Source organism: Chitinophaga sp. RCC_12 (assembly GCF_041360695.1).
GTDB lineage: Bacteria > Bacteroidota > Bacteroidia > Chitinophagales > Chitinophagaceae > Chitinophaga.
Window position 1 is genome coordinate 1 of the sequence record NZ_JBFUPS010000012.1, and the last position, 57,671, is coordinate 57,671.

Sequence of the window (57,671 nt, forward strand, 5' to 3'; positions counted from 1 at the left end):
TCTCCCCAAATCATTTAAAATCCAAAGTGTTCAAATCCCTAAATCAGTATAATCAGCGTAATCAGCGGGAAAGACAACCTACGCGTTTATAAACCGCGGTCTGATAAGGTTATCAAAAGTGAAAATTTCGTCCCACTTCTCCTGGGTCACCCACTTCTTTTCTTTTACGGCGAGGTCGTGCACCGACTTGCCTGTTTCCAAAGCTTCCCTTGCGATCGCCGAGCATTTTTCGTATCCGATGATGGGATTGAGTTGGGTGACAATCCCAATGCTTTGCATGACCATATCCCTGGTGCGGTCGGCATTGGCAGTGATGCCTACTACGCATTTGTCTTTCAGCGCCCTGCAGGCGTTGTTCATATAGGTGATGGCCGTGAACAGCGCGAAAGCGATGGTAGGTTCCATTACGTTCAGCTGTAGCTGTCCTGCTTCTGCGGCCATTGTTACCATGAGATCGGCGCCAATTACATAGAAAGCAGTTTGGTTCACCACTTCCGGTATTACCGGGTTTACTTTTCCCGGCATGATAGACGATCCTGGCTGCATGGGTGGCAGGTTAATTTCGTTCAGCCCTGTCCGTGGGCCGGAGGAAAGCAGCCGGAGGTCGTTACATATTTTGGAGATCTTTACCGCTGTACGTTTCAGCACACCGGATAACTGTACGTAGGCGCCGGTATCTACGGTGGCTTCAATGAGATCGGCGGCCAGCACCAGGTCCAGGCCGGTGATAGCGGCCAGGTGTTTGGTTACCAGCTCCGAATATCCCTTGGGAGCATTTACACCGGTACCAATGGCAGTGGCGCCCATATTTATTTCAGAGATGAGCCGCTTGCTGTCTTCCACCCTCGACAACTCCTCGTTGATATTCGTGGCAAAAGCTTTGAACTCATCGCCCATACTCATTGGCACTGCATCCTGCAACTGGGTACGCCCCATTTTCAGCACGTTTTTAAACTCCTCTCCTTTCGCCTGGAAAGCATCGCCCAGTTCACCCAGGGTTAATTTATAGCCGGTAAGTTTATTGATCAGCGCAATACGGAATGCAGTAGGGTATGCGTCGTTGGTGGACTGCGAGCAGTTCACATGATTATTGGGATGACAGAATTCATACTGTCCTTTTTCTTTGCCCATCATTTCAAGCGCTACATTAGCAATTACCTCGTTGGCATTCATGTTTACCGAAGTACCTGCGCCGCCTTGTATCAGATCGCTGAGGAACTGGTCGTTAAATTCACCGGCAATAACACGGTCGGATGCTTTGATGATGTATTCTGCAATGTTTTTATCAAGTACGCCGAGGTCGCGGTTGGCCATGGCAGCGCCTTTCTTCACATAACCCAGCGCCTGTACAAACATGGGTTCCACTTTAAGGGGAATACCGGTAATATGAAAGTTTTCTATTGCACGGAGGGTTTGAATACCATAGTACACATCCTGCGGTATTTCTTTTTCTCCCAGGAAATCGTGCTCAATTCTCTTTGCCATATTTAAAGTAATTTAGGCTGGAAAGTTAAACGGATTTAGAACAATGAAAGCATTTCAATTGTTTTATTTTATCTTAAAGTGCAGCACTTTTGTTACTGTTCGTCTGTCATTGGTCATTTATAATTTGTTATTTTCTATGGGGTTTCGTATTTCGCTGTTCTCTTTTCTAATTTTATTTTCCGTAAGAAGTAATTGTTTTGCCCAGCGCCTGTTACCCAATTTCAATGCCGCTGAATACGGCGAGTTGCTGAAGCTGGCGGAACGCACCAGGGATACCCCGTGGACAAAAATAAAAAGTACCCCGCCTGTTGATTGTGAGCTGGTATACCGTGCTGCCGAATCCGGATTGGTAAACCGCTGGGATCTGTGGAAAAGAAAAGACAACGTTGGCATCATCGTGATCCGTGGCACCAATGGCACCGCGCCTTCGTGGCTGGAAAATTTCTATGCCGGCATGATACCGGCACAGGGCACCGTGAAACTAAACGACAGCACCGCCGTACCCTATAAAGTGGCGGAAGATCCCAAAGCATATGTACATGCCGGCTGGATGCTGGCAGTAGCCGCTATGGGACCGGAAATAAAACAGAAGATCAACGAATACTACCAGCAAGGCATACACGAATTTATCATCTTCGGACATAGCCAGGGAGGCGCCATTTCTTTTTTAATGCGTTCTTATTTTCAATATACTACCGGCCTGCCGAAGGATATTGTTTTTAAAACATACGCCAGTGCTGCGCCCAAACCGGGCAACCTGTATTATGCATACGACTTCGATTTTATTTGCCGCGATGGGTGGGGATTGCGGGTAGTGAATGCCCGCGACTGGGTGCCGGAAACGCCCTTCTCTTTGCAAACAACCCACGACTTCAATACCGTGAATCCATTTACCGATATTAAAGGCGCATTAAAGAAGCAGAAATGGCCGGTGCGGGGTGCATTGAATTATATGTACGGCCGGCTGAACCGGCCTTCTAAAAGGGCTTCCAGGCGCATGCAGCGGGTATTGGGAAACCTGGCGTACAAGCGGGTAAAAAAAATACTGCCGGAGTATCAGCAACCGGATTTTGTGGCCAGTCACAACTATACCCCGGCAGGTACACCGGTGATCTTATATCCCGTAAAAGGTTACGATGAGAAGTTCCCGTTTGATGGAAAAAATATCTTTATCAATCATCTCCCCGAGGCTTACCGCTGGGAACTGGAGCAGATCTATCATATAGACGCCCATTAATCGTTACCGCTTTTTTCACCGGTGAACCAGTGTTCCTTATCCCTGAACAAAACATTAAAAGTAGTAAGCGACCCATAGATACGGGTAATATATTGCTGCATGTTCACCTTCTCTTCGTCGGTGAGTACTTTGTGGCTGTTAATGTTTTGCTCCAGTACACGGAGACGGTCGCGCAGCATCACAATTTTATGGAAGAAGGTATCGATGGGCAGCTCCTTTGCTTTCAAGGTAGTATCACCAGGTTGAAGAATGAGGTTGCCGCCCTTCCAGCGGTCGCCCAGTGGCACCACCTCCGCAATACCGCCCCAGAGACGCAGGATCTTCAGCAGCGATGTTTCCACATCTGAAGTGGTTTCCACTTCCGGGGTCGCATTTTCCGCCACCAGCACTTCAAACAACGGGTCCGTTTTATCAATCATCTTAATACCATGATCCATAAACGTAACACGGTACTGGGCATATTTAACGGCAACAATAACACCGGGACCAAAATGTGCGTGCTGTACCCGGGAGCCAACACCGAGAGTAAGTTCTTCCATTCCTTTTTTACATAAACATAAATAATTCCGCGGAAATTGTCTTTCTCAGGATTACACTGATTATACGGATTACTTTGATTTTACCTTTTGGATTTTAAATGATTAGGAGAGATATAAGCAAAAATATCCGCTTACATCTCCCCTAATCAGTTAAAATCCAAAGTGGTCAAATCCCAAAAATCAGCATAATCAGCGTAATCAGCGGGAAAGACAAAATTCGCGTTATTCTTTTACCTTGTTAAGGAAGTACGATAACTTGAACAACAGCTCGTCCTGCAAACCTGCGCGCAGTTTGGCTTCTTCGTCGGTGATGCCTAAACGGCGAAGGCGCTGGTAATATACATAAGAGCCGCCGATCAGTTCCAGGCATTCCTGTATTTTGCGTTTTACTTCTGCTTCCTTGGTTCTTTTTTCAAATTCTTTTTTAGTAAGAATTTTATCCACGAAATAGAAGTGATCTTTATCTTCTACCCATTTATTGCCTTCCCTGTGCTGGGGTTTATATACTTCCAGGTAGCAGTTATCCAGTTTCAGCACATCGCCGAATTCGGCACGTATATCTATTACCGTTGGTTTCTCGGCAGCAGGATTGGCCAGGCGTTTTTTAATATGATTGCTGATTTCAACACCCAGTTCATCACTGCTCATAAGGATCTGGTTCAGCTCTGAAAATTCCAGGCTGATAGTGATGCGGGCATATCCCCTCCCACTCTTTATTTTACCAAACAGGCTTGGCGTAGTTTGTTCATCAAAGATGATATCTTCCACCTGTACTTTGGTAATGGTTTTATAGTTGGGCGTATAACCATCTTCCAACGGCGTAGCACGTTTATTCACCAGCCTGGACGGTTCCTGGCGGCGGGTAAACTGAATGAACTCATCAATAAAGCGCAGTTCATGTTTCTTCAGTTTCGTGTACAGTTCGTGGGTAGTATGATTATGTATTTTACTCAGCAGCATCAGGTCGTTCCAGCTATCAAAATGCTGCATCTTTTTCAATTCATCGAGGATATCACCGGCAGCCATATTGCGGCGGTAAAAAAGCTCTCCGATGAGGAATAAGGCGTATTCATGTGCCGGGTAGCCCAGTTCGGGCAACACGTCATATGCACTGCGTTTTTGTTCGCGGGCGCTTTCCAGTAAATCAATGTCCGACATAACAGGCGCCAACAGATACTTACGTGCGGCCGTACGTAGTTTTTTACTCACATAATCCAGTAACTGGTCACTCACATGACCATGATGCACGAAATCATGCAGTATCTGCACAAAACGCCGGGATGTAGGCAATCCAAATTGTGAAAGAATATCGTTTTCCATGTCCAGCACGTCCTCAAAACCAGGCTCCTCCTTTCCAGGCTTCACCCGTTGGTCCATTTGCTGGTAACGCTGATAGTACTCCTGTAACTTCAGTTTAAGCTGATCCATATGTATATACAGTTAAATATTAAATACTTGTTTTGTTTTTAGTCAGTAGTAAAAGGGATTTTGTTAAATATTTCCTGTCTTGGTTAACTTATCCGGACTAAGGGCACTAAATCGCCTGAAATCAGGGATTTCTTTGATGCCGTAAAATAACATCCTACTGATTATTAATCACTTATAAAAACGGGAATGGAATGGGAAAGTGCGCAAAGATACACCTTTTCTGTAAGTTCCAATAGTGCCGCTTGTTAATGTTACGACCGCCCCTTTTTAACAAATGAAAACGATTGTAATATTGGGTTTCATCTGCAGAATATGATCAATATATAATCCCTTGAAAATTTTTTTTCTGAAGTATTTGGAATTTAAAAATAGTTTCACTTATCTTTGCACTCCCAACAACGAAATAATACGAAACTAAAGATAAAACGGTGGTTGTAGCTCAGTTGGTTAGAGCATCAGATTGTGGTTCTGAGGGTCGAGGGTTCGAAACCCTTCAATCACCCAAAAAACGAAAAAGGCTTCTGTAAAAAGAAGCCTTTTTTTATTTGTATATACTTCGGATTCTTCGTCTTTAATTTTTTTATTTTAAATTCGTTGACGTGAAATTAATCATATGATAAGGCCATTGACAGAAATAGAGAAAAGAGCACAGACTGCAGTTAAAAAACTACGGGACGAATCCTTATTACAAGGCAACCCGTTCATGATCTATCATAAAAGCCTGCCAAAAGGTAAATACTATATGGAATACCCGGATGGCAAAATGAAAATCGTTTCAGTCTCCCGTAAACTGAACGACTTTATTATTGAGAGCGAATTGTCGCAACAACAGGCAGATCAGATCAGGAAAAGGCTTAATTCCAAACATAACTAGTGCCAACATTGTATATTATTGCAGGCTCCAATGGCGCCGGCAAATCTTCGGCCGGGCCTGATTTGTTACCCACAGAATTAATAAAAAAGCATTCCCCTTTTGATGGCGACAAGCTAAAGTCCCTAAAACAATTAGAATTTCGGAAACAACTGGGCTGTTCATACAAAGAAGCTGGCAGGCTAGCAGATGAATATGTCGATCAAACCTTCGAGTGGCAGTATAACTCCGACTTGAGCACAATGAAGATTTTGTATATGAAGGGCATTTTACGGAGGAAGATAGCTGGTCATTGATACGTACCTTTAAAAAAGAGAAATACCGGATTAACATGCTCTTCATGGGATTAGCAACACTTGAAATATCACTGGATAGAGTATTTAAACGCGCTATGAATGGCGGTCACAATGTCCCTGTTTATGAAATTGAAAAGAATTATTATGGTAATCTCTATAAATTAAACCAACACTTTAACCTAATGGACGACCTTATCGTTCTCGACTCTTCTGAAGAATTAGCCCTGCACCTGGCTACCAAAAAGGACGATCTCATAACTTTTCACATCCCCCCTGACGAAATGCCGTTATGGTTCCGCAATGGTCTCCCCAACCTATTCCAACAAGGCTCTTTTATCTAAACCAAAAAAATCATTTACTTATTGACTCCCAATTTTTTACATTTGTAATAGCTGAAAATCAATTCATTCAATGATCTTTTTCCTTCCCCTCATCGCTGCTGTCATCGGTTGGTTACTCAATAGCCTGGCGCTTACCCTCCTCTTCCGTCCGTATAAACCCGTTAAAATCGGCTTTATTACCCTGCAGGGATTGTTCCCAAAACGACAAACACACCTCGCCAACAGCATCGGAACACTGGTAGCGCAACAGTTTTCCTTTGAGGATATCAAAACAAAAATGACAGATCCGGAAAAGATCAAAAAAATTATTCCGCTGGTAGAAGCGCACCTGGACAGCTTCCTGCGGGAACGGCTACCCAAAGCAATGCCCGTACTGTCCATGTTCATTGGCGATAGTATTGTTAACCAGATAAAAACCCACCTGGTAGCAGAACTGGATACCCTCTTTCCCGTGCTGATCCGCCAATACCTCGATAACGTGGAACAGGACCTGAACCTGGAAAAAATGATATCACAGAAAATTGAAGGTATCTCCGCAGCACAACTGGAAACCATTACACATAACCTCCTCAGCAGGGAACTGAAAAGTTTCAAACTCCTCGGCGCCATCAGCGGACTGATTACCGGGTTAATTTGCATGGCCATCTCCCTTTGGTAATCCGCTGAAACACAGCTCTGTTAACTACTGTTAAGACCTCTTAGCGCTTATATTTGCGATTTCCTGCGCGTAATAATTCCACTCATCACAATCTTAAACCATTCATACCTGTACCCCGATACATTTGTCCTTATCTGAGAAGAAAGTCCGGATAAAAAACGATAAGGATGAAAAAATGCTACGCAGTTCTTGCTGGTATACTTTTGTTGCAGGCGCACACCTTTGCACAGGCGCCTGGAGCCACAGCCCCGCGGCAGGGACAAGGACAGGGACAACAGGGAAGACCTAACATGCCCCAGATTGGCCATCTATATGGCAAACTGGTGGATGCAAAAACAGGGAAACCAATAGAATATGCTTCTGTTACTTTATTAAGGCAGAAAGATTCCTCACTGGTGACCGGTATGCTCACCAAACCCAATGGCGACTTCAGCCTCGAAAGCCTGCCATTCGGCCCCATGATACTGCGCGTCAACTTCATGGGCTACACCAGCATGCAGAAAAAAGTAATCATCACCACACAGGCTACAGAACAGGATCTCGGCAATATTAAAATGCAGCAGAATGTAAAAACACTGCAAAGCGTGGAAGTTACCGGGCAAAAAAGTGCCTTCGCCATGGGTATCGATAAAAAAATATTTAATGTAGACAGGAACCTCACCAGCCTTGGCGGAACAGCACAGGATGTACTCAAAAGCGTACCTTCCGTGAATGTAGACCTTGATGGAAATGTTACCGTGCGTAATGCTTCCCCCAACATCTTTGTAGATGGTAAACCTTCTACACTTACCCTTGATCAGATACCCGCAGATGCCATAGAAAGTATTGAACTTGTTACTAACCCCTCTGCAAAATATGATGCGGAAGGTATGTCCGGCATACTGAATATTGTACTGAAGAAAAACCGCAAAGCCGGCTTCAATGGCGCTGTGAACGCAGGTATCGGCACCGGTAACAAATACAACGGTGGTGGCAATATTAATATCCGGCAAGGCAAATTCAATGTGTTCGCCAACTATAATATCAATGCCAATCAGAACTGGGCAGATGGTACCACCAGCCGCAGCAACTACAGCAACGGTCAAAAGGCAGACACTAACTTCCTCTTCCAGAACAGCAACAGCACCAGCAAACCAACGTTTCAATTCGGACGGTTCGGACTGGACTATATGCTCGATAACAGGAACACCATCTCTATCTCACAAAATATTGTAGCCGGCGATTTTAAAAACAATGAAGACCTGCGAAGCACCTTCTCCGACAAGAATCACGTGGTAACCGGGATCAGCGACCGCCTGAACAATAATAACTTCAGCTTCCGCAACTACACCACTGCACTGAGTTTCAAACATACCTTTGCACAGCCGAATAAAGAATGGACGGCTGACATCAATTATAACAACAGCAAAAACAACCGCAACGGCGACTATCTCACACAGGCGCAAAACGCCGATGGATCACCGCTCGGACAATCATTGCTGCAAAATAACACGACCAACGGTAAAACCACTTTTGTTACTTTTCAAACAGATTACACCAATCCCATTGGAAAGAACGGTAAGCTGGAAGTAGGCGCCAAAGCTACGTTGCGCGATTATACCAGTCTGTACAATGTATACGACAGAGATACCACTACCGGCGAGTTTATCAACAATCCGCAGCTCTCCAACAATTATAAATACAACGAAGAGATCTATGCCGGTTACGCCAACTTCGCCAACACCATCGGCAACTTCGGCTACCAGGCAGGCTTACGTGTGGAACAATATGTGTATGCAGGCGAAAATGAAGGCACTAAGTACAAACCCACCAAAGCGGTACCAGGATTGTTTCCCAGCCTCTTCCTCTCCGAAAAATTAAAGAACGATCAGGAACTGCAGCTGAATTATTCCCGCCGTGTAAACAGGCCCAATTTCTTCCAGCTGATTCCTTACCGCGATTACAGCGATCCGCAGAATCAGCGGGAAGGTAATCCCAACCTGAAACCGGAATATACCAACAGCTTTGAATTTTCATATGTAAAAAACTGGGCTAACAGCAACTTCCTCGGCAGCGTGTATTTCAGGAATACCAACGACATGATTTCCACCATCAGCACACCCATCGGTGCAGATACGCTGCTCACACAATACATCAATGCCAACAGGAGCAATTCCTATGGTGCTGAGCTGACTATGAAGAATCAAATCCTGAAAGGATGGGATCTCACCAGTAACGTGAACTTCTACCAAACAGATATGAAGGTAAACGCCAATGGCCAGAACTATGATAATAACGGCTTCAGCTGGTTTGCCAAAATAAATTCAGAAACAAAATTACCGGCCAACTTCACCGTGCAGGTAAATGCCACTTACCAGGCGCCCACCATTGCACTGCCCTCATCCGGCGGTGGTGGCGGTGGCGGCCGTGGTGGCGGTGGCGGCGGATTTAACCAGATCCCCAGCTCCGCACAAGGCACCATCAAAGGCTTCAGCACAGTGGACCTCGCAGTGAAAAAAGATTTCCTGAAAAATAAAGCAGCTTCTTTAACACTCAGCTTATCCGATATTTTCAATACCCGTCAGTATGAGCTGAACCAGGCATCATCAGAGTTTGCACAGGATTATATCCGCAAACGTGAATCCCGGATACTGAAACTCAACTTCAGCTACCGCTTCGGCAAATTTGATGCATCGCTGTTTAAAAAGAAAAGAAAAGACTCCGGAAACGACACGCAGATGGGCGATCCCATGCAGAGTTTCTAAAAAACATATAAAAGAAGGTGAATGCAAACCACAGGCCGGTTAGTAGTGTTACAGCACTCTGCCGGCCATGTTTTTTTAGCTACCACTCATCATATTTCGTGAATGTTTACACATACGCCTATTACTTTTACGCTGTTGTTGTATCATTATTAAAGTTGCTAAGTCCACGCATGCGAAATATTTTTTCACTCATGGTCGTGCTGTTTGTTGTATCGTATAACGCTAACGCACAAACGCCCATTTCTGCCAGCCTGAAGGTAACAGGAAAGGTAGTAGATATTGTTACCGGGAAACCCATTGAATACGCTTCCGTGGTATTGCTAAATCAAGCCGATTCTTCCATGGTTACCGGTGCTTATACCACGCCCACCGGCACATTCTCACTCAATAATGTCACACCCGGCATCTATGTTGTCCGCATCACCTTTATGGGATACGAAAAACTGGAAAAGGCAGTGCGGGTAACAGCAGGAAAAAATACACTGGCCGGCACACTTCGCCTGCAATCCGCCGGTAAAGTGCTGAATGCGGTGGAAATCAAAGCAGAAAAACCAGCCTTCTCCATGCAAATAGACCGGCAGGTATTTGATGCCGGTAACATGATTAACGCAGAAGGAGGAACGGGAACGGATATACTAAAAAATATTCCCAGCGTGGATGTGGATATCGATGATAACATTACGCTCCGTGGTAAAAGTGTCACTATTTATGTAGATGGTAAACCCTCTCCTTTCGGGGATGCTAAAACAGCCCTGCAAATGATTCCCGCGGAAAGCATCGACCACGTGGAAGTCATCAACAATCCCTCTGCGAAATTTGAAGCCAACGGCAGCGGCGGTATTATCAACATCGTACTGAAAAAAGATAAAGCAATCGGCTATAACGTAATGTTCAACGTAGGCGGCGCCACCCGCGGGGAAGGCTTCGGAAGCGCCAATGCAAGCCTGCGCATGAAACGGTTTAATTTCTTCGGCAACTACAACGGTCGCTATGAACAGGTAAACGGCAGCGGGAAAAGCTTCCGCCAAAACCTGGTAGCAGACAGCAGCGATACCTGGTTCTTCTCCCAGAACAGTAAAAATGAAAACAGGAACACCAACAATGGCGCCCGCTTCGGATTCGATTACTTCATGGATGATCACAATACCTTCACGCTGTCGCAGGGACTCAACTTTGGCCACAGCCAAAATGAAGATAATATCCTCCTGAACTACATGGACCAGAAAATGGAATCCCTGCGTAACGGAGAACGCGCCAATAACAGCTACAACCGCAGCAATAATAAAAATACCAATCTCAGTTATAAACACACCTTTGAAAAGCCTAACCAGGAACTCACGGCTTATATCAGCTACAGCGGTAATAACAGCAGCAGCGGAAGTAACTACAATACCCAATATCACATTGCATCAGTAGATACCCTTCCAAACGCCGACAAACAAAGCAATAAAGGGAAAAACGGCAACCGCTTCTGGAACCTGCAATCAGACTACACTTCCCCACTTGGAAAGAAAGGTAAACTGGAAGCAGGCGTGAAAGCTACTATGCGGCATATCGACAATAATTACGTGGCTACGCTGTTCGACTGGGACGATAAGGATTATGTGATCAGCCCTACCCTGTCAAATAAATATGATTATGAAGAAGACATTTATGCAGGCTATCTCAACTTCGCCAATGCCATCGGCAACCTTGGTTACCAGATAGGCGTGCGCGCAGAACAATCGCAGCTCAAAGGATACTCGTTTACAAAAGATACTACGGTGAATAACCGCTTCTTTAACCTGTTTCCAAGTGTATTCCTGAAATATAATATGCCGAAGAACCAGAACCAAAGCCTGGTATTCAACTATTCCACCCGGATAGACCGGCCCAACTTTGATCAGTTGCTGCCCTATATCAATAACTCCGACCCGCAGAATATCCGTACCGGTAACCCGGAACTGCAGCCGGCGCTGTCGCATAAGTTTGAGGTCAGCTACTCGGTATACTACCCTTCGTCCAATAATTACCTGAGCACCAGTACGTATTTCGCGCAAACAAACGATAACATCGACCGTATTAGCACACTGGACACTATTTCCGGCGTTACTACTACCAAACCCATGAACCTGGCCACCCAGCAGAATATGGGCGGTAATGTTTCTTACAGCCTGAATCTTACCAAATGGTGGAAAGTATGGGCCAACCTGAATGTGGAATACAGCAAGCTTACCAGCATCGCCGTCAACAACGAAAACTTCAGCTACGGGCTAAATGGAAATACACAATTTCGTTTACCCGGTAAGTTTAGTGTGGAGCTGGGCGGTCATTTCCGCTCTCCCCGCATTCAGCCACAGGGAACCTTCAAGGCGATGAATGGCATTGATCTGGGAATCCGCAAGGAATTGCTGAACAAATCGCTGGTAGTGGCCCTTAACATCTCGGATCTGTTGAATACACAGCAGTTCAGCTCACATTACGAAACAAATACCTTCATACAGGATTACGACCGTAAAAGGGCTACCCGCTTCATCCGGCTGAATGTGCGTTACCGCTTTGGCAAAATGGATCCTAACCTCTTCAAGAAAAAGAAACCACAGGAAGAAGAAGAAAAACAGGAAGAAGAAAAGCCCAGGGAGGGCGCCGGACGGCTTTAATAAAATCAGACAGGATCATATCAGTGCAGGGGCTTCATCACCCCTGCATTATTTTTTTCCGGCCAGCATGGGAACAAAAGAGAAGTTATCGAACAACTCCTGTTCCGTCTCCGTTTCGCTGATCCTGGTGATCCGCAGCATACGCTGTACATCCTGTCCACCTACGGGAATCACCATTTTGCCACCGATCTTCATCTGTTGCAGTAATTTTTCAGGGATATGCGGAGCGGCCGCCGTTACCAGCACCTTATCAAAGGGCGCATAGGTCGACAATCCCTCATAGCCATCCCCGTAAAAGAAACGAAGATTGCGATATTGGGCTTTGAAAGGAAAACTTTTCACCTGGTCAAACAGCTTCCGTTGCCGTTCTATCGTAAATACATTAGCTTTCAGCTCGGCCAGTACGCAGGCCTGGTAGGCGCTGCCAGTCCCTATCTCCAGTACTTTCTCATAAGGTTTTACCTCCAGTAGCTGCGTTTGATAGGCTACCGTATACGGCTGCGAAATGGTTTGCCCCTCCCCGATAGGGAAGGCCCGGTCGTCGTAAGCTATACTCTCAAAAGCCGTATCCAGGAAAAAATGCCTGGGAATATTACCAATAGCTGCCAGTACGTTTTCATCTGTAATACCTTTCTGACGGATACTATCGACTAACTGTTTACGTAATCCTTTTTGTTTATAAGTATCTTCATACCGCCTCATGGCCGCAAAATTAACCAATACAAGGGATTTTCAATGTATTTTGAAATCCGTAATTTCCAACATTCATTTTTTTATTTTTACTTTACAATCCATTTTAGCATTTACGGCTCACAAAAAAAAGACCATGGATATAAATATTCAAAACAAAGTAGCGCAATGGCTCAACGGTAATTACGACGCTGAAACCGTTGCCACACTGAAGAAAATGCAGGAAGGAAACCCTGATGACCTCAACGACGCCTTTTACCGTAACCTCGAATTTGGTACCGGTGGCCTCAGGGGCATTATGGGCGTTGGCACCAACCGCATGAATAAATATACTCTTGGAATGGCCACCCAGGGCTTCGCCAATTACCTCAAAAAAACCTTTACCGGCGAAATTAAGGTAGCCATTGCTCACGACAGCCGCAACAATGCCCGCTTTTTCGCAGAAACCGTTGCCAACGTTTTTGCCGCCAACGACATTAAGGTATTTCTTTTTGAAAGCCTGCGTCCCACACCGGAACTGTCTTTTACCATCCGTCACCTGCGTTGCCAGGGTGGCGTAGTGCTCACCGCCTCCCACAACCCGAAGGAATACAATGGCTACAAAGCCTACTGGAACGACGGCGCACAGCTGGTGCCGCCGCACGATAACAACGTGATCCGTGAAGTAGAGAACATCGCCTCCCCGGATGAGGTAAAATGGACCGGTGGTGAAGCCAATATCACCCTCATCGGCCAGGAAATAGACGAGGCTTACCGCAAGGAACTGCTCAGCCTGTCCATCAATCCCGATATTAACAAACAACAGCACGACCTTAAAATAGTATATACGCCTATTCACGGTACCGGCATCACCCAGGTGCCCCAGCTGCTGGAACAATACGGCTTTACCAATGTAACTATTGTACAGGAACAGGCCACGCCGGATGGAAATTTCCCCACCGTAGTGTACCCTAACCCGGAAGAATCCGAAGCCATGAGCCTCGGCCTCAAAAAAGCCAAAGAACTCGATGCCGATATTCTCCTGGGTACCGACCCCGATGCCGATCGTGTAGGCATTGCCGTGAAAGACCTCAAAGGAGAATGGATCCTGCTCAACGGCAACCAAACCGGCGTACTGCTGTTTAACTACATCGTGGAAAGCCGCAAAAGCAAAGGTCTCGCCAAAGCAAACGACTATATTGCCAAAACAGTAGTAACATCCGACCTGATTGACGTATTCGCTGCCAAAAACAATATTACCTGCTATAACGTACTCACCGGCTTCAAATGGATCGCTGACCTGATCCGCCGTAAAGAGCCGGAGGAAAACTTCATCTGCGGAGGTGAAGAGTCCTATGGCTATATGATTGGTCAGAATGTACGCGATAAAGACGCCATCGCCTCTGTAGCCATGATCTGTGAAATGGCCGCTTACGCCCGCAGTCAGGGCAAATCCCTGTTTGAACAGCTGATCGATATCTATGTACGCTATGGCTATTACATGGAAAGTTTGATTTCAATTACCAAGAAGGGAATGAGAGGCGCGGAAGAAATCGCCGAAATGATGCGCGGATACCGCGAAAACCCACCGGTTACCATCAACGGATCACCGGTAGCAACGCTGTACGACTACCAGCTGCAACAGATCAGGGATATTAAAACCGGTGACACCAAAGCACTGGATCTCCCGAAATCCAACGTACTGCAGTTTGTATTGGAAGATGGCAGCAAAATATCTGCCCGTCCCTCCGGTACGGAACCAAAAATCAAGTTCTACTTCAGCGTAAACGCACCACTGGCCAGTGCAGGAGACTACGACAAAGTGACCGCTGAACTGAATCAGAAAATAAATGGCATTATTCAGGATCTGAAACTGAAATAAAGCCCATCATCTGAAAAGATGATAAAAGCCGGGAATGTTGAAAGAAAGGACTCCTCCGGAATTTCCCCCTTTCAGCATTCCCGGTATTGTTTAGCTACCCGCATGAAAAAGCCACTGCTTATCCTGATCCTGTTACTGCCGTTTTTCAGCAGCATGGCACAAAAAAAGGTGCCTTTCTCCACTATTCCTGATACCACCATCCCATCACGCGTATGGATCCTTAGCGGCGCCACCGCAGCCCTTTACGGCGCAGGGCTGGCAGCACTCAATACCGCCTGGTACAAAGGCTACCCCAGGTTGGGATTTCATTTTTTTAATGATATGGGAGAATGGAACCAGGTGGATAAAGCCGGGCATATTTTCAGCGCTTACTTCATCGGTAAATATAGCCGCGAAATGTGGCGCTGGTCGGGACTTCCACGAAAAAAACAAATCTGGATCGGCGGCCTGAGCGGATTTGCTTACCAGTCCGTTGTGGAAGTACTGGATGGTTACTCTGCTGAATGGGGATTTTCCTGGGGTGATATGGGCGCCAATGCCATCGGCTCCGCCCTGCTCATCAGCCAGGAACTGGCCTGGAATGAACAACGCATCCAGCTGAAGTTCTCAGCGCATCCGCAACATTACGATGACCCGGTACTACAGCACAAGGCAGATCAACTCTTTGGCACCACCTTCTGGGAAAGAACCCTGAAAGATTATAACGGTCAAACCTACTGGCTGTCGGTAAACCTCTACTCCTTCCGGAAAGAAAGCCGGCTCCCCAAATGGCTGAATATCGCCGTGGGATACGGATCACAGGGTATGATAGGTGGCCGCGATAACACCTGGACAGACGAACGCGGCATCGGCCACGATTACAGTCAGCTGCAGCGCGTACGGCAGTTTTATCTTTCCCCCGATGTGGATTTCACGAAAATACCCACACGGAAAAAGGGTGTTAAAGTAATATTCCAGGTATTGAATATGCTGAAGTTTCCCGCCCCCACTTTTGAAATCAACTCAAAGGGGAATATGAGATTACACGCAGTTTATTTTTAATGCCTTATTCGAAATAAGCGGAGATGATCTCTTCGCCGTTCATTTCCACCAGCACCATGTCCTGCAGGGTGGTAGCCAGTGAATATCCTACGAAGTCAACGGATAAAGGAAAGGATTTATGCTTACGGTCTACCAGCACGGCCGTCTGGATCTTTTTGGGGAGATATTTCAGCAATGGTTTCAGGGCGTAAAGCATGGTGCGGCCGGAGTTGGCCACATCGTCCACCACTACTATCACTTTGTTATTGAAGTCTATTTCTTCAGATACCACTACTTCACCGGGATGCTGCTTATCCAGGCGTAATTCAATAATATGGATGTTCAGGGGGGATATCTGTCCGAGGATAGCAGCCAGCTTATGGGCTATGATCACGCCACGGTCCCAGATACCGGCTAATATGATATCCGTGCCATCGCTGTTATGCTCATAGATTTCATATGCGATACGCTCAATTTTCTTTTGAATGATATCCTGCGTTAGAATGATGTTCCTGCTTTCCATGGTTGCAAAAATAAGCAATTAGCCATTAGCACTTAGCAAAAAAATCAAATACACTAAACCTTAACCCCTAACGGCTGATAGCTAAAAAAGACATAAATTAGGGAGTCAAATCTGAGCTAATGCGAATTGTACAAGAATTATTATTTGTGATCCTGTTCGGAACAGCGGTGTATCTTTTTGCCCAAAAAGCAATCCGGATAAGGAAAAACATACTACTGGGACGTGATAAAGACCTGAGCGACCATCCGGATCAACGCTGGAAAAACCTGCTGTTGCTGGCTTTTGGTCAGAAAAAAATGTTCCGTAACCCGCTGGTAGCTGTACTCCACTTCTTCGTATATGCCGGATTCCTGATCATCAACATTGAAATCCTGGAAATCATCCTGGATGGTATCCTGGGTACACATCGTTTATTCGTTCCCGTATTAGGCATGGTTTACCCGGTGCTGATCGGCTTATTTGAAATACTGGCAGTGCTGGTGATTGCCGGCTGCGCCATCTTCCTCATACGCAGGAATATATTAAAGCTGAAACGCTTTATGGCCCGCGAACTCAAAGGGTGGCCGCGCTCAGATGCCAACTATATCCTGATCACGGAAATTGTGCTGATGCTGCTGTTCCTCACCATGAACGCGGCAGATCAGGCTTTACAGGCCAAAGGCGCCACACACTACGTAGCTACCGGCAACTTCTGGATTTCAGGGATGTTTGTGCCCCTGCTCAGCGGCATGTCTGAAGGTTCGCTGGAAGTACTGGAACGCAGCTGCTGGTGGCTGCACATCGCCGGCGTACTCGCTTTCCTGAACTATCTCCCCTACTCCAAGCACCTGCATATTATCCTGGCATTCCCCAACGCATATTACGCCAGCCTGGAGCCAAAAGGTGAAATGGAAAACATGCCCTCCGTACAGCATGAAGTACAGCTGATGCTGCAACCGGAGCTGGCTGCCAACGCGCCCGCCTCCGATACTATGCCTAAGTTCGGCGCCAAAGATGTAATGGACCTTACCTGGAAAAACTTGCTGGATGCCTACAGCTGCACAGAATGCGGCCGCTGCACGGCTGCCTGTCCGGCCAATATCACCGGTAAACTGCTGTCGCCCCGCAAAATCATGATGGATACCCGCGACCGCCTGGAAGAAGTAGGCGAAAACATCAAAGCCAACGGCGGCGCCTTTAAAGATGATAACAAAGCCCTCTTACGCAATTATATTTTAGAAGAAGAACTGCGCGCCTGCACCACCTGCAACGCCTGCGTACAGGAATGCCCTGTGAGCATCAACCCCCTGGATATTATCCTCCAGCTGCGCCGTCACCTGGTAATGGAAGAATCCAGCGCACCGGCAGAATGGACTGGCATGTTCAGCAATATCGAAAATAATATGGCCCCCTGGAAATTCAGTATGGACGACCGGGATAAATGGACCGGGGAATAATTTACATAAAAAAAGGAAGGTTTTAAACCTTCCTTTTTTTATGCAGATTAATTCGCTCTCACAATCACATCTTTCGGCGCTCCCGGAATACCATCCACCCGCTTCGTGGTTTCACCATTATGCCCCGTGCCTACATTCAGGTAAAAAATACTGCCTCTTACTCCCACCAGCAGCTGGTTGCCATTTTCCAGCAGCTTCAGCATAGTAATCGTTTGACCGCTGAATGAACTAGCCATTTCCTTTACATCTTTATTCAACGGGTTATACCGGTACACTTTATCTGCCTGTGTAAAATAAAATACACCCACCGGCGACTCTACCCAGAGTGTGGCCGCACTGATCTTATCCGCAATCACCGGCTTCCTTTTTTCCAGCGCGTGAAAAACAGGATCGCTGCCTGTTCTGAACTCCACGCCAAAACGCAGTTCCCTGATCTGGCCCGCACTGTCGCAGAACGCATAACATACGTTATCTGAAAAACGACCCAGGTGCAACATATCCATCTTCAGGTTCTTCGGTGTAAAAGCAGAATCTTTTACAATGTAGTTGGTATCAAGATAATTGCCCCAATCCATCCGCACCATCTTCCGCTTCGTTTCTTCAAAACCCACAAAATACCCGCGGTTATCAGGATCACTGGCAATAATAGACGGCGACAGACTATAGGTGCCGGAAAGCGGGATACCCATAAAGCCGTAATAGGTGGCAAAAGGAGCTGTTTCTGTAGCGCCGCGGTATAATTGTTTATTGATAATGCCTACGGGTACACCAAGACTCGAAGGGATAAAAGTAGATACCTCCAGCGGACCCGGATCGGAATAAAAATTCTTCGCGAGTGTTCTTATCTTTCCCAGATTATTGGGATCAATATAAACGCCACCTGTTTTAAAAGTAGCCCAGTAACCGGTAATGAGATTGCCGTAATTAACATTCTTCATCATGGTGAGCTGCAATGCGCCGCCAGGAAGGGTATCGTGATTGATATTGGTATATACGTCGGCTTGTACCGTGCCATCTTCTTTAATAAAAGATATTTTGGAAGACGTTACATCATCACTCAACACCACCGTACCACGTGTAAAGGCAGCAGTACCATTGATCACAAATTTATAATAGTACTTCATCTCTGTAATACTATCGTACACAATGTACACCGCGGGATAACGCGATGCTCCCAAACCAAATACAATGCGCAGCTCCTGGCCGGTATAATCCTGCGTGCCCATCTGGCCGGGAACGGAAATTTTCCACAAGCCCTGGTACTTTGTATTGCCGGAGGCCAGCACCACTTTCGGCGATATGATAAAGCTATCCCCTACAACCGCCATATAAGCGGTATCCAGCTTAGTGATCACCGGCTCCGGGATCGGGTGATAATCGTAATTGCCTTTATCTTTATAGCAGGCGGTAAATAATACCAGGATGCCAATGATATATAGAAATACATGTTTCATGTGTATAGAATTTTGGTTATTGTGGTACAATCCTGTTCCCGTTTTCATCATGGAAATAATACCTGCCGTCTGCAGTACTGTGTTCCAGCGGGTATTTTTTATTAAGATTACCGGTATTGTAGAAATAATAAGTACCGTTTGGTTCCTGCCCGATAGCATATCCCTTATCCTTATAGTCGGCCGCACGGGCAATAGGATCCATCATAAACGCGCGGAACTGCCGCAGGTAAAACAATGTTTTGGGAGTAGACTGCCAGTCGGAGTTATCCAGTTGTAATTCAGTGGTACCGGATGTACGGATAAACAGTTCATGCTTCACACGGGAATAAACGCCAAGATCGTCTTCCCATACAACCCACCACAGCGGCTGTTCCAGCCGGTTTGAAAACGTCACCTTAGCAGTGTCGTAGGAAGGGAAGTCATTACCAAATACACTGGAAGCCATGATCTTTAGTTTAATGACCACAGAAGTGTCGAGCAGCAGCGGATCGCTGCCGGAAATGATCAGCGGCAAAAAAGTCCTGCCTGAATCTGCCGGGATCTTATAGGCCGAGTCCAGCATTTTGTAATGTAGTCCCACCAGGGCAGTAGTACCCTCAGCTATTACCTGTGCTTTGAACCACCTGTCGTACGATGCCCGTTCCCCCGAAATCCTTACCGGAAGTAAAAGCGTATCTATCGATTTTTCAGGAAAAAGCGCAAAGGAATAAAAGAAGCTGTCTACCCTGGTATTCTTTATATAATCTGTAAAATCAAAATAAACATTATTGTTCTCACGGAACACCAGATCATCCTGCTTTTTGCATGATATCAGCAGTATCCAGCTGAACATGCCTGTCGCTATTATCTTTTTCATGTGTGATATTTTATCGGTTACCGTATGCGATTTCATCATCAGGAAGCGGTAGTACAAACACGCCATCGGAGGGTGGCACCGGCTTACCGCCTAATCCCACTATCGACCTGTTCAAGCGTTTATACATGTAGAATAGCTGTCCTTCCCCATACAATTCCTTGCGCGCTTCTTTCAGCAGTTCGGCATAAAAACTGTTGGTATCTGCCGGGCCGCTATATGGCCCGATACCGCGGTGCAACCGTACTTCATTGAAATATGCCCATGCCTTATCCGGATCAGTAGCAAAAGTGCATTCCGCGGCGATGTAATAAATTTCACTGAGCCGTAACGCAGGCCCCATCAGGTAATGAAGATTATCATCTGTGCGCTTGTATTTTTCCAGCTGCAGATAAGTACTGCTGTTAACGGATTGTTCGCTGAACCACTGTTTAAAGCGGAAATCCTCCCCGCCTACGCCTGCTACTTCATAAATGTTTTTACCTTCTGTGCTGGAAATAAATAATCCCTGCCCATTCCCTTTCCGGAACTGGTCATTCATCGCATCTTTCCGGTTAGGCATATAAAAACCAAAGATCAGTTCCTTATACAGGATCCTGTCTTTCTTTGCATCATTGCCATTCATGAAATCTTCCTGGCGTGTCCACGGAAATTTATTGGCATTAATAATTTCGAGGGCATTCTGTAAGGCGTTTACCTGGTCTTTTTTATAGAGATATACCCTGGCCAGCTCACCGCATACCGCATAATAATTTAAACGGTGCCGGCGTTGCTGCACAAACATTTCACCATCGCCTTCGGTACTGGAATCCCTGATCATATATCCTACTTTATAACCCGGATTTAAGATGGGGTCTACTCCGCGCAGTATTTCTTTTGCGGCAGTAAGGTCTTTGATCACAGAATCCAGCAAGGCCGTTACGGTTTGCATGGCAGCGGCGTTTTTGGTGAACTCTGTTGCATAAGGCACCCCTTTGGCCGCCGGCATGCTGGCAAAGGAAGGAGCAAAAAGGCGCAGCGCATCAAAATGGCACCAGGCCCGCATCGCCAGCGATTCTCCCTTTATCAGGCCGTAGTTAACGCCCGACAGGATACTTTTTTGCTGATCTACTTTAGCAAGAATTAAATTGCTGTTGGCAATCACTTCATACAGTCTTTGCCAGATCTTATTCTTCCGGTCGATCTGGTTCTTATCTTTATAGTTGTACATGGCAGCCTGCCGGTACCCGCTGCCATCCAGAACAGGGATCGCATAGTTCTGCGCCAGCACATCCGGCAAACCACCCATCAGCTCCTTGCCATAAATATCTTCATTCAAACACAGGCTGTAAAGGCCATTCACAGCATCTTTAAAGCCATCTTCGCTTTTGAACAGCTCATCACCGGATACTTCCGAAATCGGTTTAATATCCAGCCATTTGCTGCAGGAAGTGGAGAATAATAAAATGAGGACTAAATACTTCTTCATATATAATGATTTTAGAACCTTGTTTGAAGTGAGAAAGTGAAGCTCCTGGCAAAGGGATAGTCAATACCTCTTTCCGCCGCTACGGTAGACCAGTAGCCGATATCATTCATATTCAGGGAAAGCCGGAGGCTTCTCATCTTCAAACGGTTGTAGAAGGCTGCGGGCGCTTCATAAGAGAGGTACAGCGATTTGAATTCCAGCCTGTTTTCCTTTTGTACAAAACGGGAAGAAGCCCTGGTCAGCGACTGATCCGCAATGTCTTTGTAGAAAGTAACATCTCCCGGTTGCTTCCATCTGTCGGTTAATACGCGGGAGTCCACATTAAATCTGGGGTCTGCATTTTCCACACGGTCCAGCAAGGTCTGGTTGTAGTAGTCGCCGCCAAACTTGGTATAGAAACTCACTTCCAGCATCCAGCTCTTATACACTACGTTACCGCCGAAGAAGCCTTCCAGCTTGGGTGTTTGATCACCTACCGGCACCGTATTTTTCACATCATAGATATAAGTTTTGGAGCCATCCTGGTTCAGGAAAATTTCCTTACCGTTTTCAGGATCAATGCCCAGCGACCGTACCGCATAAATGGTATTCATGGATTGGCCTTCTTTATAGCGCAGCAGCGATAAAGATTTCAATTCATCTTTTTCATTCTGTTGCTTGTCGATATCATCGTTATAAGCTTTTAGTGCATTGGATATTTTGGTGATAACGTTGGTATTATGTACCATGTTGGCCCAGAGGTTTACAGACATATCGCGGTTGCGGTATACGTTTCCACGGATGTTAAACTCATATCCTTTATTCACCATTTCTCCCAGGTTCTCTTTATACTGATAAAAACCAGTGGAAGGCGCTACATTGATATCTGCCAGCAGGTCCTTTGTGCGTTTATAATAATAGCGGGGCGCCACGTACAACCGGTCGTGGAACAGGCCGAGTTCTGCACCCAGGTCGTAGTTTTGTGTGCGCTGCCATTTCAGGTTGGAGTTGCCATATGCTTTGAAATGCGCTCCTACGCCGGTAGAGTACCAGTCGCCGGTATAATACTCATAAGTAGTATTGGATAAATAGGCCGGGAAAGATACTTCACCTGTTAAACCGGTAGTGGCTCTCAGTTTCAGCTGCGACACAATCGTGTTGCGTAAAAACTTTTCGTTGTGCAGGTTCCATCCGAGGCCATACGACCAGAACGGCGCCATGCGTGCATCTACCCCGAATTTGGAAGACCCGTCAACCCGCAGCGTGGCATCCATCAGCAGGCGGTTTTGATAAGAGTAGTTGATGCTTCCAAAGGCGCCGGCCAGTCTCTCTTCATAAGTTTCGCCGGTAGGCGCTTTATCTTTTTCGTAGGTTCTGGCAAAGGTGATATCGGTAAACCGGTCGTTGGTAAACCCTTGCGCCTTAAAGGTTTTCAGGGAACTTTTAGCGTCCTGCATGTTCAATCCGAGCGAAGTGTTGAAGAAGTGATCGCCTATTCCTTTGTTGTAGTTCAATACCAGGTTACCATTGTACTGTATCTCATCACGAACGCCGAAAGTATAGCTGCCACGGTCTTTCAGGTCGTCGCCGGTTTTATCAAAGAAGTCGTTGCTATAGGGAGAAATGAACTGATCGGCGGTAGAGCGGCGTTTGGTTAAGCTGAAGTCTCCGCGGAGTCTCAAAGTATTGGTGATGTTATATTCAGCAGAAAAGGCGTCGGTAAACTCCAGGTATTCTGATTTGTTGAAGCTGGCAAGGGTAGCTTCATACATGGGGTTCAGCACGGTGTTGAGCTTCATGCCATTGGTCGCGTAATCCGGCACATTCCATTTATCCAGTTCCCGCAGCAGTTTGCCGGTAGAATCGGTTTTAGGGAAATAAGGATTCATGCGCGCATAGGTGGAAAACTCCCCGTAAGGCGATTCACGGCCGTTTACCTGCGAGATGGTAAACTGGTTGCGGAACAGTACCTTATTATCTTTCAGATTGTATTGCAGGTTGGTAGCAAGACTGTAACGGTCGCGTCCCGAGCCTTTCATCGCTCCTGCATTGGTTTGGTAACGGCCGTCGATAATATATTTGAGCGACTGTGATCCACCTTCCAGCGTCACGGAATGTTTATGACCAAAATCGGTGGCAAGTGGCTGCGACAGCCAGTAGGTATTTACACCCGCCAGTACATTCCTCCGTTTGGCGTAGTACTGCATCTGCAGTTCGTCCTGCCCTTGTCCTAATGCATTTTCGTATACCCCCGACAGTCGCTCATATTCCAGTTTCTGTTCGCCGTTGAGCAGGTTGTATGCCGTGAGGTCTGGTGTGGTAACATTCAGTTCGTAGCCATAGGTAAGCGACAGCTTGCCTTCTTTCGGAGGGCGCGTAGTGATCACCAGTACGCCGTTGGCGGCACGGGAGCCGTAAACCGCGGTGGCTGCTGCATCTTTCAGCAGGGTTACTGCCGCGATCCTGTTGGGATCAAGGTCGTATACCGACTGCACCGGAACCGGGTAACCATCAATTACAAACAACGGCAGGTTGGGTGTGCTGTTGATCTGGTTGCGGGTAAGTTCCGTGGTTTTGCCGGTAGGTAATGCGGTGGTGCCTCTTACGTTGATGTTGGGCAGCGCATTGGGATTGGAACCGGAGAAATTATTCTCTACAAGTTTAAAAGAAGGGTCGAAAGATTGGATACTGGCCAGGATATTCTGGGGGTTGAATCGTTTTAGCTCTTCTCCCGTAATAGTAATAGCCGATCCGGTGAAGTTATCTTTCTTGATATTCTGATAACCGTTTACCACCACATCTTTCAGCGACTGCATATCGGTGAGCAAGGTAACGGAAATGGACGTACGTTTTCCTGCTTTTATTTCCTGTGTTTTAAAGCCGATGTAGCTGAAAACCAGTACAGCGTTATCGGGAACATCCCTCAGTTCAAAGCGGCCGTCTGCATTGGTTTGCACGCCATTGCGGGTACCTTTCACCACAATCGTAACGCCCGGGATGGGCACACCGTCTTCCTGCGTTACCTGTCCTTTCACCGGCGGATGCACGGGTACCTCCTGCACCGGTGTAGGGGCGGTGGTTGCTACAGCTGCTGCCGGGGCTGCAGCCGGCGCCTGTTGCTTCGGTGCGGAAGCAGGTGGAGCAGGCGCATCTTTCCGGAAGATGATATAATTATCCGCGCCGGCTTCTTCTACCTCCAGGTTTAGTGGCTGCATCAGGCGTTGCAGGTAAGCCTGCATTTTAACCGATGCTGTTTTTGGCGATGGAACCGTTGCTTTCAGGTCTTTGATGGTGTTGCCCGTATAGTTGATACGTATCTTATACCGGTCTTCCAGTATCGCAATAACCTCCTTCAGGGGAAGTGGTTGCTGCTGTGTAACCGGGCGGGCAGTGGCATACAATACATCATGTTGACGGTGCAAAGGCGCCGCTGTAGCCGGCGACACACAAAGCTGTATCAGCAGGGCCATAGCCATGCTTCCGCCAACACGCCTGGCGTAAAATTCTATCATAGCAATAGATTAGGTTGGTTGAATAATTGTTACCTCGTTATTATGGCTGATTATAATTTCATCGGTGCATAAGTTTCCCCTTCCCGGATACGGCGGGCAGGGCATTGTTTATTATGTCAGTTCAAATACTATTGTTGGTTGATCCTGTATGTTTGGGCGCCCGTTTTTGTAACGGTTACCTGTAACGATCTGGATAATGTTCTGAAAAATACTTCTACATTATCTGTAGGTACTGTTCCTGTAAATGTTTGCCTGCCGAGGCTTTCTTCCTGGAGCTCAATAGTGATGCCCAGGTTATCCTGCAGGGATTTAATGACTTCTGTAATGGGCGTATCTGTAAATAATAGCTTTTTACTTTGCCAGGAAGAATATACTTCCGGGTCTACTTTTTTATTGGTCAGCTCATTGGTGGTGGCTGAGTAAGTGATCATGTCGCCGGGCTTCATGATGATAGATGCCGCAGTGTCGCTTCCGCGGGGGCGCAGCGCCAGTTTCACCACGCCGTTGTTCAGTACTACCTGTGTTTGCACCCGCCGGGTGTTAACATTAAAAGCGGTGCCTGTTACCTGTACGTCCATGTCGCGCGTATGCACTATGAACCGCTGATTATTGCGTTTATGCGTTACCGTAAAAAATGCTTCTCCCTCGATCCATACTTCGCGGGCATCCTTTGCATTCCATTTCTCCGCATATCTCACGGAAGAATTCACGTTCAGCCGGATCTCGGAGCTGTCGGGCAGCAGGATGGTTTTCAGTTCTCCCATTTCGGTTACCTGATGTACTTCCCCGCCGGAGAACAGGAAAAAAGCAGCGGCATATAAAACTGCAACACCGGCCAGTACAGCCGCATAAGGCAGCCATCTCCTGTTTTTAATGGTATTCATTACCGGCTGCAGGGCAAAAATGCCCGGTTTGCCTGATTTTTCTGTTTTGTCGATGGTTTGTTCAATACGGTTCCAGGTATCCGCTGCTGCGGCAGCATCAGGTACCCAGGAAGGAGAACCTATTACCTGCAGCCATTGCCTGGCCTGCATGACGGTTTCACGTTTATCCGGATTACTGCTCATCCATTCCTCCCAGAAAGCGGTGGCGGTGGCATCGTTATCCAGCACCCAACTCCGGAAAGAAGGTTCCTGCAAAAAATCTGAACTAGTGAATTCCCTGAATCTCATCTTCAATACTTATAGTGTAAAGTAAACCGGTGTTAAAATCTTAGCGTTCCGGCGCCACTTTTTTTTATTTTTTTTTGCCGCCTTTCAATTGTCTGTTAAACACGCATTAAAATGGCCATAACAAAAAGAGCGTCACCAGTTTGTCGCTGTGCTTTTTTAGAAAGCGTAATGCCTGCGACAGTAACACATACGTGGCATTCACGCTGAGCGACATCAGCGCGGCGGCTTCCTTTGTATCCAGGCCCTGGAAATAACGCAGGTGCAATACCTCCTGCTGCCGGCGTGGCAACTGGTTGATCACTTTAACCAGTTTCTGCTGCTGCTCCCTCTCCGACTCCCGTCCCATGATGATCTGTTCGGGGTTGGTGCTGAAATCAGCTTTATCCATCGAATGATCAAACATACTGGGAACATACAGGGGCTTCAGACTGCGGATGATATTCCTTTTAAGACTGGCCAGCAGGTAAAAACGAATGGTATCAGTAATGGATAAACGCTCCCGGCTGAACCAGAGTGTCACAAAAAGATCGTGTATACAATCCTTCACGATGGTTTCATCGGGATGAATCTTCATTCCATAGTTGAACAGTGCGGGGAAATGCTGTGTATAAATAAAAGACAATGCATCCTTATCGCCTTCCACTACCTTGATCCATAGCTCCTTATCATTCAGGCTGGCGTACAATTCAGTTAGATTTTAAATTTGTGCGGTTCTGTTTTTTATCTTTATATTCAATTCGTCTTAAAGATATAAACAGTAATAATAGTAAGCAAGTGTCGGAATTTAAAGGATACACCCAAATTTTAGACAGTTGCATGACTTTTCGGCTTTTCATTTGATTGCATGCAATCATTTTCGGTATTAATTTAAAATAACAAGAATGCATATTAAGACAATGGCAGAATATGCCGCAAACGGAGAAACCCCGGAAGTGCTGTTCTGGGTGGGATGTGCAGGGAGTTTTGATCAGCGTGCCCAGAAAATAACCCGGGCATTTGCTACCATCCTTGAAAAAGTGGGCGTCCGTTTTGCCATTTTAGGAAAAGAAGAAAGCTGCACCGGGGATCCGGCCAGAAGAGCAGGTAACGAGTTTATTTTCCAGATGATGGCGCAGAATAATATCCAGTTGCTGAATATGTATGAAGTAAAGAAGATCGTTACCGCCTGCCCGCATTGTTTTAATACGCTGAAAAATGAGTATCCCGCACTGGGAGGTAACTACGAAGTAATACATCATACCACCTTCCTCCAGTCGCTGATCGACGAAGGAAAAATAAAGATGCAGGAAGGCGGCACCTTCAAAGGCAAAAAAATAACTTATCATGATTCCTGCTACCTGGGCCGCGCCAATAATATATATGAAGCGCCCCGCAAAGTATTGGAAACCCTGGACGCCGAACTGGTGGAAATGAAACGCTGCAAAAGCAATGGCCTTTGCTGCGGCGCCGGCGGCGCACAGATGTTCAAGGAAGAGGAAAAAGGCGCCACCCGCATTAACTTTGAACGCGGACGTGAGGCCGTAGCTACCGGGGCGGCCGTGATCGCCTCCAATTGTCCTTTTTGTATGACCATGCTTACCGATGGGGTAAAAGACGCCGGTAAGGAAGAATCCGTAAAGGTGCTGGATATAGCAGAACTGATCGCAGAGAGCATGAAATGAATCCATTTACCTAAATTTGTGTTATGAATACCAGCAACATCTTCCCTTCAGGCTTTTCTCCCGCCTCCAGGGTTTGGATATACCAGAGCAACAGACCATTCAATGAACAGGAGATACTGGAAATTAACGAGCAACTGCACCAGTTCACCGCCCAATGGAACGCCCACGGCGCTCCCGTAAAAGGCTGGGGACAGGTAGTGCTGAACCAGGTGATCGTATTGATGGCAGATGAATCGCAGACCGCCGTAAGTGGCTGCAGCACAGATAGCTCCGTTCGCATTATCAAAAGTATAGAGCAACAGTACAGCGTTAATATGTTCGACCGCCTCCTGCTCGGCTTCATCGTAAAAGATAAAGTGGAGCTGCTGCCTATGGCCCAGGTTGGCTATGCACTGGAGAAAGGTTATATCGATGAAAATACCATCTACCTGAACAATACCGTACTTACCAGGCAGGAACTGGATACCCGCTGGCTGCAGCCGCTGAAAAACAGCTGGATAGCCACAAAGCTGAAGTTAAAAACCGCGTAACTTCAAGCCGGCAGGGCGTTAGCGCTTCAAGTCCACCTTTCCTCCGGGCATACTCGGTGGATACACTGGGTATACAGCGTATAAACCATCTTATCTGTTTCCGGATCATTAATGTCCTTTTATATACCAGGTGTAGCTGAAAACACATCTGCAAAAGCACATTAATCATCCGGAAATACTATTTTCTGCCATTCTGTCATTTTGTTATTTTTATTACCTATTTTTGCCTTCCAAAATTTTTGTCAGGATGCTTGATCTGGATACCAAAGTGCATGATGAAAGTCGCCAGGGAGAAGCTTTTGCTCCTGCAACGACTGGCACCCAAACATATACTAAAAAATTTTACATTGAAAGTTATGGTTGTGCAATGAATTTCAACGACAGTGAAATTGTTGCCTCCATCCTGGGCGAGGAAGGCTATGGCCCTACCCGCAACGCGGAAGAAGCCAGCCTCATACTCCTCAATACCTGCTCTATCCGCGAAAAAGCGGAACAAACCGTACGTAAACGTCTTACTGAATTCAAAAAAATAAAACAGCAAACCCCCGGCATGCTGGTGGGTGTTTTAGGCTGCATGGCCGAACGCATCAAAGGTAAACTGCTGGAAGAAGAGAAACTGGTAGACCTGGTAGTAGGCCCCGACGCTTACCGCAGTCTCCCGGCGCTGATCGCAGAAGCAGGAACCGGTCAGAAGTCGGTGAATGTGTTGCTGAGCCGCGAGGAAACCTACGGGGATATCAGCCCGGTACGACTGGATAACAACGGAGTTACCTCTTTTGTGTCCATTATGCGGGGCTGTAATAATATGTGTTCCTTCTGCGTGGTGCCGTTTACCCGTGGCCGTGAACGCAGCCGCGACGCCTATTCCATTGTGAAGGAAGCAGAAGAGCTTTTCGCCAATGGCTACCGCGAAGTAACGCTCCTGGGCCAGAATGTTGACTCCTACTACTGGACCAGCAACGACGGCAGTGAAACCATTACCTTCGCCATGCTGCTGGAAAGAGTAGCGCTCATCAATCCTTTGCTGCGCGTACGTTTCAGCACCTCCCATCCGAAAGACATTACAGATGAAGTACTGTTCACCATGCTGAAGTACGATAACATCTGCAATTATATTCACCTGCCCGTACAAAGCGGCAGTTCACGCATCTTGCAGCTCATGAACCGTACGTATACCCGCGAATGGTATATCAAAAAGGTAGACCGCATCCGTGAACTGATCCCCGACTGCGGCCTGTCTACCGACGTGATCACCGGCTTCTGCACTGAAACTGAAGAAGATCACCAGGATACGCTCAGTCTGATGCGCTATGCCCGCTACGACCTGTCCTATATGTACTTCTACTCCGAACGTCCGGGTACACTGGCAGAACGCCGGTATACAGATGATATTCCGGAAGAAGTAAAGAAAAGGAGACTGGCCGAAGTGGTGGCGCTGCACCGCGATATTTCGCAGGAAAACATGCTGAAAGAAGTAGGCAAAACGTTCAAAGTATTGGTGGAAGGTACTTCCAAACGCTCCGATGAGCAGCTGTTTGGCCGCAATGATCAAAACAAGGTAATCGTGTTTCCAAAGGAAAACTTTAAAAAAGGAGATTACGTGATGGTTAAAGTGGAGAGCTGCACATCAGGTACTTTGATCGGGAAAGCTGTACAATAACAGACAAGCATATTGTCTGTATTTTAAACCATCAAACATACGAATAACCGCTTATGGACATACAGGCTATAAAAAACAGGTTTGGCATTATTGGTAGTAGTCCTGCGCTCAATTATGCATTGCAGGTGGCTGTTCAGGTAGCCAATACCGATCTCACGGTACTCATTAACGGTGAAAGTGGTGTTGGTAAAGAGGTTTTTTCACAGATCATTCATGCCCTGAGCGCACGTAAACATAATCCGTTTATTGCCGTTAACTGCGGCGCTATCCCTGAAGGTACCATCGACTCCGAGCTTTTCGGCCACGAGAAAGGATCGTTTACCGGCGCGGTTGACAGCCGCAAGGGTTACTTTGAAACCGTTAACGGCGGTACTATTTTCCTCGATGAAATTGGCGAAATGCCAATGGGAACACAGGCGAGGCTGCTCCGTGTACTGGAAACCGGTGAATATATCCGCGTAGGTTCCTCCAAAGTACAGAAAACAGATGTACGGGTAGTAGCCGCTACCAACCGCGATTTGCTGGAACGTACCCAACAGGGCAAGTTCCGCGAGGATCTTTACTACAGGCTCAACACAGTACCCATCCGGGTGCCTGCGCTCCGCGACCGTAAAGAAGATATTCCTTTGCTGTTCAGAAAATTCTCGGTCGACTTCTCCGAAAAATATAAAACACCTTCAATACAACTGGATGAAGAAGCCCGTAATATCCTGGTGAACTACCCGTGGAGAGGTAATATCCGCGAGTTGAAAAATATTGCAGAACAAATTTCCGTTCTATCTTCAGATAAGCTGGTAACTGCCAATGATCTGAAAAGGTTCCTCCCCGATCAGCCGGAAGTGAACCGCCTGCCCATGCTGGCGGCACCACAGCAGAACAGCGATTTTAACAGTGAGAGGGATATCCTGTACAAACTTTTCTTCGATATGAAGAAAGATGTAACAGAGGTAAAGAAAATGTTCTTCGACATCCTGCAAAATCCGAATATGCCGCATGCAGCCGAGTATCATCCTGATAATCACGTGCTGCACACTTATCCCGGCGCTGCAGAAATGAATACGCCTCCCGGCGCCGGCCTGGGACCAGCGCAACAGCCCATTATCCTGTCGGATAATAAAATTGATCATCACGAAGAAGTAGAAGAAACACTATCTATTGCCGACAAGGAGAAGGAACTCATTGTGAAAGCGCTGAAAAAACACAAAGGCAAACGTAAGGATGCCGCGCTGGACCTCGGTATTTCCGAAAGAACGCTTTACCGCAAACTCAAAGAATATAATATCGCCGAATAAACGAATCTTAATCTTAGCACCACAATGATCAGCAATATCAAAGTATTTATAGCCATCGGCGTAATGGCAATATTGGCAGGTTGCAGCGTGAAGTACTCTACCACCGGCGCCAGTATCGAACAGGGAGCCACCACCGTGAATGTACGCTTTATCGAAAACAGGGCGCCCATCAATAACCCGACCCTGAGCCAGAAGCTGACGATGAAACTGCGTGATAAGATTACTTCACAAACCCGTCTCACACAGGTGAACGAAACAGAACCCCGCGCCGATTACGAGTTCAAAGCCACTATTACCGGCTACTCCTTTTCCAATGCGGCGGTAACCAACGTGGACCAGGCAGCTACTTCCAGGCTCAATGTTACTGTAAACGTTACGTTCATTAAAAGGATAGGCGATAAAAAAGGCTTCACCCAATCCTTTTCCCGCTCAGCAGAGTTCCCGGCCACGCAATTGCCCAGCTCCGTGGAAAACAATCTGCTGGAAAGCAATATTATTCCCGGTATCACAGATGATATCTTTAACAGGGCTTTTGCAAACTGGTAGTGTGTAATCATTAATTTATTACATTAGCAACCTATGACGGCAAACAGGATTATAGCACATGTGTTTCTACAACCCTCCCTGGAGTTGGTAAATGAAGCGGCAATGGAGCAACTGGTAGCGGATCACCCGTATTTTTCCGCAGCCCGCCTCCTGCTGGCAAAAAAAGTATACCAGGAAACCGGCAACCTTCATCACCCCGCTGTAAAAAAAGCGCTCCTGTATTCAGATCAGCATCACTATGCTTATCAGCTGATTACAGCAGAAGAGGTGTTACAGGTGGTAGAAAACCGCGTAGCTGCCATTATTCCGGAAGATGCACTCCCGGAGGTAATGGAAGAACCGGAGGCGCCCATCGCCGTCGCGGATTTTGAACCAGGTGGCGCCAGTCATACCGCCACCGCGGAAATACTCCCACCACCGGTAATAATGCCGGCGGCCACCAACGGGCAGGATCATGTAGAGGCCGCGGATGAAGAAGAATCAACTTCCTCCGGCCCTATTAAGATATTCCCGATGGCAGCGGCCGAAGAAGAAACGGAACTGATCTTTCAACCTTTATACACAGATGATTATTTTGCTTACAAGAGACTTAAAAATCCCGATGAAGCAGATGATTTAAACGAACAAGGAGCGGCAGAAATGAAGAGTTTTACTTCCTGGTTACGGCAAATGAAAGACAATTTTGCCGGGAAAACCAGCAAAGACTGGTATCACCAGCAGTTACACCGGATGTATGAAGAAGACGAAGAACCGGAAGTTTCTGAAACCGTGGAAAAAATGGCGATGGACTCCATTGTATTCAACAATGATATCGTTTCAGAAACCCTCGCCGAAATCTGGGTACGCCAGCAGCAGTATGGCAACGCGATTAAGATATATCAAAAATTAAGTTTGCTTAATCCCGACAAAAACGCTTATTTTGCGCAAAAGATATTAGACTTAAAGTCAAAAACAGATAAAAATAAACAGTAATTTCTATGTTAATAATTTTTGGTATCCTGATCATATTAGCCTGTGTGTTGTTGGGCTTCTTCGTGCTGATCCAGAACCCAAAAGGTGGCGGACTCTCCGGCAGCCTCGGTGGTGTTGGTAATCAGGTGATTGGGGTGCGTCAGACAACTGACGTATTGGAAAAAGGTACCTGGATACTGGCGGCACTGATTGCCATCTTGTGCCTCACTGCTCCTTTCTTTATTGGTAAAGGCAGCAAAGTGCAGCAGGTTGCACCAAGTGCAGTAGAAAAAGCATCCGCTGGCCAGCCAATTGCGCCTCCGGCACCATCAACTCCGTTACCAGGCACCCCGGCGGCTCCTGCTCCCAACAAGTAATTAACACTATCAGTATAATAATATTTGAAACCTCGCCGTTAAAAGCGAGGTTTTTTTTAATGGCAACCGGCGGCGTATATTGAAAAACCTGGCTATCACGCCTTTGCCCACTTGTAACTTCCAACACGATCTATGGCGAAGAAAAGCAAACAATCCAGCGCAAAATCAGTCTGGATAAGACGGATACTGGTCATTGCCGGCTGTTTGGCCGCCGGTGCACTGGTATATACCTCCTACCGCGTATTTGGCCCCAATACCAAACCATTTGGCGACAGCAAATACTTTTATGTGCGCACCAACAGCACCTACGCAGCGGTACTCGACGGACTGGAAGAACAGGGTATTATCCGCAACCGCACCAGCTTTAACTGGGTGGCGGAAAAACTCGACTATCCCGACCGCGTAAAAGCAGGACGCTATAAAATTACCCACGGCATGAGCAACTTCGACATTGCCCGCATGCTCCGCTCCGGAAAACAAACACCGGTGGTACTCGTGATCAATAAACTGCGCACCAAAAACGATTTTGTCAGGAAGATCTCCAACAACCTGGAAGCAGATTCCAATGTAATGCGCTCCCTGATAAATGACCCGGTATACCTCCGCCAGTTTGGCCTGGATACCAACACCGTCATGTGCGCCATCATCCCCAATACATTCGAATTTTACTGGAATACCGGCGCAGAAGCCGTGTTTAAGAAACTGGAAAAAGAAAGGGAAGAATTCTGGACGCCGGAAAGAAAAGAAAAAGCCGCTAAACTGGGCCTCACCGCCAATGAAGTAACCATTCTTGGCTCCATCGTGGAAGAAGAAACCAATAAAAACGATGAAAAGCCAATGGTGGCCAGCGTATATCTTAACCGCTACCGCAAAGGCATGCGCCTCCAGGCAGATCCTACCGTGAAGTTCGCACTGCAGGACTTCGGGCTGAAAAGAATCCGGGAAAATCATACCCTCTTCGATTCGCCGTATAACACTTACCGTTATGCAGGCCTGCCCCCGGGACCTATTTGTACACCCTCGGAAAAAACTTTAAATGCCGTATTGAATACTCCCGAAACAGATTACCTTTATTTTTGTGCCAGAGCCGACTTCTCCGGCTATCATGCTTTCGCAGCCACCTATGCCGAGCACCTGATAAACGCAAGAAAATACCAGGCAGAACTGAATAAAAGAGGATTCTAAATAAAATAACAAATTTGGCCTTCAGACCCGAAAACATCATCTTCCGTTCAAAACCCTACCGCCGGCTGGTGGAAAGGACTAAAACACTGATCCTTCCCGGGTTTGAAGGCATCCCACTATACGACGTACTGAAACACTTCGGACAGGAAACCAAAAGCCGGGGACTGGGAGACCGCGCCAGGGCCATTTCCTTTAACTTCCTCCTGGCCATTCCACCGTTTTTCATCTTCCTGTTCACACTGGTACCGTACATCCCGGTGCAAAACATAGAGCCCACCCTCTACGACCTGGCAGAAGACCTGACGCCCAACTACAACACCTACATGATTGTGCGGGGAATGATCCACGACTTCCTCTACACACACCGCAACGGATTGCTCTCTATCGCCTTCCTGATGGGATTCTTCTATTCCTCCAACGGCGTAATGGGCATCCTTCGTTCCTTCAGCAAAATACAGGGCGCCGGCTTCCGGAAAAGAAAATGGTGGCAAAACAGGCTGATAGCACTGCAACTCACCGCCATCCTGGTTTTCCTGCTGCTTATTACTGTTGCCCTCATCATTGCCCAAGGCGCTACGCTCCGCTGGCTGTTTAACATCATCGGCATCCACAGCACCTTATTACGGAACGTGATCGATATTGCCCGGTGGGTACTGATCATTATGCTTTTTTACTCGGTGAATGCGGTGCTGTACCGCATTGGCGCCGCTACCACCACCCGCTGGAAATTCATTACCGCCGGCGCCGCCGTAGCCACTATATGCATGATCCTGGTCACCGTAGGGTTCTCCTGGTTTGTGAATAATTTTGGCAACTATAATAAGATTTACGGATCTATCGGCACCATCCTCGTACTCATGCTGTGGGTGTTCTTCAACTCCTTTATCCTCCTCGTAGGGTTTGAACTGAATGCCAGCATCAGAACCATCAGCGACGCAAGAAAAGAAGCAAAAAAAACTTCCCTGCCTGCATAACAAACCTTATCACTTCTTCTTTTATTACCTGACAAATATTTTTATCTTATTCTTTTTTACTATATCTTAAACGATTATTTCTCCTTTGAAAAAAGACAGGAATATCCTGTAGCATTTTACTATATTTAATCAGGACCTGAAAACCATACGCTATGATAAAGGCCACCTTTTATTTATCCTGCTGTACTATTTTACTTTCTTCCTTTCAACCAAACCGGGAAGTTCCCCTGGAGCCGGGATCCCCTTTACCAAAGTCAGAAATTGCCTGTACCGATATTTCCGGAAAAGAGATTTCATTGGGCGCAGCAAAAGGCGCCAACGGATTACTGGTCATCTTTGGAAGTAATCAATGCCCGTATATGCTGCGCAACCAGGAGCGGCTGCGTAACATCTGCGTGTATGCTTCAAAAAACAGGATCGGCATCATTATGGTGAACTCTAACGAAGCTGCGCGTACCGGCAATGAATCCTTCGCCGCCATGAAGCAGTATGCCACCTCGCAGCATTTCACCTGGTATTATGTGATAGATAAAAATGCGGTACTGGCCAATGCCTTCGACGCGAATCATACACCCGAATGCTTCCTGTTTGATAAAAACAGCCTCCTCGCTTATAAGGGCGGAATTGACGACAGTCCGGGTAATGCAGACGCTGTAAAAACACGCCTCTTACAGAATGCCATCAATGAAATGCTGGCTGGCAAACCTGTTAGCGTGAACACTTCCCATACCCTGGGATGTAATATAAAAAGGAACCTGTAAAACTATTGTCCTACCAGGAAAACTGCATTACTAAACAACAGCTTGCCATTTTCCCAGAAGCTTCTGAACAGGGGATTATCTGCAAGAATAATCACCGATCCGTTACCTATTTCTTTCACCCCAAACAGCAGCCCGTCTTTCAACTGCTGCCGGGTAGATGCGCCCACAAAGCCGGTGAGGTAGCTGTCTTTCTTTAACACGCCCACATTCCAGCCGCTGCTTTCAATAAACTCATACAAATGCGCATCCTGCTTCAATGTATAATACAAAGCCGGGTAACCAAAAGCCAGCGGGTGCGTAGTATCCAGCTGTACTTTATAAATGGCGCCGGGTATAAACTGTTTAATGCTTTCCCGCTCCCTGTTGGCATAAGGTTTCACGGCGTCATACGGATGCGCTGCCGCGGCTTTCTCTTTGGCGTCTTTATCTTTCTCTTCTTCCTTTTTCAGTTTAATGCCCCAGTCGGCGCCCGCTACCTGTACCGCCGCACTTTCCAGTGCAATCAGTTTTCCCCCGTTATTCACCCATTCCTTCAGTTTGTCGGTAGCCGCTTTATCTTCAAACATCTTATAATCCCCATCTGCTAAAATCAGCACATCGGTCCGGTCCCAGTTAATATCATCCACATTTCGTTCATCCACTACCGTTACGGGGAAATCCAGCTGCTGCTCGAAGAAATGCCATATCTCTCCCATGCCCAGTGAAGAGATGCCTCTTCCTGCCAGCAGGGTTACTTCCGGCTTGCGGATAAACCGGATCTTGTCGGAGCCAAAGTCCATTCCTTTATCTACAAAACCAGTGGCCACTGCTTCCAGTGAAATCTTAAAGTGATTGGCCTGCATGGTAATGAACCGGTCGAACTGATCTCCTTTAGCGGTATTTCCCGAACGGGTAATAATAAGCGTACCTGCGGGAAAATCCTTACCGCCGGCAGTAAACGGTGTTTCGGTAAACCGTACTTTAATATCGTTTTGCATAAAGCCGACAGGAATTTCACATCGCGCACGCTGTTCCATTTAGCCAGGTAAGCATAGGGTTGCTGTATCGACAATGGCGTGTTGTTTCGCGCCGCCGGTGCATCTGCCGCCGGTGTTAACGGCAGCTTCACCGCATAGGAAGTTAACCCGTAAGCATAAGGCAGCGCCCATGCAGTAATATCGTAGGTAATGGAATCTGTTAAATGAGAGACCGGTTCAAACAATACCCGCAGCATATTGGAATGTGGCTGATAGGCGTTGATCACCAGGTCTTCTTTATCGATGGTAAACGTTTCTGTTTTGCCGGTAAAGTAATTGAAGCCGCTGGCGCTGCCGGTGTTGGCGCCAAAGCCGAATGCGATATTATTTTTACGCAGCAGTTCTGCCAGCGTGTTAAGCTTTTCGGTGTTGCCGCCGGCCTTCACCACATATGATTTATACCCGCCCTGTGGCGCTTTCTGCGCCGCTTCAAAGTATTGGGTATACTCCCGGATAATCTTGTCTGCCTGTTGGGACGCCACTTCTATGGTAGACATGCTGGTAGTGAAATGATGCGCAATACGGTCGGTCAGCGTAAGCGTATCGCCATCTTTTTTCAGCACGGCCACGCCTGCCCTGCCGCTGCCGCCCTGTTCATACGTCATACCAATGGCGCCGTTGTACATGGGGTAGGTATCGCCATAGCTGGGATAGAACAGATCGAAACGTTCCTTTGTAAAATATAACCAGCCCTGCTGATCAAAGTACTTCGCATTGTTTTTACCAATGAGCACCTGCAACTGGCGCTGCCAGGGCGTTATAGCGTCATGAAAAGGTTCTGCCGCAGGCGCAAAATAATAAGGCGCTTCTATTTCCTGCTCATGAAAATCCACATGCAGCTGTGGCATCCATTGGTTGTATTTAGCTACCCGCTGCTGCGATTCCTTTTGTGTTTGCCAGGCCCAGTCGCGGTTCAGATCAAAGTAATAGTGATTGGCCCTTCCGCCTGGCCAGGGTTCATTGTGCTCCCTCGACCAGCGGTTTACATTGGGTGTAGCGCCGCGGGTATTGTTATAGAAGTTCACATATCTTTCACGTCCGTCGGGGTTCAGGCAGGGGTCAATGATCACTACGGTATTCTTCAGCCACTGCTGCGTTTGTGCATTCCCGTTATTCACCAGTTCGTACAGGGCCTTCATCGATGCTTCCGTGGAAACCGCCTCATTACCGTGCACGTTGTAGCTTAACCAGACAATCACCGGTTGATTGCCGGCACTGTTGCCTTTCGCGTTAGACATGTCCAGGCTGTGCTGCCGGATCTCATCAAGCCGGCCTGCATTTTCGGGAGAAGCAACGATTGCCAGCACCAGCGGCCTGCCTTCATAGGTGGTGCCATACTGTTCCAGCTTTACATTCTTCGCTGTAGCGGCTACCTGTTTGAAATAGTCTACCACTTTATAATGTGGCGTAAACTGTGTACCCAGGGGATAACCGAGAAACTGATCAGGCGTTGGCACCTGGGCATTTGCAAAAAGAACGCCCAGCATAACAACGGTCATTAGTATAAATCTGCGCATAGAAAGCCTGCTATTATTGGATACTGTAAGTTAGGAATTGTTTTCGGGTGATAATTATTAACACTGCTTAAATTATTAAATTTCCTATAATTCCCCGCATATCCTTAATTTCGATCCAAACAGATACCCATGCGTTTCTTAATCATGCTGGGGATGACGGTATGCACTTTACATACCGCCTGTGCCCAGCAAACAACAGATGAACTACATCCTTACGATTATAGTGTAGAGAAAGATATCAAAGTGCTGCACGGAGCAGTAGTATCTGCGCATCCGCTGGCCAGCCGTGTAGGCGCCATCGTACTGCAACAGGGCGGCAATGCGGTGGATGCGGCCATAGCCACGCAGCTGGCGCTGGCAGTGGTATACCCGGGCGCCGGTAATCTTGGTGGAGGAGGGTTCCTGGTAGGTCACCTCAAAAGCGGCCGGAATATCGCCATTGACTACAGGGAAACAGCCCCGGCAAAAGCGCACCGGGATATGTACCTCGATTCTCTTGGTAACCCGGTTACCCAGCTGAGTCTTGATGGCCAGCTGGCCGCAGGCGTGCCTGGCACCGTTGCCGGGTTATTTGCCGCGATGAAGTACGCCAGGCTGCCTTTTGCAAAACTCATAGATCCGGCCATCCGCCTGGCAGAGAAAGGATTTGTGATCACTGAAGCAGAAGCCAGTGGGCTGAACAACGCCAGGGCTGATTTCGAAAGACTGAATACCAGCAAAACCGCCTTTGTAAAAGAACAACCCTGGAAGGCCGGCGACACACTGATACAGAAAGAGCTGGCACATACCCTCACGCTTATACGAAATAAAGGAGCCGCAGGATTTTACCAGGGAGAAACCGCCGCCAATATCGTGGCAGAAATGAAACGCGGCAATGGCATCATGACGCTGCAGGATCTCAAAAGCTATAAAGCAAAGGAAAGGACAGCAGTAGCTTTTAACTATAAAGGCTATACAATTGTAACCATGCCCCTGCCCTCCAGCGGCGGCATTTGCCTGCAACAGCTGATGGGCATGGTGGAAAACTATCCCATCTCGCAATGGGGATTCCAGTCGCCGCAGGCGGTTCAGCTGATGGTGGAAGCGGAAAGGCGCGCGTATGCCGACCGCGCCCAATTTCTCGGCGACCCCGATTTTGTGAAAGTACCTATCTCACAACTTACTGATAAAAAATACCTGGCTACCCGCATGCAGGACTTTACACCCGGTAAAGCAGGTTCCAGTGAACAAACCAAAGCGGGCGTGCTGCCGGAAAGCGAGGAAACCACGCATCTCAGCATCATCGATGCCGATGGCAATGCAGTGGCGGTAACCACCACGCTCAACGGCCACTTCGGCAGCAGAACAGTAGTAGGCAAAGCAGGCTTTCTACTCAACAATGAAATGGACGACTTCAGCGTAAAACCCGGCGTGCCCAATATGTACGGACTGGTAGGCACCGAAGCCAATGCCATTACACCGGCCAAACGCATGCTCAGCTCCATGACGCCTACCCTCGTTTTACAAAAGAACGAAGTGTTGTATTCACTGGGTACACCCGGCGGCGCTACCATCATCACCTCCGTTTTTCAAACGCTGATGAATACACTGGAATTCGGACTTACGCCATCGGAAGCTATCAACAAACCTAAATTCCATCACCAATGGCTGCCGGATGAAATTGCCGTGGAGAATGATTTTCCCGACACCACCATCCAGGCGCTGGAAGGAATGGGCTATAAAGTAGTAAAACGCGGCGGTATTGGCCGTACAGAAATTATTAAACGGGCGCCTGAAAGCCGCTACCTGGAAGCTTCCGGGGATAAGCGCGGCGACGACAGCGCAGCAGGATATTAACTTAAAAACATTGACATGTCTATTCAGTCTATCTATTTACAAAGTGTACTAAAACGGCTTGAAATACACCGGGACCTGGGCCTTAAAACCATGCTGCGGCTCAACAAAGCGCAGCTGAACTGGCAACCGGACGGAGAGCCGAACAGCATTGCCATGATTATAAAACACCTGCACGGCAATATGTTATCGCGCTGGACCGACTTCCTCACCACCGACGGAGAGAAGCCCGGCCGTAACCGCGACGGGGAATTTGAAGAAAGTGATCTTTCCCCGGAACAAATCCTGCAGCTTTGGGACGAAGGCTGGAATTGTATGCTCCTGGCCATCCGCAGCCTGCAGGAAACGGACCTGGACAGGACCGTGTTTATCCGTAACGAACCTCACATTGTGATAGATGCCATTAACCGGCAACTGGCGCATGTGCCCTACCATGTAGGGCAAATCGTATACATCGGGAAAATGATCCTGAAAAGTAATTGGGAAAGCCTGTCCATCCCCAAAGGCGGATCGGCAGCCTTCAATAAAGAAAAAACAGGGAACTGACCATTCATGAAAATACGTCATCTACTTACCGTTATCGCAGCGCTATCTGTAATCACCGCCTGCCAGGGTAAAAAGAACAATGAACTGCTGATGAATAAAAAGTGGCGGGTATACGATGTGAAAATTCCACCGGAATCGCCCATCAGCAACACACAATACATACAGGCGCAGGATCTTAAAAAAGGTTACTACCGGGATGCTTATTACCAGTTCCTGGATAACAATGTATTTGTGGCCACTATTGCAGGCAGGTCGGATACCGGTAAATACTTTATCCTCAGCAATGGCGCCATGATCTCTGTTACCGCGAAGAACGGCGACCGTAAAGTGGAGAACCTGGTTACCGTTACCCGGCTTACAGAAGATTATTTCGACATGCAGGTAACTTCTACCGATTTCCAGTTTATCTTATGTACTAAGAAAGATTAACGGCTATGTTGTATACGGATCATACACCCGGCAGAACAGTGACACAGGACGGCCGCAGCTGCCTGTTCTTTTCGGGGTTTGCCTACCTGGGGCTGCATCAGCTACCTGCCTTCAAACACCTGCTCATACAGGGGATTGAAAGGTATGGCGCCCTGTTTCCTTCCTCCAGGTCGGCAAACTTACGTTTATCCATATACGAAGAAATAGAGCATGCACTGGGTGTTCATTTGCAGCAGCAGTCGGCCGTTGTTTTTTCCTCCGGGTACCAGGCATCGCAAGCCGCTGCACAATATGCTATCAGTAATAAGCAGCCCCTGTATGCACCGGATGCGCATCCTTCGCTGTGGCAGCAGCAACCGGAGTTGCCGGCCATGAGCCGCGAAGAATGGATTATCCAAACCATTGAAAAGGTAAACACTCAACCGGATCATCACTTTGTGATCATCACGGATACGGTGAACCCGCTTACCGGCACTATTCATTCTTTTCACTGGTTGCAGGAATTGCAGCGCAAAGTATTAGTGCTGGCAGATGATTCCCACGGCATCGGTATATTAGGCCCTGCCGGGCAGGGCGCCATCCATTTCCTGCCGCAAACGCCTTTTGTAAGATACCTCCTCACCGCCTCGCTGGCAAAGGCCTACAGTGTTGCCGGCGGCGTTGTTGCCGGTCATGCGGCAGATATCATGGCCATCAAAAAACTGCCCGTCTTTTCCGCCAGCACGCCTATGATGCCGGCTTATGCTTATGCCTGGCTGCAATCCGGTGAACTGATTGTCAAAATGCACCGGTCGTTACAGCAAAACATCGCCTTTCTTCTTCATCTTACCGCCAACACCGCTGTGCATAATCCGCATGGCCTGCCCATGTTTATTCTTCCACCCGGTGAAGCATTGGTACAATACCTGCAGGAAAGGGACGTGATCATTTCCAGCTTTGCATATCCGCAGCCACATAGCCCGGTAATCAACAGGGCGGTAGTTTCTGCGTTGCATCTGCAGGAAGATATGGCAACGCTGCACCGGTTCCTTCAGGAGTTTGGTGTCGCTAAAACATAAACAGGAGATAGTGCATACTTCGCCGTTGCTTTGGGCATACTTAGGAGATACTTTGAACATGCCTTTGAGATGGAGTTAACACGGTGTTGATGTGGAGGTGACGTGGACTTGATCGGTAAGCTATTGGGGATCAGCTTCTTGCACAGGGTTTTGTCGTTCTGTTTAGACGAACGTCGCAAAGAAAGATATTGTACATCAATGTTTTATACATGCTTTAAAGATACACCTGATTGGCGAAAATAACAAAAAAAACGGGGTTGTATTCAACGTAATACAGCCCCGTTTTTATTTATGTTTTACCAACTTCTTATGGCGTTACTTTTACCGTTTTAGGCATCCTCAGCTCCACAACATAGGTTCCTGCTTTCATCAGGCGGAAAGCAAACAGCGGGTTCACGCTGCCTATTTTGCTGGATACATTTTTATCTACCGAAACAAAGGCAGAAGGAATACGATAATACATCAGGTAGTTCCAGTTGGTAGTGCCACTGGAATAGCGGCTCAACGGAAATGGTGCAATCTCAAAGTTGCAGATCATGGCCGTATCTGTATACTCAATGGGATGGAACCTGGCGTAGTTTTCAAAAATAGGGCGGTCGCCGCGCTTAATGATCTCTCCCTTTTTAGGATTGAAAGGCTTGCCATCTTTATCCGTTATTTTCAGAATAACAGAGGCGCCGCTTTCACTCACCCTGGTAATCGTCATTACCGGTGCGCCCATGGGCACCGTGGAAGAACCATCATTCGGGAAGAAGTTACAGTTGGCCGTTGTTTCCGTTACCAACGGCGGGTCAATAGTAGTGAGCGTACCAATATTCTTATACACTTTGGAGCCGGCCACGTTAGATACTTCCACGTCATACTCGTAGGTAACATCCAGCGGTAAGCTGTCGGTAGCACCGTTAAACACAAACTGGCCACTGGTCAGGAATACATAGGGCTGCATCTTTTTCAGTTCACGCTTTTTGTTCACCAGTTCAATGGTGGTGTCTTTCGCGGGATCTATCGCTGCCGTATATACGTAAACCGGGTATTCTTTATAAAATTCATCCGCATGTTTTTTGTTATCTGCCCTCCTGATGTCGAGCAGCTTTACGGTCATGGGTTGGGTGGTACCATCTGCAAGGATGGCGCTTGTTTTCTGGAAAGCGTTACCCCGCTGTACTTTGATGGGGGTATCCGGTACGTAGAGTCCTTCGCTCAGAAAGCCTTCCTCAATTTTTTTACATCCGGCGATCAATAGCCCCAGCAGAACAGCGGATGTAAGGAATTTTATCCCTTTATATTTATGCAACATACTTTTAAGTTTAGTGGTGATGACTATTTCCAATAAAACACGTGGTTGTTTTGCAGTACATGCAATACACCCGTTTTGGTAATGATACCGGTTGTTTGCAAGGTATACTGCATATCCCTGTCTTCCTCCGGATAGTCATCCGGGCGGGGATCCGGATCGAGGCCATTAATCACTTTTGTAAGCGCCATATACCGTACGCCCCCGGAAAAAATATTGCCAAATGCGTCGGTTTTAGTAAGCTTGAAAGCGAAGTCCTCGTTCACTTTATTCTTATATACCTGTGATTCCAGTGAAAGATCTGCACGTACAATTTTACCTGCAAAAGCATAGGCCAGCAGCGAGTCGCGCAGTTCAGGCGCTTTCAGGCTATCAATCGTATACTTAACGTTTTCATCGTTCAGTTCAATCTGCAACAGCTTGGTCCTCACCGCCAGGAATTGTTTGATAGAATAATCTGTAGGCGCTACAAAAGTAATATCGCTGTTGATGGTTTCTTTCAAACCGGCCTTGTCGATCAGCAGGATCAGCGTATCGAAATTAGGATTTGCTTTCAGGTAATCGTAGGTGGTAAGATCGGTGTGATCGTTGGTAGGACTGCCTCCCAGGAAATGATCATCTTTCTTACAGGCGGCGAACAACAGGGTGATCATTAAGATGCCCCATCCTGCTTTCGTGGTAAATATTTTTAGTTTGTTCATGTCAGTACTTTTAAAATTTCAAGATGCTATTTCACTTTGCCCAGCCAGTATGTATTTTGTATAAGCACGCTGTTGTTGAGGAACAGCGAGCGTCCTACCGGCCATTTCCAGCCACCGGCATCAAAGCGGTCCTGCGGGAAACCGGGAGCAGCGTTCACATTACCATTCATGAGCATGCCGGTGCGAACCAGGTCGTACCAACGTTGTCCTTCTGCATATAATTCACGGGAGCGTTCCAGGAATGCTTCTTCTTTAATGTCGGTCACATCTTCCGCCAAAATAGGTTCCGCATGCGAGCGTGCCCTTACCTTGTTGATATCCTGCAAGGCGGCGCCTACATTGCCCTGGTCGGCACGGGCTTCTGCACGTAACAACAGCAGATCTGCATACCGCATCAGGATGATGTTGGCATCTACAGCGCCATCTGTAAAGTTGCCCGGATTGCGGTAGTTAATGTTTTCCCGGTTAGGGCCTGCAAACTTGCAGATCATCACATCGTACTGCCCAAAGGCATCCAGGTTGGTGAAGTAATAATGACGGCGCACATCGGTACCGGCTTCATCATACAGTAAATTGATCAGGTCAATATTCGGCGCGTCTACCTTTCCATCTTTATTACTGATAAAAGGTGTTTTCAGGATGCTATAATAAAATCCTTTTTCTACCTGCTGTTCTCCATCCGCTACCTGCATATTGATTTCGAATATGCCTTCCATTGATTTTCCGTGGAAGATCTTTGGATACATTTCGGCGGCGAGTAACTGGTATTGACCGCTTTGCTCCACTGAATCGATGGCGGCAATGGCATTGGTTACGTCAGATACTACCTGTCCTTTGTTCAGGAAATTCCTCCACATGTATGCATGCGCCAGTAAGCCAAATGCGGCGCCCCTGTTAGCTCTTACCGCTCTTTCAGTGCCGTTTTTGTATTCCCACGGTAACAGGCTGATAGCTTTCTTCAGATCAGCTATACAAGTATCCAGGATGATCTTCTCATTGGTTCTCGGAATATTTTCTGCTCCCACCGGATTAGGATCGTACTTCGTTACCAGCGGCACATCGCCCCAGAGGCGCACCATATAGAAATAACTGAACGCGCGCAGGAAGTAAGCTTCTCCAACGAAACGGTTACGGGTACGGGTAGGCTGATCCGTAAACTGTGCATCGGGGATATTTGGAATATTATGCAACATAATATTCGCTTGTGTGATCACTTTATAGTAGGGAGACCAGTCGTGATACTTATCCAGGTAAGATCCCAGGAAATCGGCGGTATTCATACCATCTCCACCTTTCACCAGGAACCTCACATCGTACACATCGTAGTCGTTAAATTCATACGCTGGTAAGGAACCATATGCAAAATGCGACATGTTCTGGTCCCAGTCCGTATTGGTAGTTAATGCCCTGCGCAATAACGCATAGCCGCCGGCCACACCCTGTTCTGCATCCCGCTGGTTTTTCCAGAAAACGGAATTATAGGGAGAATTGATCGGCTCCTGATCCAGCAGCTTCTTACAGGACACGAAAGGCGACAACAGCAGTCCTGCAGCTATAATCGTGAATATATTTTTCAGACAATTCATATCTTCTTCTTTTTAAAAATTAAAAACCAACATTTACACCGAGGGTGAACTTACGTGGTATGGGGTAGCCGCCACCAGTGTAAGTACCTTTTTCATCCACTGCTTCCGCATCCGGAACGCTTGATTTCTGGAACATCTTTACATTGTCTACCACACCATAGATCTGGAGTTTGCTCAGCTTTGCACGTTCCAGGAACTTAGGACTGAACTGGTAAGCCAGGTTCAGGTATTTGATACGCAGGTAAGAACCATTTTCTACAAAGGCAGAAGAAAATGGAAGGAACTGGTAGTAATACTGCTGGCTGTAAGGAATTACTTCTGAATATTGGGCGTTATCGCCTTCTTTATGCCAGCTGTTGATTGAAGAAGGATCTATACCCGCAATAGTAGCGTAGCTGTTGGTTAAGCCGGTGAGCCTGTCGGACATGTATTTGTTGTAGATATCACGTTTAAGCGTAAACGTCATATACACCTGCATGCTCCAGGGTCCGTAAGAAAATACGTTGGTGAAACCGCCGGTACACGCCGGGTTGGGATTACCGCTGCGCACCTTATCATTCCAGTCCCACACGTCGTAGTCGCCGTTCTGGTCTTCCCAGATAAAGTCGCCCGCCTGCACGGTATGGTTACCGTTCCAGTAGGTGAGCTTTTCACCGGTGTAAGGGTTAAACGGAATATCTTTTTCGCTGGCGTATACGCCTTTGTTCTTCATCAGGTAAAACTCGTTGATAGCGCGACCTTTGGTGAGCACATACGTCATACCGGTATTGTTATCCGGTACCATCAGGTCACGGTTACCATTGGGTAATTTAACAATCTGGTTTTTGATGAAAGATAATATCAGGGTAGAACTCCACTGGAACTTGCTGGTGGGCGGTGTGATACGGCCCTGCACCGTGAATTCCACGCCGGTGTTGCGTACATCCACCGCGTTGGTATTTACTTTATCATATCCTGCAGTGGAAGGCAGCAGCAGGTTAAACAGCAGCTTGGAAGTGCCCCTGTTAAACGCGTCGGCAGTTACATTTAACCTGCCGGCAAAGAAGCTTGCGTCCACACCGATGTTGGACTGGATAGCCTGTTCCCAGGTGAGTCCGTCCTGTGCCACACCATCGGAGAAGTTAGGCGTTACGGCATTTACACCGTTGTAGGTGCCGCCGGTAGATCCGCCGTAGGTACCCTGGTTGATGGCGTAATTATTATACTGGAGGTAATATTGTTTTGGTAAACTTCCGGTTACACCATAGCTTCCGCGGATCTTGAAATATTCCACCCACTTTTTAAGCGGGGCCATAAATGGTTCGTCGGAAATATTCCAGCCACCAGATACAGAGGGGAAGTAACCCCATCTGCTGTTACGGCCAAAACGGGAAGAAGCATCTGCACGATAGGCAAATGACAACAGGTATTTTTCTTTATAGTTATAATTCACACGGGAGAAAAAGGACAGCATACCGGACGACTGGTAATCGGAACCTGAAACGAGGTTGCCATATGCGTCCCTGTACATCATGTAGCTGAGGTTGTACCCCTGTACCACCTTCACGTTATCGTTACTCAGCGCGCCGCTGCCAATACCGGTAAATTCATTCCTGATATTGTTGATGGTGTTACCCAGCAGTATGTTCAGGTGATGGTCTTTATTGATGATATCAGAAGTATAGCTCAGGGTGTTGTCGAGGTTGGCATTTTCAAAACGCGATTTACCACTTTGTGCGTAAGATAACCCGGCGGTGTTCAACTCTCCGGGACGGAAAATGTCGCGGGTATTGATGCTGGACTGGATAGACCCGATGGAGGCAAAGCGCAGTTTTTTAGAGATATCGTAGTTCACGGTAAGACTGGCGGTGATATCATCATTGATATTTTTATCACGACCGGATTCGAGGTCGCCGGTAAAGTTCTTGCGGTCGATATCCGAGATATTGAACAGGGAAGAAAGATACTGGCCATCTATTAACGGGATCACATTTTCTCCGGGGAACACACCGCGACCGCGGGATCTGTCGCCGCGGCTCAAACGGAACAGGGAAGCCACATTCAGGCGGGATGACATTTTCACGCCCATGGCGGCGGAAATGGTGTAGCGTTTAAAGCCGGTACCACGGATGGTTCCATCTTCATCGTAGTAGTTACCACTCACGCGGTAGTTGGTATTTTCTGAAGCGCCGGAAATAGACAGGTCGTAGTTCTGGATAATACCATTCTGGTAGAAGAGATCCTGCCAGTCGACCGCGCCACTGAAGGCGGGGTTCAGGCTATCCGTCAGCATCATGGGGATACCGTTCACTTTCTGCGCATCCGTAAGATACTTTTGCAGATAGTCCATTTTGAACCATCTTTCTTCTGCGCCGCCATATACGGTTTCAAACTTTGGTTTCTGGATCATACCGGCATAGGTGGAAAAGTTCACCTGTGGTTTGCCTTGTTTACCGCGTTTGGTTTTCACGATCACCACGCCGTTGGCGCCGCGGGAGCCATAAATGGCGGCAGCGGATGCGTCTTTCAAGATGTCGATCGATTCAATGTCGTTGGGATTCAGCCCGGCGATGTAGTTGGTACCGGTGTTGTCAAATGCGGCGGCATCGTCCAGTGAAACGGGGATGTCGTCGATCACGAACAGCGGGGAGCTGAGGGTACGGGCGGCGCTGGCATCGCGGCTGATGGAGGTATTTCCCCTCACCACGAAAGAGCCTCTTACGCCTGGTTCACCGGTAAAGTTTTGTACGTTCAAACCGGCTGCGCGGCCTTGCAGGAGCTGGTCGAAGCTGGGAGAAGGCAGGTTTTCGATATCCTTGCCTTTCACGCTGGAAACCGCCGCTGATACGGTTTTACGCCGTACTTCCTGGTAGCCGATGACCACTACGTCTTTCAGACTTTTAGCATCCGGCTTCAGGGAAACAGTAATAGATGCTTTCCCCGACAACACCACTGTTTGCGTTTCAAAACCTATAAATGAAATGGAAAGTTTGTTGGAATTGCCTTTCAGGGTAAGCGTAAACTGGCCGTCGGGGCTTGTGGCTGCCCCATTATTGGTACCTACTTCTTTTACAGATACGCCGGGCAATGCCGCTCCTTTATCATCTGTAACAGTACCTGAAATTTTTCGCTCCTGGGCCCATGCGTGCAGGCATAGGAATCCCATTAGCGCTAGTAGTAGCAACTTTTTGTGCATAGATTCTGGTTTATTGAATTATTCTGGAATTATCAGACTGGTTGACTGAATGCTCACTGAAATTTGTTCACTGGTGAATTAATCCTTGTTACTGTTATTGAAACGGGTGAATTACAACTGTTGCTGGTATGCTATAGTTTGGCTTGAATAATTCCGGTTGCTAAAATGTTTTGTTCACTGAAATGCTACTTTGTTCATCGATTGCTCACTTGTACTTCATTGTTCTGGAAGGAAATTTAGAAATGTTAAAGTTTTCCTAATAGGCCGGAAAGAATTAGTGACACTAACATGACGGAGATTTTCACGCGGCAGAAAACACTTATATCTCCCTATAAATTATTGATAATCAAATCATAATAAGAAAACACCATTTAAGTACCTGTCTTTTAAAGATAAAATAATATTATTAAATACGAATATAGCATCACAATAAAAAGATAGGTCCGACAATTTCGTGATAAACTTATCACGAGAGGAGTTTCCGGACGTATAGCGGACCTGCAGATACTCACTGGCACCTATATACGAAATCGTCCGTCAACATACTTAAACCGGAAATACATCTTATTTATTTGCTAAATGGCATTGGCTGCCAACTATTAATTATTTTTGCCGGATAAACTTTGCCGCCTGAAAAAAGTACGGAAAATATTATCTGTCGTGTTACTGTGTTTGTTAGGCCTTGTCATTCTGATCGGAATACTGGTAAACATCCCCGTGGTACAGAACTTCCTCGTGCATGAAGTGACCAGCCGCTTATCGCAGCAGCTTAAAACGCGCGTGGAAATAGACCACGTGACTTTCCGGCTGTTTAACAGCATGCAGCTGGAAGGTGCGCTCATTGAAGATCAGCACAGAGACACGCTGCTGTATGCAGGCAAGCTGCAGGTGCGCATTACCGACTGGTTCTTTTTCCAGGACAAGCCTGTGATCAAATTCATCGGGTTGGAAAACGCCCAGGTAAACCTGTTGCGTACCCGCAAAGATTCCGTCTGGAACTATCATTTCCTTGAAGAAGCATTTGGCTCATCCAAACCCGATACCAGTAATCAACCCTCCGGCGGCATCTCCCTTGACCTCAAAAAAATTGATCTTAAAAACATCCGGCTCAACCAGGTGGATGCCTGGGTGGGTGAAGATATGCGGGCATCTGCCAAACGCATTTATCTCGATGCAAAGAACCTGGACCTCCAGAAACATAACATCGATATACAGGAACTGACGCTTACCAATCCCGATTTCATTATCAGCAGTTATGCCGCCTCTCCCCTGCGGCGCCGGCGGAAACCCAGTCCGGACCACCCGGTACCCGATACGGGACAACTGCAGCAGCTGCGCTGGAATAATGCCAACTGGAAGCTGGTAGTGAAAGAACTCAATATCAAAGACGGCATCTTCGGTGTGGATAACCCCGACGACAGCACGAAAATTGAACCCGGCTATTTTGCACCCAATCATATCCGCTTCAATGACATCAATCTCTCCCTCACCAATACCAGCCTGGTAAAAGACAGTGTGATCGGGGATCTTACCCTGCGCACCAAAGAACGCAGCGGCTTTGAAGTGAAAAAATTAACCAGCCGGTTTAAAATGTCGCCCGTGGAAATGGAATTTTCACAGCTCGACCTGGAAACTAACCGCAGTCATATCGGCGACTATTACACCATGCAATACAGCGACATCAGTGATATGAGTGATTATATCAATGATGTGTTTATGCAGGCCCGGTTTAAAAATTGCAAACTATCGTCAGATGATATCGCCTTTTTTGCACCACCCCTTTCCTCCTGGAAAAAAGAAATTACGCTGAGCGGTAAAGCCAGGGGCCCGGTGAGCAACCTGAAAGCATCTGAAATAGATTTGACCGCAGGTAGCACCACCCGTCTTAAAGGGAGCCTGGAAATGCGCGGACTGCCGGATATCTTTGAAACATTTATCGATTTTCATACAGAAGAACTCATCACCACCGGTAATGACGTGATGCAGATCATGCCCATTGTAAAGGACATTGTGAGCACCGTGCGTATCGACAAGCTGTCTTCTATCCGCTTCCAGGGAAGCTATACCGGGTTCATCAACGACTTTGTGGCCTATGGCCAGTTCCAGACCAACCTTGGTAAGGTAAATTCCGATCTGAACTTTAAAACCAGCCGCGATGTCCCTGTTTACTCCGGGAGTTTAAAAGCTACCAACTTTGATATCGGCACCCTTTTTAATAACGCTAACCTTTCTACCATCTCCCTCGATGCCAAAGTAGACGGCGCGGGCTTCAATTTCAAAACACTGAAAGCCACCGTGGACGCCGATATCCAGGAAATATCCCTGTTGGGATACAATTACCGGAATATCAAAACAAAGGGGGAAATGAGCCGCAAGTTCTTTAATGGGGCGCTCACGGCCACTGATCCCAACCTGGACATGGACTTTGCCGGGACCATTGATTTCAATGCCGCCCTGCCGGAATTCAAATTCAATTCAGAAGTACGTAAAGCGGACCTGAAAGCGCTGCACATCACGGAGGATTCCGTCACCCTGCAGGCCAAACTGGAACTTAACTTTGTGGGCAGCAACATCGATAACTTCGATGGCACCGCGCGGATGTACGATGTATCTGCGTTTAAAGACAACCGCCGCCTTGAATTTGATTCCCTGTACGTGTCGTCGCATATGGTGGATAACCAAAAGCTGCTGGAATTTACCGGCAGTGAAATCGACGGCTTTGTAAAAGGACAGTACAGTTTCCTCCAGCTGCCGGATGCTTTTCACCTGCTGCTGTATAAATATTATCCCAGCTATTTCAGTGCGCCGCAAAATGCGGTCATCAACCAGAACTTCACCTACGCCGTTAATCTCGGTGAAGTGGATAAACTGCTGAGTGGCTTTACCAACCAGTTTTCGGGGTTTGACCATGCCACCGTGACCGGCGCGCTCAACACCATGAATGGCGGCAACCTGGCGTTGAACATCCAGGTACCCGAAGCCGGCTACCTGGGATATCATGTGCAGGAATTACAGATTAAGGGAGATGGTAACTTTAATAAGGTTAACATCAGTGCGAGCATCGGCAAAGTATTATCCGGTAAAAATGTGATCCTCGAAAACCCGGTGATACTGGCCAGTTCAGGACATGATACCTCTTTTGTAAAAGTGGACCTGGCTGCGGAAGACACTTCCTCCCTGGATGGCTTCTACGCCCGGATCATTACCGTGTCGGACGGGCTGAAGATCAATTTCCTCAACAGCGCCTTCACCGTAAATGAGCGGCAATGGAATGTTACCCCCGGCAATGAAATATACTGGAGCAAACATTTCCTGACGGTAAAAAACCTGCGGGTAACCCGCAACGACCAAAGCATTACCGTAGAAACCAATGAGTTTAATCCTGATGAATCAAAGTTCATCGTTACCCTCAAAAATCTGAACCTGGCTGATGTAATTCCTGCCCAGCTGATTTCCACCAGGGTGGAGGGAATTACGGACGGCACTATTAATATTGCAGATCCCACGCAGAACCTGGATATCAATACGGCGCTGAGAACGCGGGAGCTGCGTATCGACAATGACTCCATTGGTATTTTAAACATAGATGGCACCTATCATCACCTCACCGGCGACGCCACCTTTAACATACAATCGGATAACGAAGGAAAGGCTTTCCTGGCGCGGGGTAAAGTAGGATTAACCACGTCCAACAATGGGATTGATGCCAGCGTGAAGCTCAACGGCACTTCTATCAGCCTGCTGAATAAATACCTCGCGGGCTATGTGTCCAATCTCACCGGCGCAGTAACCGGTACTTTAAATGTAAGCGGCACCACGCGCGTGCCATCTGTAAAAGGCGCGCTCACCCTCGATACCGTGGGTGTTACCGTAGATTACCTGGGCACTCACTACCGCATTCCGAAGCTGAATGTGAACATAGATGATAACCTGATTGAATTCGGCAACTTTACGCTGGTAGATAAATACAATACCAAAGGCACTGCCAGCGGGTATATCAGTCATGATCACTTCGACAAGCTCAATTTCGACTTTGATGTCACCGGCCGCGGATTCCTGTTCCTGAATACCAGCGCTTCCGATAACGACCTGTTTTATGGAGATGTACTGGCCGACGGAAAGGTATATTTCTCCGGTCCGCTGAATGATATGCAGATGCACATCCTGGCCCGCCCGATTAAAGGCACCCACTTCTATCTCCCTATGTCCGACAGCAAGGATATCGGGAAATACGACTATATCACGTTCAAAAGCTATGGCACCGAGATCGTTGAAAAGAAGAAGAAAAAAGACAATACCAAACTGACCGTCAAGCTGGACATTGCCGCCAATCCTGATGCGCAGATCGATGTGATCCTGGATGCCACCACCGGCGATATTATTTCCGCCAACGGTACCGGTAACCTGCAGATCACGGTGAATACAGAAGGCGACTTCACCATGTTTGGCAACTACGAAATCAATAACGGTTCCTACAACTTCAATTTCCAGCGGCTCACCAGCTGGAAGTTCGATATAGAAAAGAATAGTACCATTACCTGGAACGGCGATCCGTCGGAAGCCAGGGTAAACATTATGGCGAAATATTCCCTGCCAAAGGTAAGCCTGTATAACCTGGTAGGCCAGGGTACCAATGTGAGCACGGACAAGCTGGCCACGCGCACCGAAAAAGTGGATGTGCGGATCAACCTGCGTGGCGCCCTGCTGAAGCCGGATATTACGTACTCCATTGAATTACCGGAAGTAGGCAGCCTGGCGTATGAAAGTGGTGTAGCCGCGCATCTGAAAGAGATTAACAACGACCAGAACAAGGCATTGTTCCAGGTGTGGGGGTTGCTGTTTTCCAACCAGTTCCTGCCGGATGATGCTACCACTACCGCCGCCGCCAACGTGGGCATTACCGGGAAGAACAGCGTGGGACAGGCGTTATCGGCCCAGGCGCAGGCCATTCTCAACAATATTACGGGTGTGCTGCTGAAAGGAAGTGGCATCGGGGTGAATGTGAATTACCGCGCCTACAATGTGGGCGGACCACAGGACAACTCGTCTGTAGACCGTAACCAGGTGAGCGCAGGTATTACGAGCAATTTGTTTAATAACCGTTTCCGCTTATATGCCGGTGGTGATTACGACTGGGGTAAAACGGCTACTTCCGCCAATACCAACCGTTTTGCCGGCGACTTCCGCATTGAGTACCTGCTTACGCCGGATGGCCGTTTCCGTATCAACGCTTTCAGCAAAACGGATTATGACGTATATAACCTCAACAACCGTACGAAATCCGGGGTGGGCATTTCCTATATCAGGGAATACAACCGGTTCAGCGAGCTGTTTAACGACAGGCGGCGCAGGCGCACGCCATTGCTGGATTCCCTCCGCCGCGCGGCGATGCTGAAACAGGAACAGGAAGATTCTTCCCGGGTTAAAGCAGATACTACCAACATTGAATAAAACAACAAAGGGAGCAACCTGCTGTTAAACAGTGTTACTCCCCAGTGTGGTTTACTTTGCAGGAATGGATTCATTCCTTACTATACGCGTTCTCAATGGTGACCGTCGCTTATCCCCTGAGGATATCATGCCCTAATTTATCGCGTTTGGTTTTAAGATAATTTTCGTTGTGTGGGTTTGGATGAATTTCTATGGGTACATTTTCAACAACTTCCAGGCCATAACCACTTAAACCGGCGCGTTTGCGCGGGTTGTTGGTAATAAGACGGAGTTTGCAGATACCGAGATGGCGGAGGATCTGTGCGCCTACGCCATAGTCGCGTTCATCCATTTTAAAGCCCAGTTCCAGGTTAGCTTCTACGGTGTCCATGCCTTCTTCCTGCAGCTTATAGGCTTTCAGTTTGTTCATGAGCCCGATACCTCTTCCTTCCTGGTTCATATATAATATAAGGCCCTTTCCTTCTTTCTCTACCATTTGCATGGCGGCGTGCAGTTGTTCGCCACAGTCGCAACGCAGTGAATGGAGGATATCCCCTGTCACGCAGGACGAGTGGACCCTTACCAGTACCGGTTCATCTTTTTTCCAGTCGCCTTTTTTCAATGCCATGTGAATTTCACCGGAGTTGATTTGTTTAAAGGCGATGAGTTCAAAGTTGCCGTATTTGGTAGGCATCTGTACTTTCACGCCTTCTTCTATCAGCGTTTCCGTGCTGAGGAGGTAGGCGATCAGGTCTTTTATGGAAATGAGTTTAAGGTTGAATTTGGTGGCTATTTCGCGGAGTTCCGGCAGGCGGGCCATGGAGCCGTCTTCATTCATAATTTCTACCAGTACGCCAGCGGGTTCAAATCCTGCGAGGCGGGCCAGGTCGATGGTGGCTTCCGTGTGGCCGGAACGGCGTAAAACGCCGCCGCTTTTGGCTTTCAGCGGAAATATATGGCCTGGTTTACCCAAATGTTCAGGTTTGGTGGTGGGGTCGATCAGCGCCTGCACTGTTTTGGCCCTGTCGTGTGCGGAGATGCCGGTAGTGCAACCGTGCCCGAGCAAGTCTACCGAAACGGTGAAAGGGGTTTGGTGCAGGGCGGTATTATCGCGGACCATGAGGTCCAGTCCCAGTTCCTCGCAACGCTCTTCCACCAGCGGTGCGCAGATGAGCCCACGGCCGTGGGTGCTCATAAAGTTGATGATTTCGGGAGTTACATTGCGTGCTGCCGTGATAAAATCACCTTCATTTTCACGGTCCTCGTCATCTACCACGATCACCAGTTTACCGTTTTTTATATCTTCTATTGCTGCTTCTATTGTATCTAACATATATTATTCCCTCCGGGTCAGTAATGTTGAATTGCGCAAAGTTACGACATATACTTATGAAAAGTTGCCGGGGAGAGTAAGTGTGATTCTGCCTGAAAACTATTGGACAGATGTTAATTATACAGCTGAATTTTAACATATAATAATGATTGTCAATTTAATAACGGAATTATACACCTGAAAGCTGATAAGGTTCACTGTGGTAGCAGATTTCTTTCATTATTATTATCTCATATTTGAGAAATCGTAATTTTCAGGGAAATTCTTGGAAAAACTATTTATTAAGCCGGTTATAGCTAGATGTCATTCAAATTTTATTGTGCCGCTTGAGATATCCACAGTGTACTTAACAATTTGTTAATTCCGCGTTAAAATTTTCACGGGAAAATTGTTCAACTTTGCGTCTGAAACAACAACTTCTTTGCTTTATGGGGTTTAAAAAACTACTCTTTACATTTTCATTGTTGCTCACCGTGTTTGTAACCTATGCGCAGGTAACTACCAGCAGCATCACCGGTGTTGTAACCGATTCAAAAGGCCAGGGCCTGATTGGGGCCACTGTAAAAGCCACCCACACACCTACTGGAACAATTTATGGCACCACTACCCGCGGCAGTGGTGAATTTACCATCCCTAACGTTCGTGTTGGCGGACCTTACAAGGTGGAAGTTTCATTTATCAGTTATGGCACTGAAACTTACAACGACATTTTCCTTAAACTCGGAGAACCGCTGAAGTTAAATGTTACGCTTGCTGAAGGCTCTACCAGCCTGAAAGAAGTGAGCATTACTGCCAGCAGGGCGATTGCTAAAGGTAATGGCGGTACCGCACTGAACGTTTCCCGTACCCAGCTGGATAACCTGCCTACGGTTAACAGAAGCGTACAGGATTTCGTAAGACTGAGCCCACAGGCATCTGTATCTACCAATGGTAAAGATGGTTCGCCTATGGGTATCTCTTTTGGCGGGCAGAGCAACAAGTACAACCAATTCGCGGTTGACGGCGCTGTAACCAACGACGTATTCGGCTTATCTGCTTCCGGTACCAATGGTGGCCAAGCAGGAGCTAACCCTATCTCCATAGAAACTATTGATCAGTTACAAATTGTACTGAATCCTTACGACGTTAAACAGAGCGGTTTCACAGGTGGTGGTATCAATGCCATTACCAAAAGCGGAACAAACGATTTTCATGGTGCAGCCTACTTCTTCTACCAGGGTCAATCCCTCGTAGGTAAAGCCCCGGATTCTACCCGTGCGGACTACGGCAGTTTCACCAATAAAATATTCGGCGCATCACTCGGCGGACCAATTATCAAAAACAAATTGTTCTTCTTTGTAAACGCGGAGAGATCTGTCAGGAATAACCCGATAGATTATAACCCTGCCACCGGAGCTTCCAATGTAACCACCGATGAGCTGAAAAGCATCTACGACTTTGTTTCCAATAAATATAAAGTAGATCTGGGAAGCTATACGGACCAGGAACGTGATAAACCAGCTACTACCCTCTTTGGACGTATCGACTGGAACATCAACTCCGTTCATAAACTGACTGTACGTCATAATTACCTGAATGCAAGTGATTTGATCTACAGCCGGACCAATAGC

The 57,671-nt window shown here is 47.3% G+C and carries 43 protein-coding genes and 1 tRNA gene (1 of these 44 running past the window's edge); 26 read left to right on the plus strand and 18 right to left on the minus strand.

The window, feature by feature from the left end; genetic code table 11:
• Positions 1-78: 78 nt before the first annotated feature.
• The gene (aspA, locus tag AB6805_RS27560) at positions 79-1,485 is read right to left on the minus strand and encodes an aspartate ammonia-lyase (RefSeq protein WP_370912649.1); all 1,407 of its coding nucleotides are present in this window, start codon (positions 1,483-1,485) and stop codon (positions 79-81) included.
• Positions 1,486-1,621: 136 nt separating this feature from the next.
• On the opposite strand from aspA, the gene AB6805_RS27565 reads away from it, so the two are divergent.
• A complete protein-coding gene (locus tag AB6805_RS27565) occupies positions 1,622-2,722 on the plus strand; it encodes a lipase family protein (RefSeq protein ID WP_370912650.1) in 1,101 nt (366 codons plus the stop codon).
• On the opposite strand, the gene AB6805_RS27570 is transcribed toward AB6805_RS27565, so the two are convergent.
• Both AB6805_RS27570 and AB6805_RS27575 read right to left on the minus strand, forming a co-directional pair.
• Complete coding sequence (locus AB6805_RS27570; protein WP_370912651.1) at positions 2,719-3,261, minus strand: hypothetical protein; 543 nt, start codon at positions 3,259-3,261, stop codon at positions 2,719-2,721. The genes AB6805_RS27565 and AB6805_RS27570 overlap by 4 nt on opposite strands.
• 222 nt (positions 3,262-3,483) lie before the next feature.
• Positions 3,484-4,689: a hypothetical protein gene (locus AB6805_RS27575; RefSeq protein WP_370912652.1), complete on the minus strand. Its 1,206-nt coding sequence runs from the start codon at positions 4,687-4,689 to the stop codon at positions 3,484-3,486.
• A gap of 428 nt (positions 4,690-5,117) precedes the next feature.
• Between AB6805_RS27575 and AB6805_RS27580 the strand changes: the two genes are divergently transcribed.
• The 6 genes from AB6805_RS27580 (at position 5,118) to AB6805_RS27605 (ending at position 12,238) form a co-directional block, all read left to right on the plus strand.
• Positions 5,118-5,191 (plus strand) — tRNA-His (locus tag AB6805_RS27580).
• A 111-nt stretch (positions 5,192-5,302) separates the two neighbouring features.
• Positions 5,303-5,563, plus strand: coding sequence for a hypothetical protein (locus tag AB6805_RS27585; RefSeq protein ID WP_370912653.1), 261 nt, complete (start codon positions 5,303-5,305; stop codon positions 5,561-5,563).
• Positions 5,564-5,900: 337 nt separating this feature from the next.
• Positions 5,901-6,197, plus strand: a complete 297-nt coding sequence (locus AB6805_RS27590) for a hypothetical protein (RefSeq protein WP_370912654.1) — start codon at positions 5,901-5,903, stop codon at positions 6,195-6,197.
• Positions 6,198-6,267: 70 nt separating this feature from the next.
• On the plus strand, positions 6,268-6,855 hold the full coding sequence (locus AB6805_RS27595; RefSeq protein ID WP_370912655.1) for a DUF445 domain-containing protein: 588 nt from the start codon (positions 6,268-6,270) through the stop codon (positions 6,853-6,855).
• A gap of 167 nt (positions 6,856-7,022) precedes the next feature.
• A complete protein-coding gene (locus AB6805_RS27600) occupies positions 7,023-9,599 on the plus strand; it encodes a TonB-dependent receptor domain-containing protein (RefSeq protein ID WP_370912656.1) in 2,577 nt (858 codons plus the stop codon).
• A 170-nt stretch (positions 9,600-9,769) separates the two neighbouring features.
• Entirely contained in the window at positions 9,770-12,238 is a 2,469-nt protein-coding gene (locus AB6805_RS27605; protein ID WP_370912657.1) for an outer membrane beta-barrel protein, read from the plus strand.
• A 48-nt stretch (positions 12,239-12,286) separates the two neighbouring features.
• Here the strand turns inward: AB6805_RS27605 and AB6805_RS27610 are convergent, their stop codons facing one another.
• Positions 12,287-12,940: a protein-L-isoaspartate(D-aspartate) O-methyltransferase gene (locus AB6805_RS27610; protein WP_370912658.1), complete on the minus strand. Its 654-nt coding sequence runs from the start codon at positions 12,938-12,940 to the stop codon at positions 12,287-12,289.
• A 124-nt stretch (positions 12,941-13,064) separates the two neighbouring features.
• On the opposite strand from AB6805_RS27610, the gene AB6805_RS27615 reads away from it, so the two are divergent.
• Positions 13,065-14,789, plus strand: coding sequence for a phospho-sugar mutase (locus tag AB6805_RS27615; RefSeq protein ID WP_370912659.1), 1,725 nt, complete (start codon positions 13,065-13,067; stop codon positions 14,787-14,789).
• Between the two features lie 102 nt (positions 14,790-14,891).
• A complete protein-coding gene (locus AB6805_RS27620) occupies positions 14,892-15,830 on the plus strand; it encodes a DUF2279 domain-containing protein (RefSeq protein WP_370912660.1) in 939 nt (312 codons plus the stop codon).
• A 4-nt stretch (positions 15,831-15,834) separates the two neighbouring features.
• On the opposite strand, the gene AB6805_RS27625 is transcribed toward AB6805_RS27620, so the two are convergent.
• A complete protein-coding gene (locus AB6805_RS27625; RefSeq protein WP_370912661.1) occupies positions 15,835-16,332 on the minus strand; it encodes a phosphoribosyltransferase family protein in 498 nt (165 codons plus the stop codon).
• Between the two features lie 119 nt (positions 16,333-16,451).
• Between AB6805_RS27625 and AB6805_RS27630 the strand changes: the two genes are divergently transcribed.
• Positions 16,452-17,768: a 4Fe-4S dicluster domain-containing protein gene (locus tag AB6805_RS27630; RefSeq protein ID WP_370912662.1), complete on the plus strand. Its 1,317-nt coding sequence runs from the start codon at positions 16,452-16,454 to the stop codon at positions 17,766-17,768.
• A gap of 47 nt (positions 17,769-17,815) precedes the next feature.
• Here the strand turns inward: AB6805_RS27630 and AB6805_RS27635 are convergent, their stop codons facing one another.
• The 6 genes from AB6805_RS27635 to AB6805_RS27660 form a co-directional block, all read right to left on the minus strand.
• Entirely contained in the window at positions 17,816-19,222 is a 1,407-nt protein-coding gene (locus AB6805_RS27635; protein WP_370912663.1) for a PKD-like family lipoprotein, read from the minus strand.
• A gap of 16 nt (positions 19,223-19,238) precedes the next feature.
• Positions 19,239-20,078, minus strand: a complete 840-nt coding sequence (locus tag AB6805_RS27640; RefSeq protein ID WP_370912664.1) for a DUF4843 domain-containing protein — start codon at positions 20,076-20,078, stop codon at positions 19,239-19,241.
• 10 nt (positions 20,079-20,088) lie between these two features.
• Complete coding sequence (locus AB6805_RS27645; protein ID WP_370912665.1) at positions 20,089-21,543, minus strand: RagB/SusD family nutrient uptake outer membrane protein; 1,455 nt, start codon at positions 21,541-21,543, stop codon at positions 20,089-20,091.
• 11 nt (positions 21,544-21,554) lie between these two features.
• Positions 21,555-25,034 (minus strand): SusC/RagA family TonB-linked outer membrane protein, encoded by a 3,480-nt coding sequence (locus AB6805_RS27650; protein ID WP_370912666.1) that lies wholly within the window; start codon positions 25,032-25,034, stop codon positions 21,555-21,557.
• Between the two features lie 128 nt (positions 25,035-25,162).
• Complete coding sequence (locus tag AB6805_RS27655) at positions 25,163-26,206, minus strand: FecR domain-containing protein (protein WP_370912667.1); 1,044 nt, start codon at positions 26,204-26,206, stop codon at positions 25,163-25,165.
• Positions 26,207-26,312: 106 nt separating this feature from the next.
• Positions 26,313-26,891: an RNA polymerase sigma factor gene (locus tag AB6805_RS27660; RefSeq protein WP_370912668.1), complete on the minus strand. Its 579-nt coding sequence runs from the start codon at positions 26,889-26,891 to the stop codon at positions 26,313-26,315.
• A gap of 196 nt (positions 26,892-27,087) precedes the next feature.
• Here AB6805_RS27660 and AB6805_RS27665 point away from each other — a divergent pair, with 196 nt between their 5' ends.
• The 10 genes from AB6805_RS27665 (at position 27,088) to AB6805_RS27710 (ending at position 36,143) form a co-directional block, all read left to right on the plus strand.
• Positions 27,088-27,867, plus strand: a complete 780-nt coding sequence (locus AB6805_RS27665; RefSeq protein ID WP_370912669.1) for a (Fe-S)-binding protein — start codon at positions 27,088-27,090, stop codon at positions 27,865-27,867.
• Positions 27,868-27,890: 23 nt separating this feature from the next.
• Positions 27,891-28,397, plus strand: a complete 507-nt coding sequence (locus AB6805_RS27670; RefSeq protein ID WP_370912670.1) for a hypothetical protein — start codon at positions 27,891-27,893, stop codon at positions 28,395-28,397.
• A 247-nt stretch (positions 28,398-28,644) separates the two neighbouring features.
• Complete coding sequence (gene miaB / locus AB6805_RS27675; protein WP_370912671.1) at positions 28,645-30,057, plus strand: tRNA (N6-isopentenyl adenosine(37)-C2)-methylthiotransferase MiaB; 1,413 nt, start codon at positions 28,645-28,647, stop codon at positions 30,055-30,057.
• Positions 30,058-30,110: 53 nt separating this feature from the next.
• On the plus strand, positions 30,111-31,349 hold the full coding sequence (locus AB6805_RS27680) for a sigma-54 interaction domain-containing protein (RefSeq protein WP_370912672.1): 1,239 nt from the start codon (positions 30,111-30,113) through the stop codon (positions 31,347-31,349).
• Between the two features lie 24 nt (positions 31,350-31,373).
• Complete coding sequence (gene lptE / locus AB6805_RS27685; protein ID WP_370912673.1) at positions 31,374-31,895, plus strand: LPS assembly lipoprotein LptE; 522 nt, start codon at positions 31,374-31,376, stop codon at positions 31,893-31,895.
• 33 nt (positions 31,896-31,928) lie between these two features.
• Complete coding sequence (locus tag AB6805_RS27690) at positions 31,929-32,867, plus strand: hypothetical protein (RefSeq protein WP_370912674.1); 939 nt, start codon at positions 31,929-31,931, stop codon at positions 32,865-32,867.
• Positions 32,868-32,872: 5 nt separating this feature from the next.
• Positions 32,873-33,223, plus strand: a complete 351-nt coding sequence (gene secG / locus AB6805_RS27695) for a preprotein translocase subunit SecG (RefSeq protein WP_370912675.1) — start codon at positions 32,873-32,875, stop codon at positions 33,221-33,223.
• Positions 33,224-33,355: 132 nt separating this feature from the next.
• Positions 33,356-34,408: an endolytic transglycosylase MltG gene (gene mltG / locus AB6805_RS27700; protein WP_370912676.1), complete on the plus strand. Its 1,053-nt coding sequence runs from the start codon at positions 33,356-33,358 to the stop codon at positions 34,406-34,408.
• Positions 34,409-34,422: 14 nt separating this feature from the next.
• Entirely contained in the window at positions 34,423-35,382 is a 960-nt protein-coding gene (locus tag AB6805_RS27705; protein ID WP_370912677.1) for a YihY/virulence factor BrkB family protein, read from the plus strand.
• A 152-nt stretch (positions 35,383-35,534) separates the two neighbouring features.
• Complete coding sequence (locus AB6805_RS27710; protein WP_370912678.1) at positions 35,535-36,143, plus strand: redoxin family protein; 609 nt, start codon at positions 35,535-35,537, stop codon at positions 36,141-36,143.
• Between the two features lie 2 nt (positions 36,144-36,145).
• On the opposite strand, the gene AB6805_RS27715 is transcribed toward AB6805_RS27710, so the two are convergent.
• Positions 36,146-36,985, minus strand: coding sequence for a hypothetical protein (locus AB6805_RS27715; protein WP_370912679.1), 840 nt, complete (start codon positions 36,983-36,985; stop codon positions 36,146-36,148).
• Entirely contained in the window at positions 36,931-38,676 is a 1,746-nt protein-coding gene (locus AB6805_RS27720) for a M14 family metallopeptidase (protein WP_370912680.1), read from the minus strand. The genes AB6805_RS27715 and AB6805_RS27720 overlap by 55 nt, the downstream gene beginning before the upstream one ends.
• A 129-nt stretch (positions 38,677-38,805) precedes the next feature.
• Between AB6805_RS27720 and ggt the strand changes: the two genes are divergently transcribed.
• From ggt to AB6805_RS27740, 4 genes are read left to right on the plus strand one after another with little or no spacing between them, the layout of a single operon-like run.
• Positions 38,806-40,512 carry a gamma-glutamyltransferase gene (gene ggt / locus AB6805_RS27725; RefSeq protein ID WP_370912681.1) on the plus strand — a complete coding sequence of 569 codons (1,707 nt, stop codon included), beginning with the start codon at positions 38,806-38,808 and terminating at the stop codon, positions 40,510-40,512.
• Between the two features lie 15 nt (positions 40,513-40,527).
• Positions 40,528-41,055 carry a DUF1572 family protein gene (locus AB6805_RS27730; RefSeq protein WP_370912682.1) on the plus strand — a complete coding sequence of 176 codons (528 nt, stop codon included), beginning with the start codon at positions 40,528-40,530 and terminating at the stop codon, positions 41,053-41,055.
• 6 nt (positions 41,056-41,061) lie between these two features.
• Positions 41,062-41,484, plus strand: a complete 423-nt coding sequence (locus AB6805_RS27735; protein ID WP_370912683.1) for a hypothetical protein — start codon at positions 41,062-41,064, stop codon at positions 41,482-41,484.
• A 5-nt stretch (positions 41,485-41,489) separates the two neighbouring features.
• On the plus strand, positions 41,490-42,542 hold the full coding sequence (locus tag AB6805_RS27740) for an aminotransferase class I/II-fold pyridoxal phosphate-dependent enzyme (protein ID WP_370912684.1): 1,053 nt from the start codon (positions 41,490-41,492) through the stop codon (positions 42,540-42,542).
• A gap of 307 nt (positions 42,543-42,849) precedes the next feature.
• On the opposite strand, the gene AB6805_RS27745 is transcribed toward AB6805_RS27740, so the two are convergent.
• Genes AB6805_RS27745 through AB6805_RS27760 form a run of 4 tightly spaced genes read right to left on the minus strand, consistent with a single transcriptional unit; the run spans position 42,850 to position 49,298 of the window.
• On the minus strand, positions 42,850-43,839 hold the full coding sequence (locus AB6805_RS27745; protein ID WP_370912685.1) for a DUF5007 domain-containing protein: 990 nt from the start codon (positions 43,837-43,839) through the stop codon (positions 42,850-42,852).
• Positions 43,840-43,862: 23 nt separating this feature from the next.
• Positions 43,863-44,537: a hypothetical protein gene (locus tag AB6805_RS27750; RefSeq protein WP_370912686.1), complete on the minus strand. Its 675-nt coding sequence runs from the start codon at positions 44,535-44,537 to the stop codon at positions 43,863-43,865.
• A 26-nt stretch (positions 44,538-44,563) separates the two neighbouring features.
• Positions 44,564-46,123 carry a RagB/SusD family nutrient uptake outer membrane protein gene (locus tag AB6805_RS27755; protein WP_370912687.1) on the minus strand — a complete coding sequence of 520 codons (1,560 nt, stop codon included), beginning with the start codon at positions 46,121-46,123 and terminating at the stop codon, positions 44,564-44,566.
• A 19-nt stretch (positions 46,124-46,142) separates the two neighbouring features.
• Positions 46,143-49,298 (minus strand): SusC/RagA family TonB-linked outer membrane protein, encoded by a 3,156-nt coding sequence (locus AB6805_RS27760; RefSeq protein WP_370912688.1) that lies wholly within the window; start codon positions 49,296-49,298, stop codon positions 46,143-46,145.
• A 660-nt stretch (positions 49,299-49,958) separates the two neighbouring features.
• Here AB6805_RS27760 and AB6805_RS27765 point away from each other — a divergent pair.
• Positions 49,959-54,749: a translocation/assembly module TamB domain-containing protein gene (locus AB6805_RS27765; protein WP_370912689.1), complete on the plus strand. Its 4,791-nt coding sequence runs from the start codon at positions 49,959-49,961 to the stop codon at positions 54,747-54,749.
• Positions 54,750-54,858: 109 nt separating this feature from the next.
• Here AB6805_RS27765 and AB6805_RS27770 read toward each other — a convergent pair whose 3' ends face one another.
• The gene (locus tag AB6805_RS27770; RefSeq protein ID WP_370912690.1) at positions 54,859-56,061 is read right to left on the minus strand and encodes a bifunctional 3,4-dihydroxy-2-butanone-4-phosphate synthase/GTP cyclohydrolase II; all 1,203 of its coding nucleotides are present in this window, start codon (positions 56,059-56,061) and stop codon (positions 54,859-54,861) included.
• 428 nt (positions 56,062-56,489) lie between these two features.
• Here AB6805_RS27770 and AB6805_RS27775 point away from each other — a divergent pair, with 428 nt between their 5' ends.
• Positions 56,490-57,671 carry the beginning of a TonB-dependent receptor domain-containing protein gene (locus AB6805_RS27775; RefSeq protein WP_370912691.1) on the plus strand. 2,061 nt of this gene lie beyond the right edge of the window, so the window shows 1,182 of its 3,243 coding nt (coding positions 1-1,182); the start codon lies at positions 56,490-56,492; its stop codon lies off the right edge, out of view.

Bases quoted from the DNA above. Each gene is read 5' to 3' on its own strand.
- aspA (WP_370912649.1), bottom strand. From the start codon at position 1,485: ATGGCAAAGAGAATTGAGCACGATTTCCTGGGAGAAAAAGAAATACCG.
- AB6805_RS27565 (WP_370912650.1), top strand. From the start codon at position 1,622: ATGGGGTTTCGTATTTCGCTGTTCTCTTTTCTAATTTTATTTTCCGTA.
- AB6805_RS27570 (WP_370912651.1), bottom strand. From the start codon at position 3,261: ATGGAAGAACTTACTCTCGGTGTTGGCTCCCGGGTACAGCACGCACAT.
- AB6805_RS27575 (WP_370912652.1), bottom strand. From the start codon at position 4,689: ATGGATCAGCTTAAACTGAAGTTACAGGAGTACTATCAGCGTTACCAG.
- AB6805_RS27585 (WP_370912653.1), top strand. From the start codon at position 5,303: ATGATAAGGCCATTGACAGAAATAGAGAAAAGAGCACAGACTGCAGTT.
- AB6805_RS27590 (WP_370912654.1), top strand. From the start codon at position 5,901: ATGGGATTAGCAACACTTGAAATATCACTGGATAGAGTATTTAAACGC.
- AB6805_RS27595 (WP_370912655.1), top strand. From the start codon at position 6,268: ATGATCTTTTTCCTTCCCCTCATCGCTGCTGTCATCGGTTGGTTACTC.
- AB6805_RS27600 (WP_370912656.1), top strand. From the start codon at position 7,023: ATGAAAAAATGCTACGCAGTTCTTGCTGGTATACTTTTGTTGCAGGCG.
- AB6805_RS27605 (WP_370912657.1), top strand. From the start codon at position 9,770: ATGCGAAATATTTTTTCACTCATGGTCGTGCTGTTTGTTGTATCGTAT.
- AB6805_RS27610 (WP_370912658.1), bottom strand. From the start codon at position 12,940: ATGAGGCGGTATGAAGATACTTATAAACAAAAAGGATTACGTAAACAG.
- AB6805_RS27615 (WP_370912659.1), top strand. From the start codon at position 13,065: ATGGATATAAATATTCAAAACAAAGTAGCGCAATGGCTCAACGGTAAT.
- AB6805_RS27620 (WP_370912660.1), top strand. From the start codon at position 14,892: ATGAAAAAGCCACTGCTTATCCTGATCCTGTTACTGCCGTTTTTCAGC.
- AB6805_RS27625 (WP_370912661.1), bottom strand. From the start codon at position 16,332: ATGGAAAGCAGGAACATCATTCTAACGCAGGATATCATTCAAAAGAAA.
- AB6805_RS27630 (WP_370912662.1), top strand. From the start codon at position 16,452: ATGCGAATTGTACAAGAATTATTATTTGTGATCCTGTTCGGAACAGCG.
- AB6805_RS27635 (WP_370912663.1), bottom strand. From the start codon at position 19,222: ATGAAACATGTATTTCTATATATCATTGGCATCCTGGTATTATTTACC.
- AB6805_RS27640 (WP_370912664.1), bottom strand. From the start codon at position 20,078: ATGAAAAAGATAATAGCGACAGGCATGTTCAGCTGGATACTGCTGATA.
- AB6805_RS27645 (WP_370912665.1), bottom strand. From the start codon at position 21,543: ATGAAGAAGTATTTAGTCCTCATTTTATTATTCTCCACTTCCTGCAGC.
- AB6805_RS27650 (WP_370912666.1), bottom strand. From the start codon at position 25,034: ATGATAGAATTTTACGCCAGGCGTGTTGGCGGAAGCATGGCTATGGCC.
- AB6805_RS27655 (WP_370912667.1), bottom strand. From the start codon at position 26,206: ATGAGATTCAGGGAATTCACTAGTTCAGATTTTTTGCAGGAACCTTCT.
- AB6805_RS27665 (WP_370912669.1), top strand. From the start codon at position 27,088: ATGCATATTAAGACAATGGCAGAATATGCCGCAAACGGAGAAACCCCG.
- AB6805_RS27670 (WP_370912670.1), top strand. From the start codon at position 27,891: ATGAATACCAGCAACATCTTCCCTTCAGGCTTTTCTCCCGCCTCCAGG.
- miaB (WP_370912671.1), top strand. From the start codon at position 28,645: ATGCTTGATCTGGATACCAAAGTGCATGATGAAAGTCGCCAGGGAGAA.
- AB6805_RS27680 (WP_370912672.1), top strand. From the start codon at position 30,111: ATGGACATACAGGCTATAAAAAACAGGTTTGGCATTATTGGTAGTAGT.
- lptE (WP_370912673.1), top strand. From the start codon at position 31,374: ATGATCAGCAATATCAAAGTATTTATAGCCATCGGCGTAATGGCAATA.
- AB6805_RS27690 (WP_370912674.1), top strand. From the start codon at position 31,929: ATGACGGCAAACAGGATTATAGCACATGTGTTTCTACAACCCTCCCTG.
- secG (WP_370912675.1), top strand. From the start codon at position 32,873: ATGTTAATAATTTTTGGTATCCTGATCATATTAGCCTGTGTGTTGTTG.
- mltG (WP_370912676.1), top strand. From the start codon at position 33,356: ATGGCGAAGAAAAGCAAACAATCCAGCGCAAAATCAGTCTGGATAAGA.
- AB6805_RS27710 (WP_370912678.1), top strand. From the start codon at position 35,535: ATGATAAAGGCCACCTTTTATTTATCCTGCTGTACTATTTTACTTTCT.
- AB6805_RS27715 (WP_370912679.1), bottom strand. From the start codon at position 36,985: ATGCAGGCCAATCACTTTAAGATTTCACTGGAAGCAGTGGCCACTGGT.
- AB6805_RS27720 (WP_370912680.1), bottom strand. From the start codon at position 38,676: ATGCGCAGATTTATACTAATGACCGTTGTTATGCTGGGCGTTCTTTTT.
- ggt (WP_370912681.1), top strand. From the start codon at position 38,806: ATGCGTTTCTTAATCATGCTGGGGATGACGGTATGCACTTTACATACC.
- AB6805_RS27730 (WP_370912682.1), top strand. From the start codon at position 40,528: ATGTCTATTCAGTCTATCTATTTACAAAGTGTACTAAAACGGCTTGAA.
- AB6805_RS27735 (WP_370912683.1), top strand. From the start codon at position 41,062: ATGAAAATACGTCATCTACTTACCGTTATCGCAGCGCTATCTGTAATC.
- AB6805_RS27740 (WP_370912684.1), top strand. From the start codon at position 41,490: ATGTTGTATACGGATCATACACCCGGCAGAACAGTGACACAGGACGGC.
- AB6805_RS27745 (WP_370912685.1), bottom strand. From the start codon at position 43,839: ATGTTGCATAAATATAAAGGGATAAAATTCCTTACATCCGCTGTTCTG.
- AB6805_RS27750 (WP_370912686.1), bottom strand. From the start codon at position 44,537: ATGAACAAACTAAAAATATTTACCACGAAAGCAGGATGGGGCATCTTA.
- AB6805_RS27755 (WP_370912687.1), bottom strand. From the start codon at position 46,123: ATGAATTGTCTGAAAAATATATTCACGATTATAGCTGCAGGACTGCTG.
- AB6805_RS27760 (WP_370912688.1), bottom strand. From the start codon at position 49,298: ATGCACAAAAAGTTGCTACTACTAGCGCTAATGGGATTCCTATGCCTG.
- AB6805_RS27770 (WP_370912690.1), bottom strand. From the start codon at position 56,061: ATGTTAGATACAATAGAAGCAGCAATAGAAGATATAAAAAACGGTAAA.